General features: G+C 63.7%; 57 protein-coding genes and 1 tRNA gene (2 of these 58 only partly in view). 25 read left to right on the plus strand and 33 right to left on the minus strand.

The window, feature by feature from the left end:
- Window positions 1–248, minus strand: the 5' portion of a protein-coding gene (locus RH858_RS07310; protein ID WP_259535473.1) for a hypothetical protein. The gene continues 88 nt to the left of window position 1, outside the view; 248 of the gene's 336 nt are visible here — the first part of the coding sequence; it begins with the start codon at window positions 246–248; the stop codon falls past the left edge of the window.
- A gap of 191 nt (window positions 249–439) precedes the next feature.
- Between RH858_RS07310 and RH858_RS07315 the strand changes: the two genes are divergently transcribed.
- Window positions 440–745, plus strand: a complete 306-nt coding sequence (locus tag RH858_RS07315) for a hypothetical protein (protein WP_259535474.1) — start codon at window positions 440–442, stop codon at window positions 743–745.
- Window positions 746–802: 57 nt separating this feature from the next.
- Here the strand turns inward: RH858_RS07315 and RH858_RS07320 are convergent, their stop codons facing one another.
- The 3 genes from RH858_RS07320 to priS form a co-directional block, all read right to left on the minus strand.
- Window positions 803–1,408, minus strand: a complete 606-nt coding sequence (locus RH858_RS07320) for a hypothetical protein (protein ID WP_259535476.1) — start codon at window positions 1,406–1,408, stop codon at window positions 803–805.
- 48 nt (window positions 1,409–1,456) lie between these two features.
- The gene (locus RH858_RS07325) at window positions 1,457–2,464 is read right to left on the minus strand and encodes a hypothetical protein (RefSeq protein ID WP_310561452.1); all 1,008 of its coding nucleotides are present in this window, start codon (window positions 2,462–2,464) and stop codon (window positions 1,457–1,459) included.
- A 66-nt stretch (window positions 2,465–2,530) separates the two neighbouring features.
- A complete protein-coding gene (gene priS, locus RH858_RS07330; RefSeq protein ID WP_259535480.1) occupies window positions 2,531–3,703 on the minus strand; it encodes a DNA primase small subunit PriS in 1,173 nt (390 codons plus the stop codon).
- Window positions 3,704–3,808: 105 nt separating this feature from the next.
- Here priS and rbcL point away from each other — a divergent pair, with 105 nt between their 5' ends.
- The 3 genes from rbcL (at window position 3,809) to RH858_RS07345 (ending at window position 7,548) form a co-directional block, all read left to right on the plus strand.
- Window positions 3,809–5,080 (plus strand): type III ribulose-bisphosphate carboxylase, encoded by a 1,272-nt coding sequence (gene rbcL / locus RH858_RS07335; protein WP_259535482.1) that lies wholly within the window; start codon window positions 3,809–3,811, stop codon window positions 5,078–5,080.
- An 81-nt stretch (window positions 5,081–5,161) separates the two neighbouring features.
- Window positions 5,162–6,403 (plus strand): HD domain-containing protein, encoded by a 1,242-nt coding sequence (locus RH858_RS07340; RefSeq protein WP_310561453.1) that lies wholly within the window; start codon window positions 5,162–5,164, stop codon window positions 6,401–6,403.
- Window positions 6,404–6,471: 68 nt separating this feature from the next.
- Window positions 6,472–7,548, plus strand: a complete 1,077-nt coding sequence (locus RH858_RS07345) for an amidohydrolase family protein (protein WP_259535486.1) — start codon at window positions 6,472–6,474, stop codon at window positions 7,546–7,548.
- A gap of 53 nt (window positions 7,549–7,601) precedes the next feature.
- On the opposite strand, the gene RH858_RS07350 is transcribed toward RH858_RS07345, so the two are convergent.
- Window positions 7,602–8,534, minus strand: coding sequence for a hypothetical protein (locus tag RH858_RS07350; protein WP_310561454.1), 933 nt, complete (start codon window positions 8,532–8,534; stop codon window positions 7,602–7,604).
- A gap of 156 nt (window positions 8,535–8,690) precedes the next feature.
- Here RH858_RS07350 and RH858_RS07355 point away from each other — a divergent pair, with 156 nt between their 5' ends.
- Window positions 8,691–9,986 carry a glycoside hydrolase family 68 protein gene (locus RH858_RS07355; RefSeq protein WP_310561455.1) on the plus strand — a complete coding sequence of 432 codons (1,296 nt, stop codon included), beginning with the start codon at window positions 8,691–8,693 and terminating at the stop codon, window positions 9,984–9,986.
- A gap of 31 nt (window positions 9,987–10,017) precedes the next feature.
- Here the strand turns inward: RH858_RS07355 and RH858_RS07360 are convergent, their stop codons facing one another.
- Both RH858_RS07360 and RH858_RS07365 read right to left on the minus strand, forming a co-directional pair.
- Window positions 10,018–12,210 carry a GH32 C-terminal domain-containing protein gene (locus tag RH858_RS07360; RefSeq protein WP_259535492.1) on the minus strand — a complete coding sequence of 731 codons (2,193 nt, stop codon included), beginning with the start codon at window positions 12,208–12,210 and terminating at the stop codon, window positions 10,018–10,020.
- A 209-nt stretch (window positions 12,211–12,419) separates the two neighbouring features.
- Window positions 12,420–13,676, minus strand: a complete 1,257-nt coding sequence (locus RH858_RS07365) for a transposase (RefSeq protein ID WP_310561456.1) — start codon at window positions 13,674–13,676, stop codon at window positions 12,420–12,422.
- Between the two features lie 391 nt (window positions 13,677–14,067).
- Between RH858_RS07365 and RH858_RS07370 the strand changes: the two genes are divergently transcribed.
- Complete coding sequence (locus RH858_RS07370; protein ID WP_259535494.1) at window positions 14,068–15,036, plus strand: hypothetical protein; 969 nt, start codon at window positions 14,068–14,070, stop codon at window positions 15,034–15,036.
- A 78-nt stretch (window positions 15,037–15,114) separates the two neighbouring features.
- On the opposite strand, the gene RH858_RS07375 is transcribed toward RH858_RS07370, so the two are convergent.
- The 3 genes from RH858_RS07375 to RH858_RS07385 are packed head-to-tail and all read right to left on the minus strand — an operon-like array spanning window position 15,115 to window position 17,436.
- On the minus strand, window positions 15,115–15,693 hold the full coding sequence (locus tag RH858_RS07375; RefSeq protein WP_259535496.1) for an SRPBCC domain-containing protein: 579 nt from the start codon (window positions 15,691–15,693) through the stop codon (window positions 15,115–15,117).
- Entirely contained in the window at window positions 15,690–15,974 is a 285-nt protein-coding gene (locus RH858_RS07380; RefSeq protein WP_259535498.1) for a hypothetical protein, read from the minus strand. Before RH858_RS07380 ends, RH858_RS07375 begins: the two co-directional genes overlap by 4 nt.
- Before the next feature lie 25 nt (window positions 15,975–15,999).
- Window positions 16,000–17,436 carry a hypothetical protein gene (locus RH858_RS07385; protein ID WP_259535500.1) on the minus strand — a complete coding sequence of 479 codons (1,437 nt, stop codon included), beginning with the start codon at window positions 17,434–17,436 and terminating at the stop codon, window positions 16,000–16,002.
- A 223-nt stretch (window positions 17,437–17,659) separates the two neighbouring features.
- On the opposite strand from RH858_RS07385, the gene RH858_RS07390 reads away from it, so the two are divergent.
- A complete protein-coding gene (locus tag RH858_RS07390) occupies window positions 17,660–18,133 on the plus strand; it encodes a type IV pilin (protein ID WP_259535502.1) in 474 nt (157 codons plus the stop codon).
- Window position 18,134: 1 nt separating this feature from the next.
- Here RH858_RS07390 and RH858_RS07395 read toward each other — a convergent pair whose 3' ends face one another.
- The 3 genes from RH858_RS07395 to RH858_RS07405 form a co-directional block, all read right to left on the minus strand.
- Window positions 18,135–18,512: a 6-carboxytetrahydropterin synthase gene (locus tag RH858_RS07395; RefSeq protein WP_259535504.1), complete on the minus strand. Its 378-nt coding sequence runs from the start codon at window positions 18,510–18,512 to the stop codon at window positions 18,135–18,137.
- Window positions 18,513–18,609: 97 nt separating this feature from the next.
- Complete coding sequence (locus RH858_RS07400; protein ID WP_259535506.1) at window positions 18,610–19,614, minus strand: zinc-binding alcohol dehydrogenase; 1,005 nt, start codon at window positions 19,612–19,614, stop codon at window positions 18,610–18,612.
- Window positions 19,614–20,390, minus strand: coding sequence for a GTP cyclohydrolase IIa (locus tag RH858_RS07405; RefSeq protein ID WP_310561457.1), 777 nt, complete (start codon window positions 20,388–20,390; stop codon window positions 19,614–19,616). The genes RH858_RS07400 and RH858_RS07405 overlap by 1 nt, the downstream gene beginning before the upstream one ends.
- A 159-nt stretch (window positions 20,391–20,549) precedes the next feature.
- Between RH858_RS07405 and RH858_RS07410 the strand changes: the two genes are divergently transcribed.
- A complete protein-coding gene (locus tag RH858_RS07410) occupies window positions 20,550–21,341 on the plus strand; it encodes an HAD-IIA family hydrolase (RefSeq protein ID WP_310561458.1) in 792 nt (263 codons plus the stop codon).
- 15 nt (window positions 21,342–21,356) lie between these two features.
- On the opposite strand, the gene RH858_RS07415 is transcribed toward RH858_RS07410, so the two are convergent.
- From RH858_RS07415 to RH858_RS07430, 4 genes are all read right to left on the minus strand, one after another.
- The gene (locus RH858_RS07415; protein WP_310561459.1) at window positions 21,357–21,755 is read right to left on the minus strand and encodes an OsmC family protein; all 399 of its coding nucleotides are present in this window, start codon (window positions 21,753–21,755) and stop codon (window positions 21,357–21,359) included.
- A gap of 120 nt (window positions 21,756–21,875) precedes the next feature.
- Window positions 21,876–22,601, minus strand: a complete 726-nt coding sequence (locus RH858_RS07420; protein WP_310561460.1) for a metal-dependent hydrolase — start codon at window positions 22,599–22,601, stop codon at window positions 21,876–21,878.
- Between the two features lie 95 nt (window positions 22,602–22,696).
- The gene (locus RH858_RS07425) at window positions 22,697–25,186 is read right to left on the minus strand and encodes a PKD domain-containing protein (protein ID WP_310561461.1); all 2,490 of its coding nucleotides are present in this window, start codon (window positions 25,184–25,186) and stop codon (window positions 22,697–22,699) included.
- A 213-nt stretch (window positions 25,187–25,399) separates the two neighbouring features.
- Entirely contained in the window at window positions 25,400–25,684 is a 285-nt protein-coding gene (locus tag RH858_RS07430; RefSeq protein WP_310561462.1) for a hypothetical protein, read from the minus strand.
- 165 nt (window positions 25,685–25,849) lie between these two features.
- Here RH858_RS07430 and RH858_RS07435 point away from each other — a divergent pair, with 165 nt between their 5' ends.
- The 5 genes from RH858_RS07435 (at window position 25,850) to RH858_RS07455 (ending at window position 33,537) form a co-directional block, all read left to right on the plus strand.
- On the plus strand, window positions 25,850–27,007 hold the full coding sequence (locus tag RH858_RS07435) for a cobalamin-independent methionine synthase II family protein (RefSeq protein ID WP_259535521.1): 1,158 nt from the start codon (window positions 25,850–25,852) through the stop codon (window positions 27,005–27,007).
- A 68-nt stretch (window positions 27,008–27,075) separates the two neighbouring features.
- Entirely contained in the window at window positions 27,076–28,116 is a 1,041-nt protein-coding gene (locus tag RH858_RS07440) for a carbohydrate kinase (protein ID WP_259535523.1), read from the plus strand.
- Window positions 28,117–28,204: 88 nt separating this feature from the next.
- Window positions 28,205–29,710 carry a solute carrier family 23 protein gene (locus RH858_RS07445; protein ID WP_259535524.1) on the plus strand — a complete coding sequence of 502 codons (1,506 nt, stop codon included), beginning with the start codon at window positions 28,205–28,207 and terminating at the stop codon, window positions 29,708–29,710.
- A gap of 162 nt (window positions 29,711–29,872) precedes the next feature.
- Window positions 29,873–30,679, plus strand: coding sequence for an aldo/keto reductase (locus RH858_RS07450; protein WP_259535526.1), 807 nt, complete (start codon window positions 29,873–29,875; stop codon window positions 30,677–30,679).
- A 68-nt stretch (window positions 30,680–30,747) separates the two neighbouring features.
- The gene (locus RH858_RS07455) at window positions 30,748–33,537 is read left to right on the plus strand and encodes an ATP-dependent helicase (RefSeq protein ID WP_259535528.1); all 2,790 of its coding nucleotides are present in this window, start codon (window positions 30,748–30,750) and stop codon (window positions 33,535–33,537) included.
- A gap of 36 nt (window positions 33,538–33,573) precedes the next feature.
- Here RH858_RS07455 and RH858_RS07460 read toward each other — a convergent pair whose 3' ends face one another.
- Complete coding sequence (locus RH858_RS07460; RefSeq protein WP_310561463.1) at window positions 33,574–35,256, minus strand: methylmalonyl-CoA mutase family protein; 1,683 nt, start codon at window positions 35,254–35,256, stop codon at window positions 33,574–33,576.
- Between the two features lie 61 nt (window positions 35,257–35,317).
- Here RH858_RS07460 and RH858_RS07465 point away from each other — a divergent pair, with 61 nt between their 5' ends.
- On the plus strand, window positions 35,318–35,983 hold the full coding sequence (locus RH858_RS07465) for a class I SAM-dependent methyltransferase (protein WP_310561464.1): 666 nt from the start codon (window positions 35,318–35,320) through the stop codon (window positions 35,981–35,983).
- Here RH858_RS07465 and RH858_RS07470 read toward each other — a convergent pair whose 3' ends face one another.
- Window positions 35,984–36,769 carry a creatininase family protein gene (locus tag RH858_RS07470; RefSeq protein ID WP_310561465.1) on the minus strand — a complete coding sequence of 262 codons (786 nt, stop codon included), beginning with the start codon at window positions 36,767–36,769 and terminating at the stop codon, window positions 35,984–35,986.
- 119 nt (window positions 36,770–36,888) lie between these two features.
- Here RH858_RS07470 and RH858_RS07475 point away from each other — a divergent pair, with 119 nt between their 5' ends.
- Window positions 36,889–37,302: a nascent polypeptide-associated complex protein gene (locus RH858_RS07475; protein WP_310561466.1), complete on the plus strand. Its 414-nt coding sequence runs from the start codon at window positions 36,889–36,891 to the stop codon at window positions 37,300–37,302.
- A 6-nt stretch (window positions 37,303–37,308) separates the two neighbouring features.
- On the plus strand, window positions 37,309–38,058 hold the full coding sequence (locus tag RH858_RS07480; RefSeq protein ID WP_310561467.1) for a methyltransferase domain-containing protein: 750 nt from the start codon (window positions 37,309–37,311) through the stop codon (window positions 38,056–38,058).
- A 53-nt stretch (window positions 38,059–38,111) separates the two neighbouring features.
- Here RH858_RS07480 and RH858_RS07485 read toward each other — a convergent pair whose 3' ends face one another.
- The 5 genes from RH858_RS07485 to RH858_RS07505 form a co-directional block, all read right to left on the minus strand.
- Window positions 38,112–39,371, minus strand: a complete 1,260-nt coding sequence (locus RH858_RS07485) for a nucleotidyltransferase family protein (protein WP_310561468.1) — start codon at window positions 39,369–39,371, stop codon at window positions 38,112–38,114.
- Entirely contained in the window at window positions 39,368–40,294 is a 927-nt protein-coding gene (locus tag RH858_RS07490) for a serine/threonine protein kinase (protein WP_310561469.1), read from the minus strand. Before RH858_RS07490 ends, RH858_RS07485 begins: the two co-directional genes overlap by 4 nt.
- Before the next feature lie 676 nt (window positions 40,295–40,970).
- Entirely contained in the window at window positions 40,971–41,411 is a 441-nt protein-coding gene (locus RH858_RS07495; RefSeq protein ID WP_310561470.1) for a lasso peptide biosynthesis B2 protein, read from the minus strand.
- A complete protein-coding gene (locus tag RH858_RS07500; protein ID WP_310561471.1) occupies window positions 41,395–41,691 on the minus strand; it encodes an HPr-rel-A system PqqD family peptide chaperone in 297 nt (98 codons plus the stop codon). The genes RH858_RS07495 and RH858_RS07500 overlap by 17 nt, the downstream gene beginning before the upstream one ends.
- Window positions 41,692–41,766: 75 nt before the next feature.
- Entirely contained in the window at window positions 41,767–42,243 is a 477-nt protein-coding gene (locus tag RH858_RS07505; protein WP_310561472.1) for a YbaK/EbsC family protein, read from the minus strand.
- A 111-nt stretch (window positions 42,244–42,354) separates the two neighbouring features.
- Between RH858_RS07505 and RH858_RS07510 the strand changes: the two genes are divergently transcribed.
- Window positions 42,355–42,786, plus strand: coding sequence for a hypothetical protein (locus tag RH858_RS07510; protein ID WP_310561473.1), 432 nt, complete (start codon window positions 42,355–42,357; stop codon window positions 42,784–42,786).
- Window positions 42,787–42,851: 65 nt separating this feature from the next.
- Here RH858_RS07510 and RH858_RS07515 read toward each other — a convergent pair whose 3' ends face one another.
- The 3 genes from RH858_RS07515 to RH858_RS07525 all read right to left on the minus strand — a co-directional run bounded on the left by RH858_RS07515 (window position 42,852) and on the right by RH858_RS07525 (window position 44,796).
- Complete coding sequence (locus RH858_RS07515) at window positions 42,852–43,439, minus strand: hypothetical protein (RefSeq protein ID WP_310561474.1); 588 nt, start codon at window positions 43,437–43,439, stop codon at window positions 42,852–42,854.
- A 26-nt stretch (window positions 43,440–43,465) separates the two neighbouring features.
- The gene (locus RH858_RS07520; RefSeq protein WP_310561475.1) at window positions 43,466–44,218 is read right to left on the minus strand and encodes a diphthine--ammonia ligase; all 753 of its coding nucleotides are present in this window, start codon (window positions 44,216–44,218) and stop codon (window positions 43,466–43,468) included.
- A gap of 77 nt (window positions 44,219–44,295) precedes the next feature.
- On the minus strand, window positions 44,296–44,796 hold the full coding sequence (locus tag RH858_RS07525) for a DUF367 family protein (RefSeq protein ID WP_259535555.1): 501 nt from the start codon (window positions 44,794–44,796) through the stop codon (window positions 44,296–44,298).
- A gap of 76 nt (window positions 44,797–44,872) precedes the next feature.
- Here RH858_RS07525 and RH858_RS07530 point away from each other — a divergent pair, with 76 nt between their 5' ends.
- The gene (locus RH858_RS07530; RefSeq protein WP_259535557.1) at window positions 44,873–45,247 is read left to right on the plus strand and encodes a nuclear transport factor 2 family protein; all 375 of its coding nucleotides are present in this window, start codon (window positions 44,873–44,875) and stop codon (window positions 45,245–45,247) included.
- Between the two features lie 44 nt (window positions 45,248–45,291).
- Here the strand turns inward: RH858_RS07530 and RH858_RS07535 are convergent, their stop codons facing one another.
- Entirely contained in the window at window positions 45,292–46,434 is a 1,143-nt protein-coding gene (locus RH858_RS07535; protein ID WP_310561476.1) for an acyl-CoA dehydrogenase, read from the minus strand.
- A gap of 144 nt (window positions 46,435–46,578) precedes the next feature.
- Between RH858_RS07535 and RH858_RS07540 the strand changes: the two genes are divergently transcribed.
- The gene (locus tag RH858_RS07540; protein ID WP_310561477.1) at window positions 46,579–47,646 is read left to right on the plus strand and encodes a phytoene/squalene synthase family protein; all 1,068 of its coding nucleotides are present in this window, start codon (window positions 46,579–46,581) and stop codon (window positions 47,644–47,646) included.
- A 53-nt stretch (window positions 47,647–47,699) separates the two neighbouring features.
- Here RH858_RS07540 and RH858_RS07545 read toward each other — a convergent pair whose 3' ends face one another.
- The gene (locus tag RH858_RS07545; protein ID WP_310561478.1) at window positions 47,700–48,260 is read right to left on the minus strand and encodes an NUDIX domain-containing protein; all 561 of its coding nucleotides are present in this window, start codon (window positions 48,258–48,260) and stop codon (window positions 47,700–47,702) included.
- A gap of 195 nt (window positions 48,261–48,455) precedes the next feature.
- Between RH858_RS07545 and RH858_RS07550 the strand changes: the two genes are divergently transcribed.
- Window positions 48,456–48,680 carry a DUF1918 domain-containing protein gene (locus RH858_RS07550; protein WP_259535564.1) on the plus strand — a complete coding sequence of 75 codons (225 nt, stop codon included), beginning with the start codon at window positions 48,456–48,458 and terminating at the stop codon, window positions 48,678–48,680.
- Window positions 48,681–48,687: 7 nt separating this feature from the next.
- Here RH858_RS07550 and RH858_RS07555 read toward each other — a convergent pair whose 3' ends face one another.
- On the minus strand, window positions 48,688–49,188 hold the full coding sequence (locus tag RH858_RS07555; RefSeq protein ID WP_310561479.1) for a DoxX family protein: 501 nt from the start codon (window positions 49,186–49,188) through the stop codon (window positions 48,688–48,690).
- Between the two features lie 112 nt (window positions 49,189–49,300).
- On the opposite strand from RH858_RS07555, the gene RH858_RS07560 reads away from it, so the two are divergent.
- Both RH858_RS07560 and RH858_RS07565 read left to right on the plus strand, forming a co-directional pair.
- Window positions 49,301–49,744, plus strand: coding sequence for an RNA-binding protein (locus RH858_RS07560; protein ID WP_310561480.1), 444 nt, complete (start codon window positions 49,301–49,303; stop codon window positions 49,742–49,744).
- A gap of 80 nt (window positions 49,745–49,824) precedes the next feature.
- The gene (locus tag RH858_RS07565) at window positions 49,825–50,826 is read left to right on the plus strand and encodes a mechanosensitive ion channel family protein (RefSeq protein ID WP_310561486.1); all 1,002 of its coding nucleotides are present in this window, start codon (window positions 49,825–49,827) and stop codon (window positions 50,824–50,826) included.
- Window positions 50,827–50,863: 37 nt separating this feature from the next.
- Here the strand turns inward: RH858_RS07565 and RH858_RS07570 are convergent, their stop codons facing one another.
- The gene (locus tag RH858_RS07570; RefSeq protein ID WP_310561481.1) at window positions 50,864–52,786 is read right to left on the minus strand and encodes a YcaO-like family protein; all 1,923 of its coding nucleotides are present in this window, start codon (window positions 52,784–52,786) and stop codon (window positions 50,864–50,866) included.
- A gap of 134 nt (window positions 52,787–52,920) precedes the next feature.
- Between RH858_RS07570 and RH858_RS07575 the strand changes: the two genes are divergently transcribed.
- Entirely contained in the window at window positions 52,921–53,367 is a 447-nt protein-coding gene (locus tag RH858_RS07575) for a UPF0179 family protein (protein ID WP_310561482.1), read from the plus strand.
- A gap of 44 nt (window positions 53,368–53,411) precedes the next feature.
- On the opposite strand, the gene RH858_RS07580 is transcribed toward RH858_RS07575, so the two are convergent.
- Window positions 53,412–54,221, minus strand: a complete 810-nt coding sequence (locus tag RH858_RS07580) for a succinylglutamate desuccinylase/aspartoacylase family protein (protein WP_310561483.1) — start codon at window positions 54,219–54,221, stop codon at window positions 53,412–53,414.
- A 53-nt stretch (window positions 54,222–54,274) separates the two neighbouring features.
- On the minus strand, window positions 54,275–54,814 hold the full coding sequence (locus RH858_RS07585) for a DUF309 domain-containing protein (RefSeq protein WP_259535576.1): 540 nt from the start codon (window positions 54,812–54,814) through the stop codon (window positions 54,275–54,277).
- Between the two features lie 71 nt (window positions 54,815–54,885).
- Here RH858_RS07585 and RH858_RS07590 point away from each other — a divergent pair.
- Window positions 54,886–54,969: transfer RNA gene (locus RH858_RS07590), tRNA-Leu, on the plus strand.
- Window positions 54,970–55,273: 304 nt separating this feature from the next.
- Window positions 55,274–55,409, plus strand: partial view of an iron-sulfur cluster assembly accessory protein gene (locus RH858_RS07595; RefSeq protein ID WP_259535578.1) — the start only. Its footprint extends 230 nt past the window's final position; 136 of the gene's 366 nt are visible here — the first part of the coding sequence; its start codon is at window positions 55,274–55,276; its stop codon lies beyond the right edge, outside the window.

Raw genomic sequence — 55,409 nt, forward strand, 5'->3', positions numbered from 1 at the left:
CGGGTTCGGTCCGCGATCGAGCCCCTGTCGAGCCGGGAGAGCAGGTAGCCGTCGACGCCCGACCCGTCTCGCGGATGGGCCGACTGAACCCACACGAGTTCCCCGCCGGCCTGGGTGAGCTCTTCGGCCCACCGTTCGGCAGCCTTCCGCGTCGCAAACGACCACCGGGTGCCGTCGCGGTTGACTGCACGTCCCGCGGCGGCGTTCCGCTTGCGTGCCGACGGCTTGATTTCGAGCACGTACGCCACGTCCGGTGTTCGGCCGTGGGTCCCCTTAAATCATCGATTCTCGCGGAGCTGGAACGACCCGAAGCGTTAACTACTAACACGCAAAATCTGAAATCGACCCACTAACAACGGGGGTGGCACCCCCGTCTCCCTTTTTACTGCGCCGCCAGACAGCAACGCTTAAAAGGAATAAAGACGAGTTAACATATGGCATGATAGACAGACTGGAGAAAGAAGTCGATATGCTGGAACGGCACCTGCAAGTGCTCCGAATGGTCATCGAAAACGAGCCGATCGGGATCGTGAAGATGTCGAACGAGACCGGCTATCCCCACCACAAGGTCCGGTACTCCCTGCGTGTCCTCGAGGAAGAAAACCTCATCGAACCGTCGAGCCAGGGTGCGATCACGACCGACCGGACTCAGGAGTTCGTCGACGAACTCGACGGAAAGATCGACGAGATCGTCGACAAGCTCGGCGAGATGCGGATCGAGGACGTTCCGGAAGTAGAGGGTTGACCTCGACGCCGTGAATCCGGCTGCAGGGCGTTCCAGCGCGGCGGTCGCTTGCTGCCTCTAGCAGTCGCTTTGTCCTTCGCTTTTCCCGTTTTCGAACGCCCACTCGTGGCGCCCCGACTCCGGCGGTGTCACGCCGGGTAACTTCCGCAGTCCATCGCGCCCGACGGCCTCCCAGAACCCCTCGGGACTGGCGTAGGACACCTCTTCGGGGTCGACTAACTGGAGGAAGTCACTCCGGCTGGCGGTTTCCCGTTCCCTGAGGAACGCGTACAGCTCGGCGACGGTTTCCCGTCGACTTCGGCGTAGTTCTCCGTCACCGGGGATTTCGAGATCGTCCAGCGCGGTGGCTACCGTTTCCGCCCGGTGAGACGCTTCGAGGGCTGTGCCGTCGGTTTCGTCGGTAGCAGGATCGTTCCGGTCGGTCAATTCACCGTCGTCCGGACTGGCCGATTCACCGTCGTCCGGACTGGCCGATTCACCGTCGTCCGGGCCCGCGTGTTGGGCGTAAAACCGCTGTAACGCCTGTTCCCACGTTTCGGTACGTGCCGGTTCGGACCCGTGTTCCGTTTCGACGCCGACGGAGCCACACTCCCTGCAGACCCACGACGACTCGCCGCCGAGGCGGTAGACGGTGAGCCCACCGCCACACCGAGGACACTCCATGAATGGGTCTACACCCCCGGCGGATATAGGAATTGGTGCCCGACAGTCTCAATCAAGCCGCTCTGCGGCTCCCTGCTCGAGCAACGGTCCGGCGTTCGTCTCCGGGAGCGTGACGACGTCCTCCCGCTCGAGGTCGTACTCCCGGTCGTCGATCCCGAGGATCGATCCGACGTCGTCGGTTATGCGCACGGTCGTCCGGTCGGTTCCTGTCGACTGCCCGGCGTCGGATCCTCCGGAGCTACCGTTCGTGCGTTCTTCGGCTACGGTTGCACCGTCCGTTCGTAGTGTCGACGGGTCTTCCTCGGTTGTATCGGACTCGACGGTCGCGGAGTCGCGTTCACAGCCGGCCATCTCGGCCTCGTCCGGGAGTTGTCGGACGTCCGTCCCGGCCGGCGTTTCGCCGTTCCCACTCGGACCGTCACCGCCCATCGCGTCCGCGAGCAGATCGCTTTCCCCCTCGTCCGGTTCGCTTTTCGCCGCGTCCGGTTCACCCGGTCTCTCCGACACCGTTGCGGGTTCGGACGCTGGGTTCCTTTCCGGTTGTGATCCGGGCGCTTCCGGCTCGGCGACCTCCGGTTCGACAACTGCCGAGTCGGCAGTCTCCGATTCGACTGCACCAGGTTCCGCCCCCGGGCTGGCGTCGTCCCCACCGAGTTGTTCGGGATCGGTAACGCCCGACAGCGCGTCCAGCACTGTCGCCTTGTTCCGTTCGATCCGATCGACGAGGTCATCGAACAGGCGGCGTTCGTCCTCCGTCATCCCCTCCTCCTCGACGGCCATGTCGGCGGCCGCAAACGACGCGAGCTTGACTACCTTTCCGACCCGGCGTTCGTAGATCGCCTCTGCGACCTCCTCTGCGGTTTCGATCTCGTCGGAGAGCCGCCTGACGCCGTCGTCGGAGAACGGGTGGTCCACTCGCTGGGCGCGTCTGTCACGCTGTGCACGCAGGTCCGCGATGTACGTCGCCACGTCGGCGTAAAAGGAGTTACGCAGATGCTGGAGGCTGTCCTTCCGGCGTTCTTTCGCCTGTACCGTCCGGAGTTCGTCCAGGTCCATGTGTCGTTTCCGTTCCCCCCCGCGTCGCGTTCGTGTCCGCCGCGTCGTATGACAGCTGGCTCCCTGCTACTGCTCTGTCGCCTTTTCGGCATCTCCCCCAGCCATCAGGAAGACGCCAACTGCTTCCGGAACGTAACTCTCGCCTGCGGGGATGTTATACGTTTCGCCGCCGAGTTCGACGACCGACTCCGCCTCGAGACGGATCGATATCTCCCGTCCCCTGAACCTGTCGGCGACCGCGTCGACGAGCGGATCGAACGACGCGAGTGCCTCCCGCGGGATCGGTGTCACGCGGAATCCCGTACCCCCGTGGAGGCTTCCCGGCAGCCGGATCAACCGTCGAGTGTCCGTCGTCACCGGCTCGTCTATCGGGGCTCCCTGTGCTGCCCGCTCGCGGGCGACGAGCGCCTCGACCAGTCGCCGGATCCCGGGACCGCCCGCCTCCAGGTTCCCCTCCTGGACTGCGTCAGGATTGCGCTGGAACGCGCCGAGGACGGTTTTCGCGCGCCCTTCGCCGATCCCATCCAGCTGTTGGAGCCGTTCTAGTGCCTCCGCTTGTTCGGCTGCCGTGAGCTCGTCTGCGAACTCGACGAGTGCCCGGTGGACCCGACGCCCCCAGCCGCCGCCGGTCGCGAGCACGCGCTGGTTCGTCCCCTCGACGGAGACGCGACGGATCAGGTCGTCGGCTTCCAGGTCGATCCCGCGGACGAAGTCGACGATCTCCCGTCGGGCGTCGCTTTCGAGCCCCCGAACGCTTTCGTCCCGGACGTGGACGTGATAGCCACGGCCGCCCGAGAAGACGACCGTCACGTCCTCGAAGGCGAATTCGTCTTCGAGAAACGACAGCAGCCGTTCGAGTGCGCCCTTGCACGCCTCGAGCATTTCCGCGTACGACGTCTCCTCGGCATCGACCCCCGGGAGGTGATCGGCGTCGAGATCGAACACGAGATCGGCGTTCCGCCACGCTTTCTTCCCCATCGTCGACGCACCAGGATCGTCGTACCGCGCCGCAGAGAAGTAGGCGTGACGGGGTGCCGTCCGCGCGAGCGCGTCGGTAAACGCGGCCCCCTGGGTCAGATCGAGCCACGACTGGTGGCGGACCATCGTCGTGCCGCCGCCCGCAGTCCACGGGATGTACCCCCACTCCCGTTCGTTCGCGTCCGGCGGCGGGGACACGTCGGCGCTGCGGTAGTAGTCGCGAAACCGGCCCCGCAGATACTCCCGGGTGCGCTCCTCCATCGGTTCCGAACTAGGAAAGGCGCGGGTAAAGTCGTTACCTTCCGGGTGCCCCGAAGGACCGATTCCGCACACGATTTATACGAGTTCGGTCCGAACACCGAGGACATGGTCGGAATTACCTACGAGGATTTCCTCGACACGTCGTACGAACCGGCCGAAGACGAACTCGTCTGTCGGTTCCGGATCCGGCCGGCAGCCGATATGACTGTCGAAGACGCCGCCTCTCGGGTGGCAAGCGAATCCTCGAACGGGACGTGGGCGGAGCTACAGGTCGACGGGGAGGTCCGTGACCTGTCGGCGACTGCCTTCGCGATCGACGACGATACTGCCCCCGGGGCTGACGCCACGGAGATCTCCGTCGCGTACCCGGACGCGCTGTTCGAACCCGGCAACATGGCCCAGGTGCTGTCCTGCATCGCGGGCAACATCATGGGAATGAAGGCGGTCGACCGCATTCGCCTCGTCGACTGCACGTGGCCGGACCCGCTTGCGACGTCGTTTCCCGGTCCGCTGTACGGTTCGTCGGTCCGCGAGGAGTTCTTCGATGCCGGGGACAGACCCATTCTGGCGACCGTTCCCAAACCCAAGGTCGGCCTCACGACCGAACAACACGTCCAGGTCGGCTACGACGCCTGGACCGGCGGGCTCGATCTGCTCAAGGACGACGAGAACCTCACCGACCAGTCGTTCAACCCGTTCCAGGAACGGCTCACGGAGTCGTTTGCGGCCCGCGATCGGGCCCAGGAGGAGACCGGCGAGCCGAAGTCGTACCTCATAAACGTCACCGCGGACGCGAACACGATGCTCGACCGCGTCGACGACGTCGCCGCCGCGGGTGGGGAGTACGTGATGGTCGACGTGATCACCACCGGATGGGCGGCCGTCCAGGCCGTCCGAGAGCGGTGTGAACGACACGGGATGGCGATTCACGCCCACCGCGCGATGCACGCGGCGTTCGATCGACTCCCCGAACACGGCGTCTCGATGCGTGTCCTCGCACAGATCGCCAGGCTGTGTGGCGTCGATCAGATCCACACCGGGACTGCCGATCTCGGTAAACTCGAAAACGAGGACACCTACGGGATCAACGACTGGCTCGCGGGCGATCTCCACGGCCTCGAGGACGTGTTGCCGACAGCGTCTGGCGGCCTCCACCCCGGACTGGTGCCCGAACTCCTCGATCGCCTCGGTACGAACCTCTGTATCCAGGTCGGCGGCGGCGTGCACGGCCACCCCGACGGCACTCACGCGGGGGCGAAGGCGTTCCGCGCGGCCGTCGGTGCTACCGTCGACGGCGTGTCACTCGAGGAGCGCGCACGCGATCATCCCGAACTCGAGACCGCAATCGAGATGTGGGGAACCGAGACGCCGCGATAACGATCAGTCGATCAATCGGGTCCGCGCCCACTCGTCTTCCCCTGCCGCCGTTTAACTGGGTGGGGGATCTACTGTCCAGTCATGGCGACAATCAAGGACAGCGTCCACGATCACATCGAGGTGACTGGCCCTCCCGAGGCGCTGCTGGACACGCCCGCGGTCCAACGTCTCCGGCGGATCCGGCAGCTCGGGACCGCCCAGTTCGTCTACCCCTCCGCGAACCACACGCGGTTCGAACATTCCCTCGGCGTCTATCACCTCGCCTCCCGGGCGGCAGAGCGGCTCGACCTTCCCGAACGCGACGTCGCCCACGTCGAGGCCGCTGCACTGCTTCACGACGTCGGCCACGGCCCGTTCAGTCACAACATCGAGGCGCTCACTCACCGACGCACGGGGAAGTACCACGACGAGGTGGAGGAACTGATCGCCTCGGGGCGGGTCGGTGAAACCCTCCGGGAACACGACCTCGATCCGGAACGGGTCGCCCGGCTGATCCGCGGAGAGGGGACGTACGGGCAGCTCGTCTCCGGGGAACTGGACGTCGATCGCATGGACTATCTCGTCAGGGACGCCCACCACACCGGCGTGCCGTACGGGACGATCGACCACGAGCGGTTGACGCGGGAGCTCACGTTCGTCGACGGCGAACTGGTCCTCGACGAGGGGAACGTTCAGACTGCGGAGTCACTCCTGCTGGCACGGGCGCTGATGAACCCGACCGTGTACAAACACCACGTCGCGCGCATCTCCAAAGCGATGCTCCGTCGGGCGTCCGAACGCCTGCTGGACTCCGAAAGCGGTGCCGCCGTCGACGTCGACGCCGAACGGCTGCGGCGCATGGACGATCACGATCTGATCGTGGCGCTGCGTTCGACGCCGGAGACGGAGCGGTTCAGTCGCCGGTTCGACGCGCGCCGACTCCTCAAGCGGTCCGTGTGGGCCGAATGGTCGGACGTCCCCGAGTGGATTCTCGACGCCGATCACCGCGAGATCCGGCGGATCGAACGACAGATCGCCGAGGAGGCCGACGTCGACTCGACGGACGTGATCGTGGACGTTCCGTCGGAGCCGTCGATTACCGAGTCCTCTTCTCGAGTTCTCGTCAACGGCGAGATGCGGCGACTCGACGGGCAGTCGCCGCTGGTGTCGGCGCTCCGGACCGCACAGAAAGGGCAGTGGCGTCTCGGCGTCTACACCCGGGAGGAACTGACTGATCGCGTGGGTCGAATCGCCGCCGAGAAGCTCGACATCGACGCCGAGGGTGGGCTCGTCACCGACGTTCGGACGAAGGTGTATCACACCCTCGACGAGTTCGAACGATAAACCTCGTGAACCTCTCGGCTCCGTTCTCTCCGTGAGATTCAAGCGGTCGGGTAGCAAACCCGGCGGCAATGACGACAGCACACGCCGACGGGCCGGATGACCTCGAGCGCCGTTCGGAGTTCGAGGGGGCCACCACTATCGAGGGAACGATCCTCGCGGGTCGAGAGTTCCACCCGGTCGAGGGACGGGTCGTGTTCGAGGACGGACGAATAACTGCAGTCGAGGAGGCGTCCGTCGACAGCGACGCGATCGTACTCCCGGCGTTCGTCAACGCCCACACCCACATCGGCGACTCGATCGCGAAGGAGGCCGGCGAGGGGCTCTCGCTCGAGGAACTGGTTGCGCCGCCGGACGGGCTGAAACACCAGTTGCTCGAAGCAGCCGACCGCGAGTCGATGGTCGAAGCGATGCGGCGGTCGCTCCGTTACATGGCGTCGACGGGGACTGGGGCGTTCCTCGAGTTCCGCGAGGGGGGACTCGAGGGCGTCGAACTCATCCGTGACGCGCTCGAGGAATCGCCGATCGAACCGGTGATTCTCGGCCGGGAAACCGTCGCGGCGATGCGGGAAAGCGACGGGTTCGGCGCGTCCGGTGCTCGGGATGGGGAGTTCTCCAGCGTCCGCGAGGCGACTCGGGAGGCGGGAAAACTGTTCGGTATTCACGCCGGTGAGCGCGACTCCGACGACATCAACCCGGCGCTGGATCTCGACCCATCGTTCCTCGTTCACATGACGCACGTCCGGGAGCTCCACCTCGACCGCCTCGAAGACAGGGCGATACCGGTCGTAGTCTGTCCGCGGTCGAACCTGGTGACGAACGTCGGCGTGCCGCCGATCCGCGAACTCGTCGAGCGAACCACGGTGGCGCTTGGAACGGACAACGTGATGCTCAACTCCCCGTCGATGTTCCGGGAGATGGAGTTCGCGTCGAAGCTTTCGGACGTTCCTGCGGCGACGGTACTCCGGATGGCGACGATCAACGGCGCGGAGACGGCTGGGCTGAACTGCGGACTGATCGAAGCGGGTCGCGACGCCCGGCTGCTCGTCCTCGACGGTGGAAGCAACAACCTCGAGGGTGTTACTGACGTCCGGCGCGCCGTCGTCCGGCGCGCGGGACACGGCGACGTCTCGCGTGTGATTCTGTAGCAACGGTCACAGAACTGTCGCCGGGCTGTCCCGGGGCCGCCGTCCGGAACGGGTCACACCGAGGTGGATCGTTCCGTGACCGTCCGGACGGCGAGCTGTTTGCCCCGTTCGACGCGCTGGAGGAGACGCCCGAGCGTCCCCAACACCGGGTATTCGCCGCCGCCGGTGCCGTCCCCGTAGAGATACCTACAGAACACGTGTGGCTCTTCGGACGAGTGTGTCGACGGGTCGAGCCGAGCCTGTTGGCGATCCAGCTCCTCGTCGAGATCCGTTTCGATCGCCCGGAGCCGGTTCCAGGCGCTTTCACCCTCGTGGAAGCCGTCGGACGTCTCCAGGTCCGATTCGACGGATTCGAGGCGACGTTCGATCGGTTCGATCGCGCGGTACGCCTCGTCGATCCGTTCTGTCTCGTCTTCGAGCTGGGCAAGCAGCGTCTCCCGGCGCTTTGCGGCCCGGCGGGCCTCCGAAACCAGCGCGCTTTGCAGCCCGGGCGTGAGCTGATCGCCGGCAGCGACCGCGGTGGCCACGTCGCTTCCGAGCTCCGCGGCCATGTTCTCCGCGAGCGATTCGCCGTACTCCTCCTCGTAATGCTCCATGGACATCACAGTCTGCTCGTAGGCGGTTTCGACGGCGCCGATCCCCCCTCCACCCGCCCCGCTGGAGACGACCCGAACCGCGGCAGCCCCCGAAAGGGTTCCGGCTTCCCCGCCATCGGAGCTCACTCCGGGCTGGATCCCCTCGACTCGATCGGCGAACGCTTCGAACGCGTTCCGCTCGCGGACGACGTGTTTCCGTTCCTCGACGATCGATTCGGCTGCTTTCCGGAGGAGGGTAACAGAGACGAAGACGGCGAGTCCGACGGCGATCGCAGCGAAGGCCACCGCGGGCTCCCCGAGCGCCTCGACGAGGCCGCACTCCCAGCCAGTACATCCCGTCTCCAAGGCAGTTCTGTCGAGCTGCCACTGCTGTCCCCCGGCTGTGCTCATATGCTATATTTTGCCAGGGTGTGCTTAGATGTTACGCCCCGGGGGTAGAAACTGCGACAACTCCCGACCACGCTCCGGTCCTCAAAAACTTACTCGCTACCGAGCGAAACTGCAAAGGCATTTCTCCCCAGATCACCAGTAACCGGGACTGAACGCATGACCAACCAGTTCTCACATGGCGGGGGACGACCATCGGCGTGGTGCCGGTCACAGGCCGCCGGCCTCGAACGTGTAGACCGAACGCTCGCGCCGATCATCTATCCTGCGCCGTCGGATCCGTTCGACGGCTGGCACATCTGGGACACGTGGCCGGTACGGAACCGGGACGGAACGATCGCCGATATCGACGGGTATCGTGTGATCGTCTCGCTGACGACGGCGGACACGCTGTTGCCCGGGAAGCGGCACGACGTTGCCGAACTGCACTACTTTTACTCCTCGGATGGACGACGCTGGACGCACGGCGGTCCGGTGTTCGATGGGGGAGCGTTCGGCTCCCGCCAGTGGGCAGGTTCGACACTGTACGACGACGGCGACCTCTACGTGTTTTATACGGCAACCGGCTCTCGTGGAGAGTCCGAACTCACCTACACCCAGCGTATCGCGGGAGCAGTGGGGGGTCGCGTGACTGTTGTCCCCGACGGGGATGAAGTCACGATCGACGGCGACTGGCGACACGAGGTGTTGCTCGAACCCGACGGGACGTTTTACGAACGGGAAGATCAGTCGCGGGGGATGATCTACACCTTCAGGGATCCCTGGTTCTTCGAGGATCCAGAAACCGGGGAGACGACACTGCTGTTCGAGGCCAACACGCCCGTTCCGCCGGAAAGTGGGCGCTGTGGCGGCGATCCCGTCCAGCAGGAGTTCAACGGGAGCGTGGGGATGGCGATCTCGGAGTCCGGTGACCCGATGGACTGGGAGTTACGTGAACCGCTCGTGGACGCCGTCTGTGTGAACCAGGAACTCGAACGCCCCCACGTTGCGTACCGAAACGGGAGCTACTACCTGTTCGTCTCGAGTCACAAACACACGTTCGCCCCCGGAATCGAGGGATTTGACGGGCTGTACGGCTTCGTCGGCGACGATCTCCGTGGCCCGTACTGCCCCCTCAACGGTCACGGTCTGGTCGCGACGAACCCGGCGAACGCGCCGTTTCAGGCGTACTCCTGGATCGCGTATCTCCACCGCGAGGAACTGCTGGTCGCCAGCTTCTTCAACTACTACGACTACGTCGGCGAATCGCTGGACGGGATCGCTGAGCTTCCCGAGTCCGAACAGCTGCGTCGGTTCGGAGGCACGCTCGCGCCGACGCTTCGGATCCAGCTCGACGGCGACCGAACCCGGATCCTCGGAACGCTCGATCACGGCCATCTCCCGCTACCCTCGGAATCGCTTCCTGAACTGCGATCGTTCGAGGGGAGAACCTCGCGGTTCGTTGACGCCTACTGAGGTTTCCGGTCGATCGGACCGTTTACGGGGGTCATTTGCCGTCAGGTGACGGTACACTGGCTTTTTTCGGTTCCGTCCCCCGAGAGAAGTTCGCGACGTCCGGCCACGCGCTGCCCATTGCCCAGATCGTCGCGTCGACGCTACCGTCACCGTCGACCGCGTAGGCGGCGACGCCGGTGCTGTCGTGGCGCGTCGGATAGATCCGACTCGTGAGCGCCCGGCGTTCGCCGGCGAACAACTCGACGACCGAGCCGTCGACGAACACGCGAACGTCCAGCGGTGACTCGAGGTCGTCGACGGCGACCGACTGCGGCGCTCTGTTCGCCCCTGGATCGAGACTCGAATGTTTCCGGTCGATCGTTACCGACTCGCTGTCGTACCGAATTCTCGTCTGCTCGGCACCGTCGGGGGTCGCACAGACGAGGAATCCGACCTCGGATGCATCGCCGACCTCGAGGGTCGCCTCGATCTCGATCGACCGGCCTGCCGCGTCCAACCGGCGCGTCTCGTCGTCCAGGTCGACGCGACCCCGGCACAGCCGGCGCTCCCGAAGTTCGGAAAACTCACGAATCGGACGCTGGTGGAGGCGATTCCTCTCTACGGACAGTTCCCGTGGAACCGACAGCGTTCCCGCCCAGCCGGCATCCCACTGACGGCTGATGCCTCTGGCTTCCGGGATCCAGCCGAACGTAACCGTCCGATCGCCATCGTGCAGCGATTGGGGCGCGTAGAAGTCGCCTGGATCGAGCGTCCCGCGCCGGCTTTCGCGGAACTGACCGGCGTCGGCGTCGAACTCTCCGAGGAAGTACAGTACCGTCTCGTAGTTGGAGACGTGGAGGAGGTGACTGTCGTCCAACTCGAGCAGTTCTGGACACTCCCACACCGTTCCGGGCGTCTCCCAGTCCCCCACCAGCACGGGCCCCAGGTACTCCCAGTTCCGCAGGTCCGACGATTTATACAGGATGACGGTTCCGCCGACGTCCTCCAGGCCTGCGCCGATCAGCTGATACCAGTACCCGTCGGCCTGCCAGATCGCGTGATCGCGGAACTCGGCGTGCCAGTGTTCTGTCGAGAGCAGATCCAGTTCCGACGGTGGCTGTTCGATAACTGGGTTGTCGTCGTCAGGAACCCACGTGGAGAGCTCGCCGTCGGCTGCAGTCGCCAGACACGGGAGCTGCCACCGGTCGCGCCCGCCCGTGTATACGATCCGGGCGGTTCCGTCGTCGTCGACCGCACATCCCGACCAGCAGCCGTCCCGGTCGGGTCCCGACGGGGTGGGGGACAGCGCCACAGATCTGTCCTCCCAGTGGAGGAGGTCGTCGCTCACCGCGTGTCCCCAGTGAATCGTATCGTGGTGGGGACCACCGGGATTGTACTGATAGAAGACGTGGTATCGATCGTTCCACCGAATACAGCCGTTCGGATCGTTGAGCCAGTTTGCGGGCGGGCAGACGTGGTAGTGTGGCCGGTGTGGATCGTCGTCCAGTTCGCGCCGATGGTCGAGGAGACCGGCCGCGTCGACGGGCCGACCGGCGGTCAGGTCGAACGTCGCGTCCCCGGCCAGGAACTGAAGTCCGTTCTTCACGATCCGTTCGCGGCTCGCCTCCGTGTCCTCCGCGTCCGCGCCCGAAAACGCCATTCCCTGCCCGATTCCGACGACTGTCCCCTCGCCGACGCGCCACTGCAGGCCCCCAAGCTCACTCGGCACGTCCGTCTCGCCGCGGACGGTGCCGGCCAGCACGTCCGCCCGTTCGGGGAGGACGTTCTCGTATCGCGCGTACGGTGCGGGATCGCCGGCCGGCTGGGTGTGATGTCGAAGCCCGGTCAATCCCGCGAGGATCGGATGGTCCGCATACACTGACTTCCAGAGGACTCCCGTCGGTTCCTCTACTGGTTCCGTGCCCGTCGCGTCCGGCGGGACGGGGTCGATTCCGAGCGCTGAAACCTGTGCGACCGCACGGGAGGTCAAAAGGAGGCCGCCGCCGTCTTCCAGAAACGACTGGAACGCCGGGGCACAGTCTGCAATCTCTCGGGGGGTCGCGATCGGTTCGTTGGCGTGCCACCAGATCACGTCGAGTCCCGCGAGTCTGTCACCATCGGAAACGGCGTCGAGTTCTATCCGTTCCGTGTCGAATTCGGTTCGACACCACGTGAGAGCCGCCCGTTCCTCCGTGTCGAGTTCGCCGACAGCAAGGAAACCGACGGCCGCATCGGAGGTGTCCATCAGATCACGACAGGCACACCGGAGAGTTAAGTGATGCGGGAACAGATCGGCCTAGCGGTCTTCGGTCGGTTCATCGGAGCGGAGTCAGTCTGACGGTTCCTCTTCGGTTCGTCTGGAACAGAGCGTCAGTAAACTACCCCGCCCTACTTCGCTCACCGCATACGCGGTTCGCTCGTTGAGGGTGGGGCTTTGATGTGGACTCCCGGCAATCAACTGTCAGCGGTTGGCCGATAGCCGTCGCCGTTCAACATCCCACCATTTACACGCACGTCTACTGGTGCGTCTACGCTCCCCGACGTGGGCGAGGAACGCAGTCTGTGCTGTCGCTTCCGCATGTACCGCAGTCCGACGTTTTTCGCGCCGTTGTACTCCGCGTTGATTTCGTACCCACACTTCAGACACCGGAACTGCTCGCCGTCACGGTTGTCTTCGTGGGTAAAGCCACAGTCGGTGTGCGAACACCGCTGGCTCGTGTGGTCTGGCTCGACCTGTTCAACCGCGACATCCCATTCTGGAGCCTTGTACTCAACATATTCGACGAGACGGCGGAACGCCCAGATATGATGCCAGTCAGCGTATGGCAATCGCTCTCGAATATCCGTCAACTCCTCGAACACGATTACGTCACAGTCGTGGGCAACTGCTTCGTCAACAATCTCGTTGGCGACCGTGTGGATGTACTGTTTCCGCCATGCCCGTTCTCGTTTCCCGAGTCGAAGTACGGCGTTGTGAGCGGCTTGTGTGCCGCGCTGTTGCATCTCCGCCCGGCGCTTCTCGAACTCTTGAATCCAGTGGTCGTACTCGTCACCGCTCCAGAACGTGCCCGTGCTGGCGACGGCGAGGCTGTTCACACCGAGGTCGATACCGAGGACCGTCTGGTGCTCGGTCTCGTCCGAACCCTCGATTTCAACAGCCTCACCGTCTTTGTTTACCTTCCGCGTTTTGACGTGGAAGTAGAACTCGTCGGTGGCTTGGTCGTACTGGAGTGTACTCGTGCGAAACTCGTAGTCTTCCGAGAGGACATATTCCTCGTACGGTGTGGGACTGTCTGCTGGCAACTCAAAGTCACACTCGACTCGTCCGTTCACCGTCGAGAGTGAGATTTTGTTCCGGTAGAACGTCGCACTACGCTTGTCGTAGACCATGCTCCACGAGGTGAACTCTGGTTTGTTCGTCCGTTTCCCCTGTTTCCAGCGGTCAACGCCGCTATCGACGGCGTGGACGGCACGCCGGATGGCTTCTTGGACGAGGTTTGCCGTGAGGTCTGTTTCCTCGCGGAGACGGTCATACAGCGCACCTCTGGCTTTCACGTTCGAGGTGATACAGTCTTCGTAGTTGGTGTTGTCCCAGCAATAGTCACTGGCCTCGTTCGCGCAGTACAGGAATTGCTCGGCGGTTTCGTGGAGGTCGTCGTGGAACTCGTCGGAAACGACGAGTTTGACCGGCGCGGTACGTCTGACCTCCATAGTTCAGATGTCATTCCGGAGGTACTTAATAGTTCGGGAGTCGGGCGGCTACTGTCTCGTGGTTTGTGTCGTGGAGTGTCGGCTTCCTCCCCGGCCTACTCGCTTCGCGCTTCCGACTGGTCGGAAGCCCTCGCTCCTTAAGGCCGGGGGCTCCGCCTCGAAACTGCTGAATATATCCCGAGGCTGTTGCGAACTGGATTGGAATGTCATAACACCACTTGTATTATGAAGGGCCATTATTGAAGGATTTTGAATATTTCTCACGGACGTACAACGTGGAAAAGGATCATATGGGAAAAAGAGGGCTCTACGCTCGTCTGGCGCCAATTCCAGAAAACTTGTAATATTTGATCGAAACATCCATATGTTAAGGCCAGGTCACCTTTACTTGATGCCAGAAGAGCACGAGGTACCCATGGAAGGAGAAAAATCGAGGGAACGTCCCGGTTTATCCGTCCGCCGCCGTGGCGTGCTGGCGGGGACGGCCGGTTTCGCGTCTGTCGCGCTCGCCGGCTGTGCCGGCGACGAGGAGCCGACGCCGGAACCGACCCCCGAGCCGACGCCGACCGAGGAACCGACGCCGGAGCCCGAGAACTACGTCGTCACCGACGACATCATTGCCGGCTCCGCGTACATCCCGGAGGGGACTGGTGGATTCGCTCAGGCGTGTTCCCCCCAGCGGAATTTCATCCCGGAGATGCAAGCGGTGTTCAAGATCGGCGTGTGGGACCCAGCGACGGGTGACATCGTCGGCGCCGACGTGATCGACGAGGCAACCGTCGCGATCGACGGCGGTCCGTCCGTCGAACTCGAGTTCGACGACGAGGACGCCGAGTGGTCGGGTAGTTGGCCGATCCCGGAGGATCAGGAGCCGGGCACGGTTTCCTATGAAGTGCAGGTCACCAACGAGGGCGAGTACCGCAACGTCGGCATCCTCGACAGCGAACTCGAAATCATCGAGTTCGACGACCCGAAGAACTACGTCGTCACCGACGACATGTACGCCGGATCCTCGGGAATCCCGGACGACGCGCAGTTCGTCTCGGCGTGTGGCCCCTCGCGGGCGTTCGTTCCGGGCATGATGGCCGGCTTCGACATCGGCGTTTACGACGGTTCCACCGGCGAACCCGTCGGACCGGACGTGATCGACGAGGCGACGCTCATCATCGACGACCGCGACATCGAACGGGACCTCGAGTGGGAGGAAGACGACGGCGAAGACCTCCACTGGAACGCCACCTGGCACATCCCGGATGACGCCGAGACTGGGACGGTCACCTACGAAGTCGAAATCACCAACGAGGGCGAGTTCTACAACGTCGGCGTGCTGGAAAGCGAATTCGAGATCATCGAAGGGTAGCTTCGAACTTCGCGCAACCGCCCTATAGATAATCTCTTATTTGTCGTTCGGACCGACGATTCGACAGCCGACCGGCCGTCAGGTTTCTTTCGGTTCGACTTCGGACCTGATGTTTTCGAAGTACGTTTCCATGTCGGATTTCACGATCGACCTGACCAGCCCGTCGGTGAGGCCGGCGACGCCGGCCACGCCACCCGTGAGGTCGATGTCGACCGTGTACGCCATGTCGACGACCCCGTCGTCCGTTTCGCTCATCTCCATGGCGGCGATCACGTCGAACTGGCTTCCGGTCGTCGAATCGTAGGCGTTGCCGTCGGCGACGATCCAGTCGGGCTCGTGCATCTCGACCAGCTCTGCCTCGCCAGATACCGAAAGCGTCAACCGACTTACCCCCCGGGTGATCTCGAAGGTGTAACGGCGCTGGGAGAGTTGTTCGACGTCGTCTGCCCCTGGAACACAGTGGACGAGGTTTTCCGGTTCGGAGACGAACGTCCACAGATCGTCTTTCGACGCGTCGAACCGGACTGTTCCGTCGAACGACAGTCCACCGTCGGACTGGCCCTCGTCCCCGCCGTCGTCGTCAGTTGCCGTCCCGTGTTCGGGTTGCTGTTCCTCGGCCGTGTCTGGTGTCCCGGATCCGTTCCTGGTGAAATTCATGGTGGCTCCGCGTGTGGGTTCGGTCGCTCCGCCCGGTCTGGCTGTTCGTTCGACCGTCCGTCGATTCGGTCGCGTCCCGGTTCCGGCCGTCTGTGAGGCGCCTGCCGCTTTCGGTGATCCCGTCGCCACGTCTGAGCGAACCTGTGGAACGTTTCCTCCCCGGAGTACTTCTCTGCGTCGTGATCTACGACGTACTCGTCCATCTCGACCAGCAGGTCGTCGGGTTCGGGCCCGAGCTGTCGGACGAACCCCGCGTTGTGTTCCGGGAGGATTTCGTTCATAGGGTCTCGCGGCGCGTGGCGCAGCTTACTCCGTGATCTTGAACGCGAAGTGCGCCGCCGGGAGGGGACGGATCGGATGGTTGTCCAGATACGAGAGGTGCGGCTTCAGCTCGAAGTCCGGTTCGTCCTCCTGCACCTGGAAGAAGCTCGGGTAGACGTCGATAAAGTGCCACCCCGGCTCGCCGGCCGCCTGCAGAACAGTCCGGTTCACCGCGGCTTCCAGCCCGCAGATGTATCCGAGGGGCTTGTTGTCGTACACGAAGTAGTAGGCGTTCCCGTAGGTGGGCCAGCCCACACCGGAGATCTCGATCTCGATCTCCGTGCCTGCGGGACCCTCCGTCGGAGAGAACGTCTCGATCCGCGGCTGCATCATAAAGCCCGTCTTCGCCACTGATTTCCCGTCGATCTCGGCGGTGATCGGTCGGGTGGCGCCGATGTCGGTCGGGATCTCGACTTCGACCTGGAACGCGCCGTCCTCGTCGGTCGTCACCGACGGCAGCGCGTCCGGCATCGGCACGGGCGTGATGTCGATCCCCTTCACGCGGTGTCCCTCGTGGCTGTGCCAGATCAGGTCCACCTCGGTGTCTGCGGGGAAGTTCCGTCCGGTGATGAACGCGTCCGTCCCGGGCTGACCGGAGGTCGGCGAGATCTCCAGCTCCGCGTCGGTCTCCTCGTCGATATCGGGCAGGTGCACGCTGAGTGGCCCCTCGTCCCACATCGGGTCGAGCCACGCCGACTCCGGCTCGGATTCGGGCTCGGTGACCTCCACGGTCCAGGAGGACTTGCGCCCCCCTGCGACTGGACCGAACGGCGACTGGGTGTTGTTCTGGAGGAACGGCACCCCGCGATAGTTGCGCCACACCTGCAGGACGTGCTTTCCGGGCGGCCCAACGGCCCGCACTTCGGCGGTCGCGGTTCCGCGGTTCTGCACGCCGGTCATGATCCCGACCATTCCGTTGTCCCAGGCGATCTGGTAGTTGTTCGTGATCACGTTCGGGCCGAGTCCGTAGCCGGTCACGGTGAAGAATTCACCCATCTCGGCCTCGGTCCGATCGATTTCGAACCACGGGAGGATCTTGAGCTTCGTCTCCGCCAGAGTGGTCTCGTCGTCGCCGGCCGGTCGTAGTTCGATCCGGTGTTCCCCGCCGTAGTCCTCCGGAATCTGCCACTCCTCGGTGAACCGCCCGTTCTCGTCGCTCGTGATCGACGTCAACTGCTCTTTCCGGGGCTGGTACTGTGCACCCACGACTTCGTTTGCCTTGAGTACGCCCCACATTCCCTCCGCGGTGTGCCAGATCACGTCGACGTCGGCATTCTCCGGGAGGTTTCGTCCTTCCAGCGTAACGGTGTCCCCGACGTACGCCTCCGCGTCGCTCACTACCAGCGTTCCGCGGTGCTCGGACCGCCCTTCCCTGTGTTTGTCGATCCGTTCTCGAACTTCCGGAGATATCCCGTCGTCCATAGTTTTAGTTTACAGATTATCTGTTATATGGTTTTCCATAGGTGGCTGCAGCAGGTGATTCGGGTGACTGTTCTGGCACTGAAATTTAAGTCAATTGAAAACACAGTCCACCGTACGGACGCGGGGTGTGCGATGGTCGAACTGGGGGTCCGGTACCGAACAAACTGGGGGACCGGTTCCGAACAGGTCGGCGTCGTCGACCGTCTCGCCCGTAGATCGTTCCATGGCTTCACGTTCGCAGCTCGGAGGAGCAAACGACGCTGCCGCGCCAGTCGTGGGTATCGTTCTGCTCGTCGCGCTCGTGGTCGCACTCGCGACGCTCGTGGGTTTCTCTGTGCTGGGATTGGGGGGCATCGTCGACAGTAGCCCCAGTACAACCTGGAGCGGGGCGGTCGTCGAACCGTCCCCCGAATCTGGCGACGTGTTCCTGGAGTTTACACATCGGGGTGGCGACACAGTGGCGGCCGACAATCTTGACGCAGTGATCCTTTCGGGAGACGGCAACGCCTCGCTGGGTGCCGTCACATCCGAATCGGACCGGTTGTCTGCGGGGGACACGGTGGGGATCGAGATCGAGGGGGAACCGGAAAGCGAGTTGTCTCGGGACACCGAGATCGCCCTCGTGTGGGAAATCGAGGATCGATCGGCTATTCTGGCGGAGATGACGCTCGAAGAAGCTGTCGTGATCGAAGAGTAGTTCAAAGCGCCGTTTCGTAGCCGGCTGCGGCTTCTTCGTCTTCCCACATCACGACCCGAACCCTGTCGGCTGCGGCCGGGTCGACGTGGTCCAGGAGGGTTTCACAGGCAATTCGTGAAAAGTGCTCGACGCTTGGATTGCGCCCCTCGAAGGCGGGTTTATCGTTGAGCGTCTCGTCCGCGTATCGTTCCCGGACGGCGTCGATCCCGGCTTTTACGTCGTCGATGTCGACCAGATAGCCGTATTCGCCGAGCTGGTCGCCCTCGAACGTCGCCTCCATCTCGAACTGATGGGAGTGCAGTTTCCCTTCGGGACCCGGATCCGGCACCGTCAGATAGTGCTGGGCGATGAACGACTCTGTCACCGTAACTGAATACATACTCGCGGATACGAATTCTTCGGTAAAGAGTCTGCTCCACAGTTCGTGTTCGACGTCTCCGGACCGTCGTGTTCGCTTTCCCGTCGATCAGTGCCGCTCAGTATTCGAACAGCGTAGTGACGACGCCATCCGATTTGTCTGCCAGTCGCTCGTAAGCGATCTCGGCGTTCGATAGCGGCTCCCGATGGGTGATGAGCGGCTCCGTGTCGAAGTCTTCGAGCAGTTCCCATGCAGTCGAAAGCCGCCGATCGGCGTCCCACCTGCCGCGCAGGGCCGGATCGACGGTGCTCACCTGGCTACTCTCGATGGTAATTCGGTTCCGATGGAACTCGGCTCCGAGATCCAGCGTGGCCTCCTTGGTTCCGTACCACGATCCGACGACGATCCGGCCGTCGTAGCCGGCCGTGTGGATCGCATCGTCGAGGGCCTCCGGGTTGCCCGAGACCTCGAACGCTAGGTCGGTTCCGGCGCCCTCTGACTCGGAATCGTACTGCTCCTCCAGCGCAGCGGGGGCGATCGCCCTGTCGACCCCGAGACGACGGGCGAGTTTGCGGCGCGTTTCCACGGGGTCGATTGCGACGAGCTGATCCAGCGGGAACCTGGTGAGAAGTTCAGTTGTGAGCAGCCCGACTGTCCCCTGCCCGAATACGGCGACGCGTTCTCCCAGCCGCGGCCCCCCATCGTGGACGAAGTTAATGGCCGTCTCGACGAGTGGCAACAGCGTGGCTGACTGGCTCTCGATCCCATCGGGTACCGGAACCACCTCCTCGGGAGAGGCGAGGAAGTGGCTCTCGTGGGGATTGAACGCGAACACGCGTTGTCCGGCCCACTCTTCGGGAACGTCCTGGCCGACTTCGTCGACGACGCCGACGGCCGCGTAGCCGTATCGCAGCGGGTAGGTAAATCGCCCGGAAAACGCCGGCAGGCTCTCGTCTATCGGCAGTCGTTCGGGTGCTTCACCCCGATAGATCAGCAGTTCGGTTCCGCTACTGATCGCGGAGACGGTCGTTTCGACCCGGAGCTGGTTCCGACCCGGGGTGGGACGTTCCGCGCGCTCGAGTTCGACCTCCCCCGGAGCCACGAAGGAGAGCCGGCGGCGCATCAGTCGCCGGCAGCCGCGTGTTCTGTCGCGAACTCGACAGTCGTTCCCTCGTATCGACAGTCCTCGAGTGCGTGTTTCGCCGCGAACCCGGCCTTGTGCGGCGATTCACCGGTCCCTACGCCGACTTTCAACTGAACGTCCACGGCGTCGGCCACGTGATCGATCGCGTCCTGGTATTCGTCGACACTCAGCTCTGGGCAGACCGCGATGATGTTGTCGCCGCCGACGAAGAACGACAGCGCGCCGTGCGCCTCCCGCATGTATCGCATCAGCTCTGCGTAGCCGTGTTCGATGTGGATGAACGAATCGAACTCGTTGAGGCGGTCGGTGTACTTTTCGGTCGCGTCGTTCACGTCGAAATGAGCGATCTGGAGATCGTCGCCTGCGGTGGGTTCCCGGAACGACCCCGAAAAGACCTCCTTGCGATCGCTGTCCTGGGCACTACCGGCGCGCTGGAGTCGTTCTGTCGCGTTTTCGAGCGCCTCGGAGGGTTGCGAGTCGACGTCCACGCCGAGACTCACCGTCACTGGATAGCGGTTTCGGATCGACTCCTGTAGCGTGCGGTGGTCCGTTCGATCGATCCCGTTGGTAACCGCAACCATGTTGTCGAACCGGGTGAAGAAAACGTAGCCGTCGCGGCTGCCGATGAACTGCGCGAGGTCGGCGAACAGTCGCGACTGCAGGGTCTGGAGATCCATCTCCCGTCGCGGCTCCGGCGACACCGTCCAGGGGCCGTAGTTGTCGATCTGAACCAGCGTAATCTGTGTGTTCGTCACTGTATCCTTCCTTCGGGTTCCCGGTACTTTGGTTCTTTCCGTTAGTCTCGGCCAGTGAGGACGGTTCTCGGAACTGGCCGCTGTTCCAGGTTCGTTTCCGACCGACGGGAGCCGTCCGGGACCGGGACGTTCAACTCCGTTCCGGTCGTACGACGGTCCATGGAATACCGAGGTGCTGTCCTCGATGTCGACGGGACGGTCGTCCGTGGGGACGAGCCGATCCCCGGGGCCCCGGAGGGCGTTCGGCGAATCCGTTCGGCCGGCGTCGAACCGCTGTTCGTCTCCAATAATCCGAGCAAGGCTCCGCCGGCGTACGTTCGTCGTCTCTCTCGAGCGGGATACGACGTCGACGTCGATCACGTCGTTACTGCCGGTACTGTATCGACGACGTACCTCGAGCGTCACCACCCCGATGATTCGATCTATCTCGTCGGCGAGACGGGACTCGCACGGCAACTCAGGGAAGTCGGCCTTTCGCTTTCCCCGGACCCCAGTGTCGCCGACGTCGTCGTCGTGTCCCTGGATCGGGAGTTCGACTACGAGGAGCTGTCTGCCGTCCAGTGGGCGCTCGAGGACGACGACGTTCGGTTCTACGGCACCGATCCGGACATCGTGATCCCGGCAGCCGAGCGCAACATCCCCGGCTCGGGGGCGTTGATAAACGCCGTCGTCGACGTCACCGGCCGCCAGCCGGACCTGGTGTTCGGAAAGCCGAACGAGCCGACGCGGCGGGCAATATTCGAGCGGTTCGACCACGACCCGGGCGACTGTTTCGTCGTCGGCGACAGACTCGACACCGACATCGCGCTCGGAGTCGAGGCGGGAATGACGACCGTCCTCGTCCGCACTGGAGTCACGGACGACAAAACCCTCGCAAACGCCGAGATCCAGCCCGACTACGTGCTGGATTCTCTCGCCGAGATCGATCGCCTCCTGAATGGTGACCCCTGACGGGCAGACTCGCCGCTAGAATGCGTCGGCGTGGGCGGTGATCTCTGCGCGCAGGCCGGGACGAACCGCCGAGTGGACGTGGCAGATCTCCTTGCCCCGGTCGACGATCTCCTCGAGTTCCTCGTCGCTCACGTCGAGTTCGACGTGGAGGTCCCACCGAATCGCGGCGAGGTCGTCGTCGTCATCGAGATCGGCGGACGCGTCGATCTGGAGCTTTCCGAGGTCGTCGTGACCGCGTTGTCGTCCGGCGACCCGGAGCGCGGGAAGGTAACAGGAGGCGTACGTTGCGACGAGGGCCTGGTTCGCAGTCGGTCCCTCCTCGCCCGTGGCGTCGATCGAGAGGTCGAACTCGCCGACGTGGCTCGAACAGTGGTACCCTTCCTCACAGACCGTGCTGGTTTCGATATCCGTCATTGCAACTACGTATTGGTCGGAACCGTCCTAAAGGTTGCTTCCGAAGCGGTCGTCTGTCGACCGTCCGGGTCACAAAAACGGGCGTCTCCGAGCCGGGGGTTCGGGTCGTGATCGCGGCCTTCACTCGAGCGTGAACGTCTCGTCGCCCTCGAGGACACGAACCTCGGCGTCGCTGCCGGTCGCCTTCACCTCGCGGACGAAGTCGTCGGTGTCGATTTCGATCGGCGGGAACGTGTCGTAATGCATTGGGAACGCGTAGTCGACGTCGAGCCAGTCGACGGCGAGCGCCGCCTGGGTCGGGCCCATGGTGAAGTGGTCGCCGGCCGGAACGGCGGCGGCGTCGGGTTCGAGGAACGGTCCGATCACGTCGCGCATCTCGCTCATCAGGCTCGTGTCGCCGGCGTGATAGAACGTCGTCGTGTCGGGATCGGCTTCCTGTGTCGGCTTCTTGTCGGAGATGACGAAGCCGGCGGGCATCCCGGCGCTCGTCTCGTAGCCGGTTTCGATGCCGTTGGTGTGGTCGGCCCGGACCATCGTGACGAAGGCGTCGCCACACTCGACGGTACCGCCGAGGTTCATCCCCATGCCGCCGACGGCGTCCTCGAAGCCGTAGTTGTCCTCGGCGTACGACACCAGTTCGGGGACGGCAACGAGCGTGGCGTCGGAGAACTCGCCGGCGTGGGCGACGTGATCGGCGTGGCCGTGGGTGAGCAGGACGTACTCCGGCTGATCGACGTCCGACGGTTCCAGATCCGTCTTCGGGTTGTCGAAGAACGGATCGATCAACAGCGACGTTTCGCCGACCGTTACGTACCAGGTGGAGTGGCCGTGCCAGGTGAGTTCCATAGCCAGTCGATACACCTCGCCGACAGGTAATAAAACTCGTTGCTACGTGTTCGGCGGCATGTTCCGCCCGTCCGATATCTCCACGGGGCAGGGGACTACGAACAGCCTTCGTCTTCGAGTTCCCCGTCGCCACTGCCGCAGGCGACAACGCGCTCGGATACGTCGCCGATCACGTTGACCTCGTCGGTGTTCGGCGGGGTGAGACTCACCTGTTCGACCTCGCGCTCGACTTCCTTTTCCCACTCGTAGGTGGTGGTCGTTTCGTACTCGAGTTTCTCATACACGCCGTACTCGACCTCGTCAGTGTAGGTGCGTTCCCATCGGTGGAGATCCTGTTGTCCGTACTCGGGAACGCGATACTCGTAGTACACCTCCGGGGTACTCGTCGTTCGTTCCCACAGGTATTCGGTGCTGTAGGTTGGGTATTCGAACTTGTACTCCCGGCTGGTGTCGCTTTTCCACACCGTTCGTTCGCCCCAGTCGATGCATCTGCCATTCCCGAACCAGCTGTTCGTTCGTTCCTTGCAGTACCGTTCGGTTTCGGTGTAATAATCGGTTACCGTCCTGGAGTCGACGACCCGCCAGCCGGCCGCCGGGGCTCGTCGTGACGACCGCCAGGTCGACCCGGTGCCATCGCGAACCTGTCCGGTGGATCGAACCCGCGACCATCCCGAGCCAGAGGGTCGAGAGGTGCTCCGCTCCCGTTCGGTGGTCGTGTGATAGTTCGTCGTCGTCCCGACGTAGGTACCGTCGTTGGGGGCGAGACTCCGGTGGGGAACCTCGACGTAGTCGTAGCCGACGATCCGCGTTTCGCTGTCGACCGACCGATCGGCCATCGACCAGTCGCTTCCCGGCCAGTTTGCGGCCACTCGGGTTTCGCGACGCTGTTCGGTTTCGGTCTCGGTTCCGATCCGCCGCCAGTCGTCCGATAGCAGGGCGTCGGGATTCTGCTCGTCGCGGATGCGCGTTTCCTCTCGGTCGACTACCTCCTCGTCGATCGACTCGATGCCGGCCTTTTCCCATCCCTCGCCGGGATCGTCTTCTGAAACGTATTCGGCGACTGCGGTGGTTCTCTCGGTGTAGTGGTACTCGGTGTAGGAGTCGAAGGTGACGGTTTCTCGGATGTCTTCGCCAGAATTAGTTAACTTTCCAGTAGAAAGCCATGCTGTGTATTCTCCCGGCGAATCGTATCGATGGGTGACTTGTGTTCTCTTTTCGCCACAATCACCACACTCAGAAGGTAGGACATTTAGTGAATTACCATCTCCAAAATGAGCTTCAAGGACCTCTTTCTGTTCATCTGGTATCACATCGTTAGTTCTCGATGGGGTTGTTATCTCAAAAGTGGCAGTCAAGTATTCATCATCTTTTGATTTGATCTCGAAACTATAGTCTGAATTGGATTCGTCCTTGCCAAGTATTCTCGCTGTATCTGACTCACTTTGTTCTCGCCCATATTGATCGACGACAGTGACCGAGACGTCGAATTCATGAACGCCCTTGTCTTCAAATATGTAGACGTGTTCCACTTGAGGTTGAGAACTCACTGTGGTGGTACCGTCTCCAAAGTTCCACCTATATGTAAGATCTATATCATCTTCTGAATCTACATCTGCCACAAATTCAACTGTTTCTTCTTCACTTCTTAGATAAAACCTAGGGACTGAATCATCAAACACATCATTACTGCTGAATACTAATTCTTCATCTCCAACTAGTAGCCTGCCATTTAGGTTGTTAATCTCGTGTTCCGGCTCATCTGCAACTTCTTGAGTTTCTGCGTCGGATTCTACAATTGTAACCGCCTTCTTATCTAAGACTTCATCACCGAAGTTGGTTGTGCCGAGGACTGTAATCTTCCCAGAATCTGCCTTCTGGTCACTAAATGAGATGTCTTGTGTTGTTCCAGATCCGAGATAAATATCTTGACCCGACGTATATTCCCAATCGTACTCGGTTATCTCACCACTACTTTCCACTTCGTAAGTATGCTCTGTTCCCTGTACGACTACTGAAGGTCCGGAAATTTCCAACTCAATAGTATCTTGATCTGTTTCATCAGACTCGGTTGTTTCTTCAGGTTCATCTGAAGTTGGGGTTGGCGTTGGCGTTGGATCGCTTCCAGAACCACCGTCTGGATTGGACGAGGTATCCTCCGAGGTGCTATCTGTCTCATCTGAATCATCCGGTCCGTCGTCGGACTGTCTCGGTTCATCCTCAGATGAGTCTGCAACCTCTACTAAAATCTCCACGTAATCTTCGCTCACCTCCTCGTTCGTACCAGTCACTTCGACCGTAAAGCGCCACTTGCCAGCGGAATCCGGCACATAGGTATGTCTCGCTGAATCACCGGCCTCGAGACGTTCTCGCTCCCCGTCAGGGGGCGTCACGTACCACTGGAACCCATCAATATCCCCGCTCACCGATCGCGATCCACTCGCGTCGAGATACACCGTCTCCCCGAGATCGACTGACCTGTCCAGGCCCGCATCGGCCATCGGTCCGGTTTCGTCCGCTACGACCACGGCCGTCGAACTTACGGCTGCGACGACCAGCAACACCGCGAATACCTTCCTGCCGTCCATCGGAATATGTGGTCCTACTCCTATCTTATCTTAAAAAGTTTCGTATAAAATAAAGAGTGATGTGAATATATTGAATATTCGAAATCCCGGATTATTTTGTGAAATTCGTCGGCTGACAGAAGCCGGCAGCCGCTCGTCGTGACCGTTGTCTGTTGAAAACTTTTGGCGGTGAACTCGGCTGCCCTTCAGTTGCGCGGCAGCCGATCGAGTCGCTCAGTGCTGGTGACCGAGCGCTTCCGAGAGCGGCATACCGAACCGCTCTTCGAACAGTTCCTCGACGGTGTCGTTCATCTCGACGACGTCGGCCGGCGGTTCCCCTTCCGAGTGGTGCACCATCGCGTGCGCCTGCTGGGCCATTGCCTGTAGAACGATGTCAGTGATCACGTGCGTCGGGTTTTCGCCCTGCTCGGTCATCGTGTCGACGAGCCCTGCCGGTAGCTCTACTGTGTCCTCGTTGCCGTCCGGTCCGGTTACGGTGTAGGTTTCAGTTTCTCCCATGGGGCCGACGACGCATTCCACACGTAAGGCTCTGTGGAACTTCCGGAACGAACCCCGCCGCTCGTCGACTGATCCACCGAGTATATTACCAATAGTACTAATATATAAGAAATAAATAACCATCAGTAACCGATAAGTGGTATTCGCTCCAACGGCTGACGTGCCATGTCACACAGTACCGAACGCATCTCGACGACGCACGTCGGGAGCCTCCCCCGCCCGGAGGATCTGCTCCCGTACTTCGAGCGCATACAGGCCGGCGAGGAGATCGACGAGGAAGCCTTCGAAGCGGCGGTCAGGGAGGCGACGGAGGAGGCGGTCCGCCGACAGGAGGAGGTCGGGATCGACGTCGCAACCCATGGGGAACAGGGGCGACTTTCGTTCGTCACGTACGTCGTAAACCGGCTCACCGGTTTCGAGGGCGAAGTACCGGCGATACAGTGGGCCGATCTCGAGGAGTATCCGGAGTACGCTCGGCAGGTTCCGACGTTCCGGGAGTGGTCGGAGCCGGGGGCGACGATTCCGGCCGCCTCCGGGCCGATCGAGTACGACGGCGAGGCCGAGACCAAGGCGGAGCTCGACCGGTTCGAGGCCGCCATCGAGGAGACCGGCGCCGAGTTCGAAGAGACGTTCGTGACGGCGGCCGCACCGGGAACCGTCGCTGCCTACGTCGGAAACACCCACTACGACAGCCACGAGGAGTACCTCTTTGCGGTCGCGGACGCGATCGCCACCGAGTACGAACTGATCGCCGACTCGGGGGCGACGCTCCAGATCGACGCCCCGGACCTGCTCGGAGGGCGGCATCTCAAGTTCAAGGACCGCTCCGAGTCGGAATTCGTCGAGGTCGTGGCAACCCACGTCGAAGCCCTCAATGAAGCGCTCGCGAACGTGCCGGCAGAGCAGGTTCGGATCCACACCTGCTGGGGGAACTACGAGGGGCCACACCACCACGATATCTCGCTGGAGACGGTCCTGCCCGAAATCTACGAGGCAGACGTCGGGGGGCTTTTGATCGAGCAGGCGAACCCGTGCCACCAGCACGACTACACAGTTTTCGAGGAGCACGGCGTCCCCGACCGCTGGCAACTGATCCCGGGGGTGATCGACGTCACGGTCAATTACATCGAACCCCCGGCGGTGATCGCCGACCGCATCGAGCGGTTCGTCGACGCCGTCGGCGATCCCGATCGGATCCTCGCGGGCGCAGACTGCGGGCTCGGCACGTTTGCCGGCTTCGGGGCGGTCCATCCCGAAATCGCCTGGAAGAAGCTGGACGCCCTCGCCGACGGGGCGAAACTGGCGAGCGAACGGGTGTACTGACGCGATTTCGACTCCGGGATGATCCGGCTCTCGACAGCCCTTTGGTGGCCGCCGCCGACCACCGTGTTATGTGGGACGACACGTTCGGCAGCGACTCGGATCCGTCGTCAGATCCGTCCGTTCTGGTCGTCGGTGAGACGCTCGTCGATTTCATCCCCGAGACCCCTGGGCCGCTTCCCGACGTCGAAACGTTCCATCGCCGTGCGGGAGGTGCTCCCGCTAACGTCGCGGTCGGGCTTTCCCGACTCGGCGTCACCCCGGCGTTCTGGACCCGGGTCGGCGACGATCCGTTCGGTGACTTCCTCCGACGAACGCTCGAGGCGGCGGGGATCCCCGACGAACTCGTCGAGATCGATCCCCGCGCCAAAACCGGGCTCGCGTTCGTGAGCCTCGATCCGGACGCAGACCGAGCGTTCAGCTTCCACCGCGACCGCAGCGCCGACACCCGACTCCAGTCCGGACGAATCGACGACGAACGCCTCGAAGGGACAGACTGGCTTCACGCCGGCGGCGTCACGCTCGCCGACGATCCCGGTCGGGAAGCGACGTTCGATATCCTCGAACGCGCCGGTGGCACCGACACAACGGTTTCGTTCGATCCCAACGCCCGTCCGGAACTGTGGGACGAGTACGACTTCGCCGACAGCGTCGACCGGGCTTTCGGCCTCGCGGACGTCGTAAAGACGTCCCGGGAGGATCTCGAGGCGGCGGGATACGACTGCGAACTCGACGACGAACAACTGGTCCGAAGCGTCGCCGACGACGGCCCCCACACGGTGTTTCTCACCCTCGGCTCCGCGGGTGCGGTCGCGTATGCGACTCCCGATGCCCCGTGGTTCGACGACGCCCACAGGCCCGGTGACGGGGAGAGATCCGCTGACGCAGTCGTCCGACACGACGGTTACCCGGTCGATGCAGTCGACACGACCGGCGCCGGCGACGGGTTCTTCGCGGGCGCGATCGCGGCCCTCTCGAACGACGAACCGCTCCCGATGGCTCTGGAGTTCGCGGGCGCGGTCGCGGCGGTGACGACCACCGAACCCGGGGCGATGACGGCGCTGCCGACCCGCAAAGAGGTTGCGGCGTTTCGGAAACAGTTCGAGAGGTAGCTCGACCGCCCGGGTGGACGACCGCGACGAGGAAACCGCCGGACTTTATACGGCCCATTAATTCTGAACGGCTGATGCGGGGGCAGCAATGAGTCGCGACGAGGCGACGTTCGTAGAGTACGGTATCGACGATAAACCACCCCTTTCCACTTCTCTCGGTCTCGGAGTCCAGCATTACCTCACGATGGTGGGGGCTAACATCGCAGTCCCGCTGTTGCTCGCGGGGGCACTGGGGATGCCCCAGGAACTGTGGGGGCGATTCATCGGTACCTTCTTCGTGGTCTCGGGGATCGCGACGCTCGCCCAGACCACGTTCGGGAACAGGTACCCGATCGTTCAGGGTGCGCCGTTTTCCCTCCTTGCACCGGCGCTTGCGGTGATCGGGGTCGCACAGGCCACCGGTCACGACTGGAACGGAGCGTTGCTCCAACTCCAGGGGGCGATCGTCGCCGCCGCGATGGTCGAGGTAGCGGTCGGCTACTTCGGACTGGTGGGGAAGGTCCGGGAGTATCTCTCCCCGGTCGTGATCGCGCCGACGATCGCGCTGATCGGGCTGGCGCTGTTCGACGCCCCGCAGGTGTCGACTGCGACTCAGGACTGGTGGCTGCTGGGGCTTACCCTCGTGTTGATCGTCGGGTTCTCACAGTACCTCGACGCGGCACACCGGGCGTTCCGGCTTTATCCGGTCGTCCTCGGGATCGTCGGGGCGTATCTCGTCGCGCTGGCGCTTTCGGTGACGGGACACTACGCGCCCGGCATGCCGGGATACGTCGAACACGGCATCGATGTCTGGATGGAAGGCGGCCTCGTGATGGCGATCTACCCGCTGCAGTGGGGGACCGCGATCGGGTTCGAAACCGCCTTCATCATCGGGATGCTCGCCGGGATCGCTGCCTCGATAATCGAAAGCCTGGGCGACTACTACGCGGTCGCCCGCCTGTCGGGCTCGGCCGCGCCCAGCGCAAAGCGGATCAACCACGGCATCGGCATGGAGGGACTCATGAACGTCTTCTCCGGACTGATGGGGACCGGTGGATCGACTTCCTACTCCGAGAACATTGGCGCGATCGGCCTCACGGGTGTCGCCTCGCGCTACGTCGTGCAGGTGGGTGCGGCGGTGATGCTCGTGGTCGGATTCCTCGGCCCGTTCGGCAACCTGATTCGGACGATCCCCGATCCGATCGTCGGAGGGCTGTACGTCGCGATGTTCGGGCAGATCGTCGCTGTCGGGCTGGCGAACCTGAAACACGTCGATCTCGAATCACAGCGCAACCTCTTCGTGGTCGGACTCGCCATGTTCACCGGGCTCGCAGTTCCCGCCTACATGGACAACGTCGGCGACGTCGAGGCGCTCCAGCAGGGAATGGCCGAAGTGACGCTTTTGGGCCCGGTTCTCGGGACGGAGGCTATCTCGACGACGATCTTCGTGATTGGCTCGACCGGTATGGCAGTCGGCGGGCTGGTTGCCCTCCTGCTCGACAATACCATCGAGGGAACCCGCGAGGAGCGCGGCCTCGAGGAGTGGGAGAAGACCGCGGAAACCGACTCACAGTTCGTTTCCGCGTACGATCGGTTCGTCCGCAGCAACGATTGACCGCGGACTGTCGATGCTCCTCCGTCAGTCTCGCCCCCTGTTTCGCTCTCGCCCCCTGTTTCGCTCCCGCCCCCTGTTTCGATCTCGTCCCCTGTTTCGATCTCGTCCCGATTTCGATCTCGTCCCCGGATTCTTTCTTTGCGGGGTGTGTACCCGACTACTATGAGTCGGCTCGACTTGCCGCAGATCGGTCTCGGTACGTCCGGAAACGACGAGTTCGAGGAGTGTGCCGAGACGGTAAGAGCGGCCCTGGATGTGGGGTATCGTCACGTCGACACCGCCCAGATGTACGACAACGAGGCTGCCGTCGGCGAGGGAATCCGCCGGAGCGACGTCGACCGGGAGGCGGTCACGATCGCGACGAAGATCCACCCGGACAACCTCGCGTACGAGGACGTCTTGAAAACTGCCGAGGAGAGCCTCGACCGGCTCGGTGTCGACGCGGTCGATCTCCTGTACGTCCACTGGCCGATCTCCGCGTACGACCCGTCCGAGACACTCCAGGCCTTCGACGAACTCGTCGAGGAAGGGGTCGTCGATCACGTCGGCGTCTCGAACTTCTCTCCCTCGCTCGTCGAGGAGGCCCAACAGCACCTGGAGGCTCCGATCGTCGCCAACCAGGTCGAGTGCCATCCCCTGTTGCCACAGCAGACCCTCCGGGCACACGCCCACGAACACGGCTACGAACTCGTCGGCTACTCCCCACTGGGGCAAGGGGAACTGCTCGAGGAACCGCTGCTGTCGGAAATCGCTGCGGAGTACGACGCGACGCCGGCACAGATCGCGCTGTCGTGGGCGATCGCCAGGGGCGTGACCCCGATCCCGAAAGGTCGAGGCGATCATCTCCGTGAAAATCTCGCGTCGGTTGGGCTCGATTTGCGTGCTGCCGACGTCGCCCGGATCGACGAACTCGACCAGCGGACCCGGTTCGTCGATCCCGACGCCGCTCCGTGGAACGAGGGATCGTAACGTCGATCCCCGACGCGGGTCCGTCGGTCCCCACAACCTATACGTCAGCGCCCCCATCCTGTACCTGAATGTGCGGTAGGGAACTGCTCGCGGAGGCGTCCGCCGCCGCCGAGTTTTCGTTCGACCCCCATGAGGTCGAGATCCGAGATGGCGGCGTTCTCGAGCGTCTGTCCCCAGTGGTCAGAGAGTGGTGGATCGACCAGTTCGGGGAGTACGTTCCACGAAACGGGGGGTTTTTCACCCCGCCCCAGCGCGAGGCGATTCCGCTGATCGAAGACGGGACGAACGTGCTGGTGGCCGCCCCGACCGGGAGCGGAAAAACTCTCGCCTCCTTTACCGCGATCATCGACGAACTGTACCGGCGAGACCGAACGAACGGGCTCGAAAACGCCGTTTACTGTCTGTACGTTTCTCCGCTGAAATCGCTCGCGAACGACGTCCACCGCAATCTTACCGTCCCGCTTTCGGGGATCACCGAGCGACTCGAGGAACGGGGAATCGACGCGGAGATCAGACACGCAATCAGACACGGCGACACCGACGACCGGGAACGCCAGCGGATGCTCGAGGAGACGCCCCACATCCTCAACACCACCCCGGAGACGCTCGCGATCCTGCTCAACGCGCCGAAGTTCAGGGAGAGGCTCCGACACGTCGAGTACGTGATCGTCGACGAAATCCACAGTCTCGCAGACAACAAACGCGGCACTCATCTGTCGGTGTCGCTCGAACGACTCGAGGACCTCGCGGACGTCTCCCTCACCCGGATCGGCTGTTCGGCGACCGTCGAACCGCTCTCGGCGATGGCGGAGTTCCTGGTGGGATGCGAGTTCGACTCGGCGTCCGGGGGTGGTTCGATGGTTCCTCGAGACTACGAGATCGTCGACACGCGATTCGTGCGCGACTTCGACCTCCAGCTGGAGTGCCCCACGCACGACCTCATCGGCGAGTCGAGGGACGTCGTCACGGACCGCTTTTACGACCGACTCGACGAACTGGTCGACTCGCACACGAATACGCTGGTGTTTACCAACACGCGGTCGGGCGCAGAACGGGTCCTCCACAACCTGCGAGAACGGTTCGACGCCTACGACGAGAACAACTCCGGCTGCCATCACGGTTCCATCTCGAAGGATCGCAGACAGTCGATCGAACGCAAACTCAAGGAGGGGGAACTCGACGTCGTCACGACCTCGACGAGCCTCGAACTCGGCATCGACATGCCGCATCTCGATCTCGTTGTTCAGGTGGGCTCCCCCAAATCCGTCGCGGCGCTGCTCCAGCGAGTCGGCCGTGCCGGCCACCGTCTCGGTGAAACCGTCGAGGGACGGGTGATCGCGCTCGAGCGAGACGAACTCGTCGAGTGTGCGGTGATGCTCCGGAAGGCAGAGGAAGGGTTCGTCGACCGGGTGTTCGTCCCGGAGAACCCCCTCGATGTCGCCGCCCAGCACGTCTACGGGATGGCGATCGCCGGGGTCCGTCCCGAAGCGGATCTGAAGGAAACGCTCCGGCGGGCCTACCCGTATCGGGAGCTTGACGACGCCGACTGGGAGCGACTGCTCCGGTATCTCACCGCCGACTACGACGGGCTCGAAGACCGGAACGTCTACGCGAAAGTCTGGCGAGATACCAACGATCCCCCCGACGGGGAGCACCATTACCCCGAATACGACGTCGGAGAGTCGCTGATCGGCAAGCGTGGTCGGCTCGCCCGGGTGATCTACATGACGAACATCGGGACGATTCCGGATTCGTTCACCTGTGGGGTGTTCACCAGGGGGGACCAAGAATGGGTCGGCGACCTCGACGAGTCGTATCTGGACACCCTCGATCCCGGCGACGTGTTCGTGCTCGGCGGGAGGCGGTTCGAATACCGGTATCGACGAGGGTCGAAAGTGTACGTCGATCCGACGTCCAACCGTCCCACTGTCCCCTCCTGGTACTCGGAACGGCTCCCGCTGTCGTACGATCTCGGCCGGGAGATTCTCGCCTTCCAGGCGGAAGCCTGCGACCGGCTCGAATCGGGCGGGCATCCCGGACTCCGAACCTGGCTCCGGGAGTTTCCTCTCGACGAAAACAGCGTCCGGGCCCTCGCCCGGACCTACGACCAACAGCGCCGGTATGCCGGGATCGAAAGCGTCGCCACGCCGGAACGGATGGTCGTCGAGGAGGTCCGCGACCGCGACCGGTATCGCCGGCACTACCACGTCCACTCGATCTACGGCCGACGGTTCAACGACGGGCTCTCCAGGCTCGTGGCCCATCGCTGTTCCCGGCGCGCGACGACGAACGTCCAGGTGGCCGTCGCCGACAACGGCTTCACCGTCTCGATGCCGCTGAACCGCCGGGTCGACGTCGCGGACGTGCTCTGCGATCTCGATCCCGGCGACGCTCCGGGGGACCTCAGGGAGGCGCTTTCGGCAACCGATCTCCTGGAGCGGTACTTCCGGATCAACGCCACCCGGTCGCTGATGGTGCTCAAAAACTACAAGGGCCACGAGAAATCCGCCGCCAGACAGCAAGTCTCCGCGGAGATGCTCCTGTCTTTCGCGCGGGATCTCGAGGACTTCGCCGTCCTGGAGGAGACGTACCGGGAGATCATGGAGGACAAACTCGATCTGGCCGGGATCCGTGAGGTTCTGAAATCGATCCAGTCGGGAGATATCGAAGTCGAAACCTGCCGGCTCGACGCCCCGTCACCTCGAGCGTTCGGGCTGGCGACGCTCTCTGCCAGCGACGTCGTGCTCGCGGAAGACGAGTCGGCGGTTCTCCGGGAGTTTCACGAGCGTGTTCGAGCTGAGATCGGAGAATCGAACGGCGAGAGATCCTTCGATCCAGCCGGCGACGGCGACGCGTGATACTGATTGTGAGTTCCGACGCGAACGACCCCCGAGTCACACCGCCTCCGGCTTGTACTCGCCGAACTCTTCCCGGAGGACGTCGCTTATCTCCTGGACGGTGGCGTACGCTTTCACCGCCTCGAGGATCGGCGGCAGCACGTTCTCCTCGCCCCTCGCCGCGTCCCGAACGTGTGCGAGCGCGGCGTCGACTGCCTCGTCGTCGCGATCGCTTTTCACCTCCTGCAGCCGCCGGCGCTGGCGACGTTCGTCCGCCTCGGACACCTCCTCGAGTTTGATTTCCGGATCCTGGTCGTCGACGATGTACTCGTTTACCCCAACGATCACGCGCTCGCCGGTTTCGATCTCGCGCTGGCGCTCGTAGGCGACGTCCTGGATCTGCCGCTGGACCCACTGGCTCTCGATCGCATCGAGCATCCCGCCCCGCTCGTCGACCTCTTCGATGAGTTCCCGTGCCTCCGATTCGATCTGGTCGGTCAGCGACTCGACGTAGTAGGATCCCGCGAGCGGATCGATCGTGTCGGCGACCCCCGACTCGTGGGCGAGGATCTGCTGGGTCCGGAGGGCGGTCCGCACGGACTGTTCGGTCGGCAGCGCGAGCGCCTCGTCTTTCCCGTTGGTGTGCAGCGACTGTGTACCTCCCAGGACCGCGGCCATCGCCTGGTAGGCGACCCTGACGACGTTGTTCTCGATCTGCTGGGCGGTCAGCGTCGAGCCGCCGGTCTGGGTGTGGAACCGCAATTGCTTCGAGGCAGGCTTCTCGGCGTCGAACCGCTCGTCCACCAGTCGCGCCCACAGCCGGCGGGCGGCGCGGAACTTCGCGGCCTCCTCGAAGACGTTGTTGTGCGCGTTGAAGAAAAACGACAGTTGCGGGGCGAACTCGTCGACCTCGAGTCCGGCGTCGATCGCCGCCTCGACGTACTCGATCCCGTTTCCGAGAGTGAACGCTACCTCCTGGGCGGCCGTCGAGCCGGCCTCACGGATATGGTATCCAGAAATCGAGATGGTGTTGAATTTCGGGGTCTCCTCGGCACAGAACGCAAAGAGGTCGGTGATCAGCCGCATCGACGGCTTCGGCGGATAAATAAAGAGGTTTCGGGCGACGTACTCTTTCAGGATATCGTTTTGAACGGTCCCCCGGAGCTGTTCCCGTGGAACACCCTGACGGTCACCGATCGCGACGTACATTGCAAGCAGGATCGGCGCCGGCGCGTTGATCGTCATGGACGTCGACACCTCGTCGAGGGGGATCCCGTCGAACACCGTCTCGAAGTCCTCGAGAGTATCGATGGCGACTCCGGATCGGCCGACCTCCCCCTGTGCCATCTCGGCGTCGGAGTCGTAACCCATCTGCGTGGGCAGGTCGAACGCCATCGACAGCCCCGAGGAGCCCTGCTCGATGAGATACTGGAACCGTTCGTTCGTCTCGCGGGCGGTCCCCATTCCCGCGTACTGGCGCATCGTCCATAGCCGCCCGCGATGCATCGTGGAGTAGACGCCGCGTGTAAACGGCTCCTCGCCGGGGAAGCCGAGATCCTTCTCGTGATCGATGTCCTCGACGTCCGCGGGGGTGTACAGTCGTTGTACCTCCCCGCCCCCTGTATCGGTCGTGAACGTCTCCTTGCGTTCCCCGAACCGCTCCAGCGTCGGCGAGAGGGTCTCCTCCTCCCAGGCCTCCTTCGCCGAGCGGATCCGTTCGAGCTCCTCGGGGTCGAACATACCCGAAGGGTCGCCGGCGACGAACTTAAGGGTTGAAGGCGACGGACCGAAAGACACCTGTATGACCCACCGATCCGACACACTCGAGTCGTTCCTCCGAGCGACTGCTCCCGAACCGACGCCCCTCCAGCGGGAGATGGCCGGAACGGCAACCGAGCTTTCGTTTCCGATCGTCGGCCCCGTCGCCGGCGGCGTGCTCGCCCAGGTCACGCGCCTGACTGGGGCCGATCGAGTCTTCGAGTTCGGCTCGGGCTTCGGCTACTCCGCGACGTGGTTCGTCCGGGGTGGTGCAACCGACATCGTGTGTACGGAGTTCGACGAGGACGAGGTCAAGCTCGGCCGGGAGCTCGTCGCCGAGGCGGACCTCGACGATCGGATCACCTTCGAGTACGGCGACGCGATGGAAACGATCGAACGGTACGACGGGCCGTTCGACGTGGTATTGATCGACCACCAGAAACACCGGTACGCCGACGCCTACGACGCAGTCAGGCCAAAACTCTCGGACACCGCAGTTGTCGTCGCCGACAACGTGGTACGGGGACCGTTGGACTTCGAGACGCTTGCGGCACACTTCAACGACGGCACCCCGTTACCGACCCGAGAGGAGGACGAGGGAACCTGGGGAATCGGAACCTATCTGACTCGGGTGAGAGGTGACGCCGACGCCGAGACAGTCGTCCTTCCGGTCGGATCCGGGCTCGTAGTATCGGTCGTCAGTCGATGATCAGGGACGACCGGCGCCGACGTGCGGCTCCGGCATGAGGCCCTCGAACGGCTGGTCGTCGAGCCACTCCAAAAGCGCGACCAGCTGGTCGGTTGCCGCCTCGAACAGCTCTTTCCCCTTTTCAGGGGTCGCGTCCGTCTGGTCGCCGAATACGCCGTTTTCGGAGTTGTCGATCGCGTCGTAAAACGTTCGGGCGCCGAACAGGCGCGAGTCCGTGTCCTCGAGGTCGACGACGCCGCCGTCGCGCGCGTCTTCGAGCCTGTCTTCGTCGACGAGCTCGCGCGCGACGTGCATGATCATCGCCGTCTCCTTCGGCCCGCCGTGCGGCCCCGGATGCTCGAACAGCTCCTCGACGAGGTCGGGGATCGAATCGTTCCACATCCACTCGATCGCGTACGCCGCGCGGTCATCACGGAGTCGTCGACCGGCTTCCCGGAGTGGTTCGACGTTGCCGCCGTGGGCGTTGACGTAAACGACGCGGTCGATCCCGTGGTACGTCAGGTTACGGGTGAGACTCTCGACGTACGACCGGAATGCGTGGGGGTCGACCCACAGCGTGCCGTGGAACTGACGGTGGTGGGAACTCACGCCGATGTCGACTGTCGGGGTACAGACGTGGCCGGTTCGCTCCGTCGCTGCCCGCGCGAGCGACTCGGCGATGAGGTGGTCTGTTGCAAGCGGCAGGTGGGGTCCGTGCTGTTCGGTCGATCCGAGCGGAACTACCGCCAGGGACTCTCCCGCCATCTCTTCGCTCAGCTCCGGCCAGGTCCGGTCCGCGAGGTACATACTCGTCATTCCGGCCGCGGCACCATCAATTGCGGCGGTTCCGCGCCGCCGGCGGCGGATCCGGGCCGGTCGCGGCCGGCTTCGCCAATCTTTTGCTCCGTGGGCCCGACCGTGCGGGTATGTTCGGAGGCGGCGGGATGAACCCGCGAAAGATGAAGCAGATGATGAAGCAAATGGGCATCGACGTCACCGAACTCGATGCCACCGAGGTCGTCATCCGTACCGAAGGCGAGGAGGACCTCGTCTTCGACGCGCCGCAGGTCACGCGGATGGACGCCCAGGGACAGCAGACCTACCAGATCGTCGGCGAACCCACCCGACAGGAGGCGACAGCGGTGGCGGGGGACGTCGACGCCGAGGCGACTGAGACAGATGAGGCCGAAACCGGCGGAGGGGGCGCCGACGACGGCGGCATTCCCGACTCGGACGTCGAGATCGTGGCCGCACGCGCTGGCGTATCGAAGTCGGACGCACGGGCGGCCCTCGAGGCCGAGGACGGCGATCTGGCGGCCGCGATCAACCGGCTGGAGTAGGCGGCGGTGTACCTGCTCGTCCACGACGACAGGGAGTACCTCCGCGCCCCCGGCGAGGAGCTCCAGACCGATCTCGGCGTGTTGACGGTCCCCGAAGACGTCGAGTCGGGCGACGCTCTCGAGACCCATCTCGGAACGACCTTCCACGTCCGGGAGCTTCGTGGTCCCGACCTGTTCGACCACCTGGACCGGACGGGGGCGCCGATGATGCCTCGGGACATCGGTCTCCTGATCGGCCACACCGGTGCTGCGGCGGGCGATCGGGTGCTCGACGCCGGCACTGGAACGGGGATTCTGGCGGCGTATCTCGGGCGGATCGGTGCCGAGGTGACGACCTACGAGCGTGACCCGGAGTTCGCACAGCAGGCGCGGGAGAACATGGACGTCGCCGGCGTCACCGACTGCGTCGACGTTCGGACCGACGACCTGACCGACGAACTCGACGAACTGATCGGGGCGATCGACGCCGGCGACCGGGAGCGGTTCGACCTGCTCACGCTGGACACCGAGGACGCGGCGGCGATCGTCGGACGGGCGCCCGAGCTACTCGTTCCCGGCGGCTTCCTCGCGGTTTACTCGCCGTTCGTCGAACACACTCGCGAGGTGGTCGAAGCGGCCCGCGAGGCGGAGCTTTCGGAAATAGAGACGTTCGAGACGATCCAGCGCCGGATGCAGTTCGACGACCGGGGATCGCGCCCGAACACGGCCGGCGTCGGTCACACCGGATATCTGACGTTCGCTCGCCGCCTTTTTTGAGATCGTCCGGTTCGGGCGGCCGCTCGACGGCGGTCGGATCTCGCCGCCGGAAGCTACCGTCCGAGAATCCGCAACGCCGCTCCCCCCAGTAGCCGGAGGGGTCGAACGAGGTAGTAGATCGGATGGAAGGGACCGGAGAGCGGGAGCAACCGATACTCCGGGAGACTGGGATGGAGCGGCCCGGATCGGATCAACGACCCGAACGTCTCGACGGGAGAGTCACTTGCTTTCGCGTTGTATCGGATCCGCTCGAACCCTCCGGGTCGGGTCGTTCGCCCTCGAGCCAGATCCGACACGATTTCTTCGATCAGCCTCCGGGATCGGCCATCCGCCCGGAGCCGTCGGTCGACGGACACGGGGAGGTCGATGTCCCACAGTGCATTCGCGAGCCCGGCTCCGAGGAGAAATTTTCGCTCGAGTCGGTGCGTTTGCGCCCGCTGTAACAGCTCATCCCACGGGGCGGGCGTCCGCACGACTGTCCACGCGAAGTCGGCGATCCACTTCAGCAGGTGCCAGCGGTGTTTCGTGCCGTGAAACGCCAGAACCAGCAGCCGATCGATCGGATCCAGTGTGGGCAGTTCAGTTCCCGAGAGGTGGATCGTGTCCCGACGGCTCCAGAGCGCTTCGAAATCCAGCGGAAACGGACGATCCATGTCGCCGACGTGCCATCGGATCTCCACGGTAGTTTCCTCTCGCTGGAGCTGGTACTCGTTGACGATCGGCATCGTGAACCTCCCGCCGAGGAGAGCGACATCGCCTTTTCGCGGGAGCGATCCCTCCCAGGAGTACCCTCTCTCTTCGAGGAGGTCGATGGCTCGAGTGACGTCTTCCCTGTGAACGACGACATCGAGATCACCGTACTCCCGAAGTGACACATCGCCATACGTAAACGCCGCCAACACCGGCCCCTTGAACGGAAGCGCCCGGAGTCCTTCCTCCTCGAACCCGATGAGGATCTGTCGGAGTTCGTCCGTGTCTCGGAGGGTTCGAATGGCGTTCGAACGAACCCGATTTCGAAGTTTTTCTTCGACGCTCTCGGGGACCTCGATGCCTCCCAGGCTGCTGTCGGCGGACTGTCTGAGTCGCCGGTACACGAGCGGTGCGACCCCGTGATCCGTTGTGAGGGCCAGGAACCGGCCCCAGTCCAGTTCCGACGGGGGCTGTAACCGCGGCCGTCCGGGACCGTCTTCTGTCGGCTCTTTCGGCGGCCGTGTACATTGGACGAGCAGTTCGACAGCAGGCAACACGTCCGGCCCGTGACCTGGCGGGCTTTCTTCGCGCGTGTCGAGTTTCGGAAGTGTCGGCCCCGTCACGGACGCTCACCGATATCTCGTTCCGTCCGGACGCCAAGGTCATCTTCGACGAGGTCTATCACGTCCGAAAGCACGTCCAGGCGTCGTCGCCGCCGGAGCCGTTTGACCGGTACCGATTCCGCGAGCGAAACCGCTCGCGTGAAGTTCTCGCGGGCGTAGTCACTCTCTTGGTGAAGGCTGACCGTGTACGTGTTCTCGATCAGTTCCAGTACCTGTTCGCTTGCAGGGGCCGGGGCGATCTCTTCGCGTTGGGCGTCCTCGAGGAGGTAAATACGCCGGAGCGGTACCGCCTCGACCGGCTGTTCGTGGTGAAGCCCGTAGAAGTGTCGATCCCGGGACGCACAGATGTTCTCTGGCGAATCAACCGAAAGACCGAATCGGTCGACCGTGGCCGGTTCCAGCTTTATGGAGGGGAACCCGCTATGGACCGTCGGCTCGTCCACCCGTTCGATCGCTGCCACGTCGTCGCTGAGGACCCGATGTCCGGCCGCCAGAAACGCGGTCGCGGTGGTCGTCTTTCCCTGTCCGGACGTTCCGGCGAAGACGACCGCGCCGTCGCCGATCTCGACTGCACTGGCGTGCAGGACGAAGAACCCCCGTTGGTGCAGCAGGTGGTTGAACGCCGGCCCCACCACGACGTGACGAACGATCTCTCCGTGGGCACGGTCCAGCGAATCCACGATGATCTCGCGACCATCCCGTATCAGTACACTCGCGACCTCGTAGGTGAGACGGTAATCTCCCTCTGGAGTCACGGACACCGCACCGTTTTCTCCACCGTTGTTCTGCACACTTCCGCGTCGTACGATCACGTCGGGGTCGTCCTGGCTCGATCCGTCACCAGTGGCTAGCTCCGGAAGCGGGATCTCCGATACGACGGAGAGTCCGAACGCCTCGTAGCTGTTCGTCCGGCGGAGAGTCATGCTCTCGTCCCCGGATCGAGGAGCGTTCGAGTCGAGACGTCCGCTACGGTGATGGACAGCCCGGTAACTGCCGCCGTGATCTGGCGCCCTGTACGGCCGTCGACGGTCATATCTTCAGCCTGGAGACTGGCACCCATTAGTATGGAGTCGCTATCAGGGAGGCACGGTCGCGCCAGCAGCGAGATTTCGTCCGGGAGTCGCGCATCCAGCCGAGTTCGACCCTGCTGAAGCAGGGGTCGGCCGGTACTGTGCGTGCTCGTTCGACACGCGCTCCAGAAATGGCTTCGATCGCGTCGGTCCGCCCGCCCGTTATCGGGGCTGTCGTAGCCCGTTACCGGATGGACAAGCCCCCGACGAGCCCGCCGACCGGCAACTCGCTACGACAGCCTGTTCGAGTCGCTAATGTCAGTCGTCGTAGCCGTAATGTCCGTCTTGCGTCAGTTCTTCGACTTTACCGTGGGTTTCGACTTTCGGCGGTTGGTAGTCTTCCATGGGTGTGGCACCCGGCTATTTTTTGTTCAGTACCGGTATTGTTATAACTCGCTTAGCGAACGTTTCACGCGATATTCGTCGATTATGGTCGAGATAATTCGGCGTGTACGTCGTTAATCGCCGGTGATCGGGGCCCCAATTCGATCCTTCCGGGACTGCCGTCTCGTCTGTCGGGGTACCCGGATCAAAACAGGGACTGGAACCGTCGGTCTGCATCCCTCTCCGTCAGAGGTCGGTACTCCGCGAGGTCGTCGAGTTCCCCGATCAGGACGGAACCGTCCCGTTCGATCCACGCGTGAGCGTGGAATTCGCCGTGCTTTTTGGCGACGCCGAGTTTGAGTTCTACCCGGTGGTCGTTCGCCTCGAGCAGCGCTTTCCCGACGATCGCTTTCATCAGGCACGTCGGCGAGAACGGCGCCCGGCGGTGTACGACCTCCACAGCAGCCGCGATCGCGTGGGGATCGACCTGCCGGAAGGGAGGGGATATGGCTGCGACGGGCTCGACGACCCGACGTGTCGCGTCCCATCGGAGAACGGGAAGCAGTAGCCTCGTCGAGGACAAAAGCACCGCTGCTGTCGCTATCAGCGTTCTCGATGGCCGATCTGTCTCACTTGGAATATTCATCCACTGTTTCGAGAAGACCCGTGTCGGCCAGTTCGCGGAGGAACTGGAGGACGTCCTCTTCGCAGCGCTCGGGCTCGACGTCGTAGGTTTCCGCGACCGATCGTTGTATCTCTTGTACTCTCGTCGGCTCTTGAATCGACTCCCAGATCTCCGGTCCGGTCCCTGTGAGGCTCTGGTAGCTCCCCTCCACTTCGTTGTACACCACCACCTCGTCGTCGAGAGTCGTGGCGAGCGAGCTGTCGTTTGCGACCACGAGGGAGTCGGGAGTGAGATTCGTCATGCCGATGTAGACGAATAGAGGTCCGATAGTTATCCGGTGGTTACCGAGCGTCCGTTCCCCTGCAGACTTGGTCGATCATTCGGTCACGTCCACGACCGTCGCCGCAGCACGCGAGCGCAGCGTCTCCGGATCGATCGGAAAGACGGCTTCCGGCGTCCCCGCGGCGGCGTACACCGTTTCGAATTCGGCGAGAGCTGGATCGAACAGGACGGGAACCTCCGTGTCGTGACAGATCGGGGGGACCCCGCCGATCGGCCAGCCGATCACCGCGTGGACGTCCTCTGGGTCGGCCATCGTCGACCGGTCGGCCGGGGCGTCGAAGCGGTCGGCGACGGCGCCGAGATCAACCCGGTTGGCACCGCTCGTTATCGCGACGACGAGGTCGCCGTCGACGTCGACGACGATGCTGCTCGCGATCTGAGCGACGTCACACTCGAGTGCTTCGGCGGCGTCGATGGCGGTCTTCGTCCCCTCCGGAAATTCGAGGACGTCTATCTCGAGGCCGTATTCGGTGGCTGCACGGTCGGCGAATTTCGAGGCTCGTGGATGCATTTCTCTGTGGAAAGACCGTCGGTTTATAAATACCTCCGGATACCTCCCGTTTCAGGCCGTTTTCGCGGTGGATAGGTTTTTATGCCTGCATTGTGGTCGATAGCACGGACCATGGTCCGCGCGAGCGAGCCCTTCAGACCGACGTTCGAGTACAGCGGCCGCCCCGTCGTGCTGTCTGCGATCACGGCGATCGTTCTCTCTGGGGTCGCGATTCTCCTCCTTCACCGTCCGGCGTGGATCCTGCCGATCGGCTTCCTCGCGGGCGGCGTCGCGGCGGCCGCGGGTGGGTATTACGACGCCCCGGCGAACAACGGTTTCATCGGGGTGTTGATCGCGCTGTTTCCGATCTACCTGTTCGCGTTCCTCTACCGCGTCTGGTTTTTTACCCCCGGCGCAACCGACGGCGACACGCTGTTTTTCGGCGCCGTCCTCGCCGTTGTCGACCTCGTCGTCTATGGACCGTTGATGCTGCTCATGGCGTATCTCGGGGGGATCGTCGTCGACTACCTCCGGCGGCGGTTCGACGCACCCCTGGGGTATTAACCGCCGCCGCGGACGGGGGCAGGCCGACGTCCTCGCACGGTCACCTCGTCGCCCGGGTCAACTGGTCACGACGTCGCCCGGATCAACTGGAGCAGTTCCGTTCGATCGGTTTCCGGATCGAGGAACCGACCAAGAACTCCCCCGTCTTCTTCGTCGATCACTTCGATCGGATACGCACCCCCTGTAAGGAGGTACTCCCCGTCCTCGGGACACACTGTGAGGGTTGCTCGGGCGGCGACGTCGACGCCGAGGTCGGGGATCGGGACGACCGCGTCGAACTGGGTCGTCCTCGCCGACGTTCCCCTGATTTCGAGGGTCCGTTTCCCCGCTCGAGTCACCGATTCGAACCCTCGCTCGTGGAGTTCCCGCTGGAAGGCGGTCGACGCGTTCGACTCCACGATCCGTGTCAGGAGCCTGGACGTCGAAACCTGTGGCGTAACACGGAGCCGAGATGCGAAGAAAAACCGCCAGACGATGTCGAAGTTTGTTCCGATGGATTCTCGGATCCGTTGTCGACGCGTTGCATCCTCGTAGACGATCGTGTGGGCGCTGACGGCAACGGGTCCGGCCTGGAACGGTCGCTCCGTCCTGTCTTCGATGGGCCGCCATCCCTCGAGCAGCGATTCCGGCACTCTCGGCGCCGGGACGTCCATGTTCCTGGGAAACGTGCCGGCGTACTTCAGTGTTCGCCGAGCCACGCGTCGGTGATTTTGAGCCGTCCCCGCGTGCCGTCCCACTCGGTCTCGTATTTGATCCGGATCGGGCGGTTCATGTGTGGTGCGTCGGTCACCAGCGTCTCGAACTCGCCACCCTCGCCCAGCACGTGAACGCCGTATTCCTCGTTGAGTTCCTGTAGCTCCGCAAGCGCAGCCGCATCGAGCGTCCGTCCGAGCCACGTTTCGTCGAGCCCGTAGGCGGCGACCTGTACGATCGTGATCTCGAACCCGGCGTCGATCATTGCCTCGCCGAGTGCGATCGGATCCCGCTGCCACAGCGGTGCAAAGAGCTCGATCCCCAGTCGGTCACACAGCGCCTCGATCCGGCTGGTCTGATACTCGCTTTCGACGGCGCCTGCCGTTACCCCGAGGAGTTCACAGTCGAGTTCCGCCCGTAGCTCCCGGATTGCGGCCTCGAGCGGTTCGATCTCCCGGTCGCCCTGTGCGCCGGAATCGGTCGCCGCATCCGTCCCGAACGCCCCGGGCTCGACGTCGACGAGCGGGAGCCCGATGCTCTCGGCGGCGAGTTCGGCCAGCCGAGTCGCCGGGACGTGGTACATGTACGAATCGCCCTCCGGATGGACCGTGAGCAGGTGGGTCACGTTCAACCCTTCCTCGAGCGCCCGGTACAGCGCCCACGAGGAGTCTTTTCCGCCCGAAAAGAGGCTCACCCAGCACCCGGTCGCGTCGACCTCGTCGCCGCCGTCGTCGGCCATACCTCCGTTTGCAGGCCGACACCCAAGGCGGTTCCGGGTCGCCCCTGTCTTCGGCACCGAAACGGCTGACCGTCTCGTCACCGATCGAGATACTCCTGCTGAACCGCGACTACGTCCGTCGAGTCATCGCAGGCGGCGTACCTCCGAAGTGGCTCCTCGTTGAGTTCGAGGAACGTCTCCCCCCAGGTGAACTTCGAGAGGATTTCCTCGGCGTGGTGGCGATCGCCGAGAATGACGAGCGCAGCCGCGAGCGCCTCGACGGTGGTGAGCCTGAGCGGACGTCCGAAGTTGACGGGGTTTGCAGCCACGAGATACGGCAGCGCCCGGTGTTCTCCCGGCAACGTGAACCGGGCCTCGCCGGCCGATTCCCAGGAACAGTCGAGCGCGATCAGGGCGCCGCTTTCGACGGTCTCGGCGTCGGACGGCGAGAGCGCCCGCTCGGCGTGAGGGTTCAAAACGACCCCGTACGGCGTCGCCCGGTCCGAGCGGTGAAGTGTCGCGAGATCGAACCGGGCGAGTTTCCGGGCCGTACATTTCTCTGGGTCGTCGTCGCCCTCGTACCGGACGTGGAGTTCCACGTTACAGCTACCCGGTCGACGTTCAAAAGGGGATCGCTCACGGTGGATTAAAGGCGGCGCCCGCCACACTCCGAGCATGGACGCCGCCGACGACGGGACGACGGTCGCTCGACCTACGGACGGTTCCGACCGCGATACGGTCGCAAGCTATTATGCGGCGATCGACGCTCACGACTACGATCGGCTCGCCTCCCTCCTCGCGTCGTCGTTCGTCCACTACCGTCCGGATCGTACCCTCGACGGTCGCGAGACGTTCGTGAGATTCATGCGGGAGGATCGCCCGATGACCGAGACGACTCACGAGATCGATGCGATCTACCCGAACGGGCACGGAGTCGCAGCCCAGGGACGATTGCTGGACGCCGCCGGCGAGGAGCTGTTCGCGTTCGTCGACGTGTTTTCGATCGACGGCGAGGGCCGTATCGAGACGCTGTACACGTACACCAGGTGAGGGACCGGGCGCTACCGAGCGCTCGCTTCACCGCTACCGGGCGGTCACTTCAGCATCTCGCGGGCAATGGTGTTCCGCAGGACTTCGCTCGTTCCCTCGTAGATCTCGTTGAGTTTGGCGTCCCGATAGTATCGCTCCACCGGGAAGTCGGCGGTGTAGCCGTAGCCGCCGTGGATCTGGATCGCCTCGTTTGCGACCTCCCGGGAGACCTCGCTGGCGTGCAGTTTCGCCTGGGCGGCCTCCTTGATGTACGGCTCGCCGCGCTCTTTCAAGTCGGCAGCCTTGTGCATCAGTAGTTTGGCGGTCTGGACTTTGGTGTCCATGTCGGCGAGTTTGTGCTGAATCGCCTGGAACTGTGAGATCGGCTGGTCGAACTGTTCGCGATCCTGAGCGTATGCGGTCGCGTCCTCGAGCGCCGCCCGGGCGATTCCGACGCTGCGGGCGGCGATCGTGATCCGGCCGGCGTTGAGCGTCTTCAGTGCCTGGATGAAGCCGTCCCCCTCCTCGCCCAGCAGTCGCGACTCTGGAACGTACAGCCCGTCGAACCGGAGTTCGGCGGTTGGACAGCCCTTGTCGCCGAGTTTCTTTTCGGTCCCCTCGACGTGGAAGCCGTCGTCCTCCTCGGGCCGCACGACGAACGAGGAGATCCCCCGGTTTCCGGCGTCCGGATCGGTCTTCGCGAAGACGACCACGGTGTCCGCGACCGAGCCGTTGGAGATCCACAGCTTCTCCCCGTCGATCAGATAGCCGTCGCCGTGGGGTTCGGCTGTCGTCGTCATCGCCGGGACGTCCGAGCCGGCGCCGGCCTCCGAGAGCGCGAACGCGCCGATGTCCTCGCCCATGTTCAGCGGCGTCAGGAACGTCTCCTTCTGCTCGTCGTCTCCGAACTCGAACAGCATGTTGCCCGCAAGTGACGTGTGTGCTGCGACGATCGTCCCGACGCCGCCGGAGCCGCGGGCAATCTCCTCCAGGCCGATCGCGTACGAGTGATAGTCCAGCCCAGCGCCGCCGTACTCTTCGGGGAACGGCATCCCCATCAGGCCGAGTTCCGCCATCTCGTCTATCAGGTCGGCCGGGAACTCATCGTCCTCGTCGATCTCGTCGGCGATCGGGACGATCTCCTCGTCGACGAACTCCGAAACCATATCGCGGATCTGACGCTGTTCCGCGGAGAGTGAAAGCTCCATACTCGAACGTCACCCGCGTCGGATTTAGTCGTTATCACATAAACGTTGATGAACGTCCCCATCCAGGGATCGTTCTCGCGGTTCACCTGGCGTGCACGTGCCACGACACTTTTTAGCCCTGACGCAGTACGTACCCGTATCCTAATGATCGGAGACCCCCGTTCGCCCGGCACGCCCGACCTCGAGTGGTGTTTCGAGGCGGTTCAGGGAGTGTCACGAACGTTTGCGTTGACCGTGGACGTACTGGACGAACCGATGGAGACGCACATCTGTCTCGGCTATCTCCTCTGTCGCGTCGCCGACACCGTCGAGGACGCGGGCCACATCCCACCCGACGAGCAGGCGGAACTACTCCGGCTGTACGGTCGAGCGGTCGACCCGGAAGATCCCACCGAGATGGTGACGTTCAGGGAGGCAGTCGACGAGTATCTCCCGGCGCCGGCGGAGCGAAACGACGACTGGGTCGTGGTGGCTCACTCGCCGACGGTCGCCGCAACGTTCGAGGAGTTGCCGTCGGACGTCCGGGGCGCGATCGTTCCGCCCGTGCTCGAACTGGTCGACGGAATGGCGATGTTCGTCGAACGCCACGCCGACAACGGCGGGCTCCGGATCACCGATCGGGCCGAACTGGAGGAGTACTGTTACTACGCCGCCGGAACGGTGGGCAACCTCATCACGAACCTCCTTACCCGGGGCGATCTGGCCGACGAACGGGCCGCCAGGCTCTACGACACCGCCGAGGAGTTCGGACTGCTGTTGCAGCTCGTCAACGTCTCGAAGGACGTCTACGACGATTTCACCGAAGAGAACAACGTGTATCTCCCCGCGGAGTGGCTGGAGGACGAAGGGGTTCCACAGGAGGAGGTAATCGAGCCGGAACACCGCGAGAGTACCGCCGCGGTCGTCGAGCGGACTGCCGAGTACGCTCGATCGTTCCTCGACGACGCACAGACGTACATAGAGACGATGCCGCTTTCCCACGGCAACACCGTCGCCGCCTGGGGGATTCCCTACCTCCTCGCGGTCGGGACGCTCCGTGAGGTCGGTAGCCGTCCCGAGGACGCGGTGTGCGACGCCGACGTCAAGGTGTCCAGACAGGAAGTGTTCGCGGTGATCTCCGAGATGACCGGCGACAGCCGCGAGTCGCTCGCCCACATCCGAGAGATCATCTCCCGGCAGCCGTATCATCGGGCGATCTCTACCGCCGACTGAGCGTTTCTGTCCGTTCTGGCCCACCTGCCCCGAAACAGCGTGACCGACGAGGGTCACTCGCTCCGCTTTTGGCGCCATGCGTTCAGATACGGCCGATCACGGCTCTCCGGCGGCGCCGTCGTGAACCACCGTGCGTCCGAAATTTCCCCGTCCGGGTCGTCGATCTCCGGCTGTTCGTCTCTCCCTTGCGCCTCGAAGATCGGCATGACGCCCCACGTCTCGTGGCCGTCGCTTTCGATCTCGACGGTCACGAGCAGTGCGAGCCCCTCATACTCCGCCTCGATGCCCGCCTCCTCGGCGAGTTCGCGTTTCGCCGCTTCCCGAAACGTCTCGTCGCGGTCGACCTCACCGCCGGGAAGCACCCACTGGTCGATCCCGTCGTGTCGGACGAGAAGGACGTCGCCACCCTCCCGATGGACAATCGTGTGTGCCCCGTACGGGGCGCCGCTGAGCCGGATCCGCTCGGCGAGCGTTCGGAATCGATAGCGTGTGACTCGACGTGACTGCCGCTTCCTGAGGTAGTTGTCGTACCGTGTCCGGAGCTGGTGGGCGGCCTGCTCGGCTCGCTGGCTCGCGTTGTCGGACAGAAACCACAGGTCGTCGATACTCGTCATCCGTGTTCACCTCGTCGATGTCGAGCGAACGGGTGGGTCCACGGGGAATCGCCGACCGCAGTGGAGGGTCCCGTTCACGTGGTACTGTTGGCAAGACGGGGGAAAGAGTCTTCGGCGTCGAATCGCTGCCGTGACGGGGCTGTGTCGCCGTCCCGATTCCGGCGGGCTTTTTAGTTCGCCCCGGATACGACGCGTATGAGCTTCGAGAAGGAAGATCAGGTCGTCTTGAACGACAAACACAGCGAACACGACGGCGAGACGGGGACGATCACGCAGGTGATGGAGACGATGTTCGGCGATGCGACGTACACCGTGAGCTTCGAGGACGGCCAGGAGACCGGCGTCCCCGAGGAGTCGCTGGAGCCAGCCGGCGACGGAGCCGAGGGTGACGACGCCGACGCCGAAGAAACTGAAGAGTAGTTCGAACTTACTCGCGCCGGCTGTTTTCCCTCACCGTCCCGCCCACTACCAGCGCCGCCCCGATGATGACCAGGTTCTTGACGATGTACTGTCCCTCGACGGTCAACGCGTGGGGGAACGTGACGAACGCTACGTCGGGAAGCAACACCAGCGGGAGGAACGTTCCCGGCATCTGGAGGAAAAGCAGGAAGATCCCGACCCGGATCAGCGGCCGATACAGCAGACACAGCCCGATCATCACCTCCCAGACGCCAAGGACGGGAACGAATATCTCGGGCGGAACGAGATAGACGGTCGCCGCGACGAGATCCGCTGCCGGGCTGACGCCGAACACCTTCAGGCCGCCGAACCAGACGAAGACGATCCCGAGCGCGATCCGCAACACCGGGACGCTCCAGCGGTCCATCCAGGCGGCGATGTTCCTGTCGACTGCTTCCAGGCGGGTCGAGCTTCCGATCAGCCGGTCGATGCCCGACTCCAGCCGCTCGGAGACGGATGCGTCAGTCATAACGATCTGGCTAAGGGCTGATCGGGAAAGAAGCCGTCGATCCCCGGGGAGAACGGTCCACGCCGGCGGACAAGCGGCAGCGTTTTTCCCTCGGTGTGCCTACTCGTCGGTAATGGCTTCCGTTCCGTTTCACTACGTCGACCTCAGGACGTTCTGTTACGCCACGGAGGACGAAAAGCGAGTCGAGGAGGCGCTTCGGACGTTTCTCCCCGACGAGTTCGAGATCGATCGGGTAGAAAACGAGGGACACCACGGGGACCGGATCGTCGTTCTCTCAGCGCGAGTGGAGAACGCCGACGAGATCCGGCATGTCCTGGCTCGACTCGCGTCGCTTTCGGGGATCGATCGCGTGACCGATCAACTCGACGAGCGCGTCGACGACAACTGCTCGCTTTTCCTCCGGCTGGACAAACAGGCAGCCTTCGGCGGGGACGTCCGGCTCGGCGAGGGGATCACGCTCCGCGCGAAGGTGGAGGCGTACCCCGCGAAGAAACCGAACGCCGTCGCGAACGCTCGAGAGGTACTGGAGACGATCGAAGCCGACGAGTCCGGGTGACCGCCGCCGACGAATCGCCGAGCGATCTTCGGACGGGAAACGCTTTTTCCCGGTGAGGGAGACGACGGGGTATGGACGCAGTGACTGCGACCACCGCGATCTCTCGACTACTGTTGCAAGCTGACGGGGGTCCGCCCGGTCGGGAGATCCTCCCGGAGTCGATCTCTGTTACGGGTATGGAGTATCTCGTCGCTCTGGTCGCGCTCGTCGCCGGGATCTACCTCTCGAAGTTTCTGCTTCGGCTGCTCGGCCGTCCGATCGCTCGCCAGTTCGCTCGCCCGAGCATCGCCCAGACCGTGCTCCGAGGGGTCCGGCTGTCCGCGATCGTGCTCACCCTGTTTTTCGCCGGCTGGCTCGCCGGCCTCACGTTTCCGGACATCGTGCTCTCGGTCGCGGTGTTCTCTGCAGTAGTGGGTATCATCCTCGCGCCGCTGGTGGGATCGATCATCAACGGGCTGTTCGTTCTCGCAGACCAGCCGTTCGAGATCGGCGACATGATCGAACTCGACGACGGCACGCAGGGGTTCGTCGAGGACATGACGATCCGGTACACCAAGATATTCACGCTGGACAATACGTTCCTCGTCATTCCGAACGCCAACATCCGGGATCGGGACGTCACCAACTACTCGGCGGAGGACGAACGAACCCGACTGTCGCTTCCGCTTTTGATTACCTACGAGTCGGATCTCTCGCAGGCACGTCGGTTGATGGAACGGGCGGCACGGCGCTGCGACGCTGTCATCGACGGCGGCCCCGACATCCGGATCGGCTCCGCACGGTATCCCGCGTCGCCGACCTGCTACGTCAACGAGTACGCCGACGACGGTGTGTTGCTCACGCTGCGGTACTGGGCGAAAAAGCCGTACCGGCTGGTGTCGGTCCGATCCGAGGTGCAGACGAACATCTGGGAGGCGCTCGAAGACGACGACGTCGACGTCGACGTCGCGTACCCCCACCAGCATCTCATCTTCGACGAGACCAGCGGGCGCGCGGAGGTCGCAGTCTCGGAGGCGTCCGACCTCGATCTGTCGGACGTCGAGACGGGCCGGCCGGTTGACCCGTCGAGCGACGGCGGTTGATTCTCCCGACCCCGACGGCGGAACCCTCGGACGACGGTCAGGGGAAGGGGTGGTATTCCCTGTCGAGTCGCGGCTCGAACCCCATCGTCTCGGGGACGGTGTGGGCCCGTTCGCCGAAGAAGGGATCACCGGTGAAAAGCGGCTGTGCCTCCGGAATCACGACGCGCACACCCTCGAACCCCAGCGCTTCTACGTCGCGAGTGGTCGTGCGTGCGGCGTACGCTTCCAGCCCCGCGTTCTCGAGCCGTTCGAGAACTGCCCGTAGTTCCGGCCACCCCGAACGCTCCGGATCGCCGAGCGTTCCCGCCGGGACGCTCGCGTCTGCCTCGAGAAACGCCCTCGCCTCCTTCGGGAATCCTGCGTATCGTCCGATTGCGCCCCCCTGTTCGTCGGCGCGTTCGGGCCCCATCGCGCGCAACTCCGTCCAGTTTTGTAGCGCTTCCGAGAGCGCAGACCGGGCAGCAGCGACCGGATCCAGTCCGGCACCCGATCCGGCAGCAAACGCCGGCCAGTCGTCGGAATCCGGGTCGACGGGGGTCGGACAGGACGTCGGATCCCGGTGGACTGCCGCGGCGACGATCGGGACGTCGACGTCCTGGGTGACCAGAAGCATTGAGACCGAAAGGGACTCGGCTCGGGCTCGTTTCCGCAGGTCCGTGAGCTCGCCGTCGAATTCGAGTTCGAGCGGTTCGAACGTCGAGTACCACGCGAGCATCGTCGCGTCGCGTTCGAGCACCTCGTACAGTCCGGACAGGACGGCTTCGATCGTCGAATTCCCCAGCCCGAGTCCGGTGGTGATCGGCGGCTTGAGCTTTCGTTCCACAGGTGGATAGAAGACGGATTCTGCGGGTAGCCACGCCGAGTCCCCGTCGACTGTGTCCTCCGCCGGTTCGGTTTCCGATACCGTGTCCGGGGCTTCGTTCGTCTCTGTCTCCGTATCGGCGTTCAGCTCCGTATCGGCGTTCAGAATGGTTCCGCGCACCCACGTGCGCGAATCGCTTTCCGTCCCCTGGTCTTTCGTCCCCTGGTCCTCCGCGGCGGTGGTCTCTCCGTCGTCCCCCTCGCGGGTCCGTTCGGGAGTGACGAACGCGTCGGGGCCGACGATCCGTCCGTCCACTTCCTCCCGAAGCGTCACGGCAGACGCCGTCCGGAACCCGTCACCTCGGTAGACGCCGGCGCAGTACCGTTCGAGTCCCTCGCCGAGCGCCTTCATGAACGCCCGGTTCCAGTCGGTGTCTGCGCCGCCGGCGAACTCGGCGGCCCTCGCGTCGCTGAACTCTCTGGTGTCGGCGGTGGCAGCGACGTAGTAGGGAATCGGGAACGACTCGCGCTCGCCGACCTGCGAGACGAGGCCGATCCGGTCGTCGACTGCCCGCTCGGCGCGGCCGAGTGCGTCTTCGAGTGACGGATCGCCTCCGTCTGTTGCCGATCTCGAGGTCGGGAGCGATACCCGACGATCGGCGTCGTCGACGTGTGGTTCGTCAGGTTCGGTGCAGTTACAGCCCGGAACCGGCAACAGGCGTCGTTCCCGCCCGGGTTCCTCGAGGACGGTGTCACCGAGGTCTTCGCCCGAAAGCGACCGGATGAGTCGGCGTGCGGCGGCGGCGCCGGCGTACCGGACCGCCGATCTGACGCCCCGGGCGGTCTCGACTGGCTCGGCGCTTCCGGCCGCAACGCGGGTCCGGAGACAGTCGTAACAGGCGCGATCGAACAGGGTGACCGCGGCGTCGATCTCCGCCAGCGGATAGCCGCCGAGACCGCCGATCTCGACGGCGATCCACCGATCCAGTGCCGCGTCGGCCGTTTCGAAGACGTCGTCCCCGGCGGTTCCGACCACGATCGCCCGATCGAACCCGGAAAGCAGCGACGCTTCTACGGCGAACACGTTCGCGTCCACGTCCGCGAGACCCGTCTCCGCTGCGTCCGCGGCCGGGCCGTCGCCGACTACTGCGATGTCCATGTCCCATCCACGGCCATGGAGGGCAAAAATCATCGGCATCGCCCCGAAGCGCTGTCGCCCCGAAGCGCGGGCATCCGTGGGACAACTGTCGTTCGAGCGAGAGGCTTAACGCCACGGACACGCAACGGACGCTTATGCCGACTGTTACGCTCATCGGAACCCGCCTCGCGGAGCCCGGCCGCGAGTTCGTCTATCGGGGGGAGTCTCCGGCGTGTGAGGGGTGTCCCTACCGGGCGCAGTGTCTGAACCTCACGGAGGGGCGACGCTACCGCGTCGCCGGCGTGCGAGAGAACACGCAGGTGCTCGACTGTGCCGTCCACGACGAGGGGGTGCAGGCGGTCGAAGTCGAACCCGCGCCCGTCCGCGCGAACGTCCCGTCGCGCGGGGTGTACGCCGGTTCACGCGCCTCGCTTGCGGGGCCGTGTCCGCACACCGACTGTCCGAGCCACGAGTACTGCGTCCCGGAAGGTGCTGAATTCGACGGGGAGTACCGCATCGGGGAAGTGATCGGCGACCCCCCGCACGAGTACTGCGCACTCGATCGAGATCTCACGCTCGTCGAGTTCGCACCAGAAGAGTAGCTGGTTTTCCGGCTGGTCGTCCGATCCCCCCGCGATTTCGACACCTATCCGAGCGTTCCGACCTTCGTTGCGGCGTATCCGAACACGTCCTCGTAGCCGTAGGCCGACAGCAACACCGGATAGAAGTCCCGCTCGGCGATCGCTTCGGAGCCGTCGGCGACGGCGAACTGTTCGCCGGCGTGCACCCGGTCGAAGTTCCGGGCGAACACCTCGTACCGCTCGGCCGGCGGCTTCGGCAGCTTCTCCTGGAGTCTGAACACCCGGATCCCCTCGCCGTTTCCGGCGTCGGTCCGGACGGGTTCCTCGGCACTCGGCGGTGACATCGCACCGGTCGCAGTGAGGAACGCACGGATCAGCCAGTAGCCGTTGTCTGCGGCCTCTTTACTTCCCTGGAGGCCACACTCGACTTCGACGGTGTGGGCGTGTTCGATGAGACGACCGTCGGTGAACCGGTCGGTCTCGATGAGGACGTCGACCGGAAGGTGTGGAACGACCCCCCGGATCACCTCGTCGACGGTGTCACACAGCGCGAACGGCTCCGCGTACGACTGCGTCGAGTGTAAAGAGAGGACGGTACAGCCCCGGAGTTCGGCGGCGAGGTGGTGAGCGAGCCGTCCCTCGTGGGTGTCGGCGTCCAGCGATCCCGGGAACGCCCGGTTGAGATCCTCGTCGAGATACCGCACTCCGGCCGCGAGCGCCTCCTCGTTGGCGACGACGAACTTCACTGGGCGGTCGAGATCGGGTTCGTCCGACAGGAACCGGTCGATCGCGTCAGGCCCGCACGGCTCGTCGCCGTGGATGCCGCCCACGACCGCGACCTCCGGCGTTCCCTCACCCAGCTCCGTGATTCTCATTTGCGGATGATCGGGTACCGACGGATTTCAACCGCACGGTTTCTTCGAGTCCGTCACTCGTCGAGCCGTTCGGCAAACTCGTAATCGGCCGGGTACGCCTCGGGAGTGTGTCCGTCGAGCGTAATCTGCCAGTCGTCGATCGTGGAGGGATCGTCCAGCGCCTCCCGGACCGTGGTTTTGACGTCGGCGACGTCGACGCCGTAGAAGTCCTCCGGTACCGAATGGAGGTACTGCAGGGCTGTCTCGAAGAGCGACCGCATCCCCTCGTCGTTATCGAAGTCGGCGTGCTTGTACGCGCCTGCGGCCACCTGCACCATCCCATGGAGGAACGCGGACTCGGTCGTTCCGCTGCCGTAGTTGAACCACTCGTCCTCGAAGCAGTCGTGAGATTCGTGATACGCGCCCGCGTTGAACAGTCTGATCCCGTGTTCGACTGCCCGCCTGAGCGTCGCATGTTCCCAGTAGCCTCCCTGTGGTTCCGGCTCACCGTCCATCGAGCCGGGCCCCTCTTGCCGGTCGGAACGTCCCGGGTTCCACCCCGTCGGGTTTCCCAGCGGCGGGGCGACGCTCGGGTCCCGGGTGTGGTCGTCCATACCCCCCGTTAGGGACGGACGGCCTAAAACCGATGGCTTAAACCGGATCCGTCGAGAACTCACGGCTGCGTGCGAGGGTAGCCAAGCCTGGAAACGGCGGCGGACTCAAGATCCGCTCCTGTAGAGGTCCAAGGGTTCAAATCCCTTCCCTCGCATGCGTGTCAAAGCACAAATGCACCGGGGAAGGATTTGAATCAGGGAGCGCCTCCGGCGCGACCGTGGTTCAAATCCCTTCCCTCGCATGCGTGTCAAAGCACAAATGCACCGGGGAAGGATTTGAATCAGGGAGCGCCTCCGGCGCGACCGTGGTTCAAATCCCTCCCCTCGCATCGTCGGGGCCACACCCCGTGATGCGGAAGACCCGGAGCGGTCTTCCCTCGCAAAACCCTTCGTTTTCCGTGTTCGAACAGCGGCGACGCCGGCGTCACAGTTAACATCGTACGGTCGATAGGGTACTCCATGAGTTCCGAAGCGGCCGAAAACGCCCCAGCGACTCCAGTCGAGGTGACCGAGGTGGCCGCGGAGAAGGCGCTGACGTTGATGGAGGGGGAAGGTATGGACATCGACGTCGGCGGACTGCGGCTGTTCGTCCAAC

The organism is Halalkaliarchaeum sp. AArc-GB (assembly GCF_031432225.1).
Taxonomy (GTDB): Archaea; Halobacteriota; Halobacteria; order Halobacteriales; family Haloferacaceae; genus Halalkaliarchaeum.

Bases quoted from the DNA above. Each gene is read 5' to 3' on its own strand.
- RH858_RS07315 (WP_259535474.1), top strand. From the start codon at position 440: ATGATAGACAGACTGGAGAAAGAAGTCGATATGCTGGAACGGCACCTG.
- RH858_RS07320 (WP_259535476.1), bottom strand. From the start codon at position 1,408: ATGGAGTGTCCTCGGTGTGGCGGTGGGCTCACCGTCTACCGCCTCGGC.
- RH858_RS07325 (WP_310561452.1), bottom strand. From the start codon at position 2,464: ATGGACCTGGACGAACTCCGGACGGTACAGGCGAAAGAACGCCGGAAG.
- priS (WP_259535480.1), bottom strand. From the start codon at position 3,703: ATGGAGGAGCGCACCCGGGAGTATCTGCGGGGCCGGTTTCGCGACTAC.
- rbcL (WP_259535482.1), top strand. From the start codon at position 3,809: ATGGTCGGAATTACCTACGAGGATTTCCTCGACACGTCGTACGAACCG.
- RH858_RS07340 (WP_310561453.1), top strand. From the start codon at position 5,162: ATGGCGACAATCAAGGACAGCGTCCACGATCACATCGAGGTGACTGGC.
- RH858_RS07345 (WP_259535486.1), top strand. From the start codon at position 6,472: ATGACGACAGCACACGCCGACGGGCCGGATGACCTCGAGCGCCGTTCG.
- RH858_RS07350 (WP_310561454.1), bottom strand. From the start codon at position 8,534: ATGAGCACAGCCGGGGGACAGCAGTGGCAGCTCGACAGAACTGCCTTG.
- RH858_RS07355 (WP_310561455.1), top strand. From the start codon at position 8,691: ATGACCAACCAGTTCTCACATGGCGGGGGACGACCATCGGCGTGGTGC.
- RH858_RS07360 (WP_259535492.1), bottom strand. From the start codon at position 12,210: ATGGACACCTCCGATGCGGCCGTCGGTTTCCTTGCTGTCGGCGAACTC.
- RH858_RS07365 (WP_310561456.1), bottom strand. From the start codon at position 13,676: ATGGAGGTCAGACGTACCGCGCCGGTCAAACTCGTCGTTTCCGACGAG.
- RH858_RS07370 (WP_259535494.1), top strand. From the start codon at position 14,068: ATGCCAGAAGAGCACGAGGTACCCATGGAAGGAGAAAAATCGAGGGAA.
- RH858_RS07375 (WP_259535496.1), bottom strand. From the start codon at position 15,693: ATGAATTTCACCAGGAACGGATCCGGGACACCAGACACGGCCGAGGAA.
- RH858_RS07380 (WP_259535498.1), bottom strand. From the start codon at position 15,974: ATGAACGAAATCCTCCCGGAACACAACGCGGGGTTCGTCCGACAGCTC.
- RH858_RS07385 (WP_259535500.1), bottom strand. From the start codon at position 17,436: ATGGACGACGGGATATCTCCGGAAGTTCGAGAACGGATCGACAAACAC.
- RH858_RS07390 (WP_259535502.1), top strand. From the start codon at position 17,660: ATGGCTTCACGTTCGCAGCTCGGAGGAGCAAACGACGCTGCCGCGCCA.
- RH858_RS07395 (WP_259535504.1), bottom strand. From the start codon at position 18,512: ATGTATTCAGTTACGGTGACAGAGTCGTTCATCGCCCAGCACTATCTG.
- RH858_RS07400 (WP_259535506.1), bottom strand. From the start codon at position 19,614: ATGCGCCGCCGGCTCTCCTTCGTGGCTCCGGGGGAGGTCGAACTCGAG.
- RH858_RS07410 (WP_310561458.1), top strand. From the start codon at position 20,550: ATGGAATACCGAGGTGCTGTCCTCGATGTCGACGGGACGGTCGTCCGT.
- RH858_RS07415 (WP_310561459.1), bottom strand. From the start codon at position 21,755: ATGACGGATATCGAAACCAGCACGGTCTGTGAGGAAGGGTACCACTGT.
- RH858_RS07420 (WP_310561460.1), bottom strand. From the start codon at position 22,601: ATGGAACTCACCTGGCACGGCCACTCCACCTGGTACGTAACGGTCGGC.
- RH858_RS07425 (WP_310561461.1), bottom strand. From the start codon at position 25,186: ATGGACGGCAGGAAGGTATTCGCGGTGTTGCTGGTCGTCGCAGCCGTA.
- RH858_RS07430 (WP_310561462.1), bottom strand. From the start codon at position 25,684: ATGGGAGAAACTGAAACCTACACCGTAACCGGACCGGACGGCAACGAG.
- RH858_RS07435 (WP_259535521.1), top strand. From the start codon at position 25,850: ATGTCACACAGTACCGAACGCATCTCGACGACGCACGTCGGGAGCCTC.
- RH858_RS07440 (WP_259535523.1), top strand. From the start codon at position 27,076: ATGTGGGACGACACGTTCGGCAGCGACTCGGATCCGTCGTCAGATCCG.
- RH858_RS07445 (WP_259535524.1), top strand. From the start codon at position 28,205: ATGAGTCGCGACGAGGCGACGTTCGTAGAGTACGGTATCGACGATAAA.
- RH858_RS07450 (WP_259535526.1), top strand. From the start codon at position 29,873: ATGAGTCGGCTCGACTTGCCGCAGATCGGTCTCGGTACGTCCGGAAAC.
- RH858_RS07455 (WP_259535528.1), top strand. From the start codon at position 30,748: ATGTGCGGTAGGGAACTGCTCGCGGAGGCGTCCGCCGCCGCCGAGTTT.
- RH858_RS07460 (WP_310561463.1), bottom strand. From the start codon at position 35,256: ATGTTCGACCCCGAGGAGCTCGAACGGATCCGCTCGGCGAAGGAGGCC.
- RH858_RS07465 (WP_310561464.1), top strand. From the start codon at position 35,318: ATGACCCACCGATCCGACACACTCGAGTCGTTCCTCCGAGCGACTGCT.
- RH858_RS07470 (WP_310561465.1), bottom strand. From the start codon at position 36,769: ATGTACCTCGCGGACCGGACCTGGCCGGAGCTGAGCGAAGAGATGGCG.
- RH858_RS07475 (WP_310561466.1), top strand. From the start codon at position 36,889: ATGTTCGGAGGCGGCGGGATGAACCCGCGAAAGATGAAGCAGATGATG.
- RH858_RS07490 (WP_310561469.1), bottom strand. From the start codon at position 40,294: ATGACTCTCCGCCGGACGAACAGCTACGAGGCGTTCGGACTCTCCGTC.
- RH858_RS07495 (WP_310561470.1), bottom strand. From the start codon at position 41,411: ATGAATATTCCAAGTGAGACAGATCGGCCATCGAGAACGCTGATAGCG.
- RH858_RS07500 (WP_310561471.1), bottom strand. From the start codon at position 41,691: ATGACGAATCTCACTCCCGACTCCCTCGTGGTCGCAAACGACAGCTCG.
- RH858_RS07505 (WP_310561472.1), bottom strand. From the start codon at position 42,243: ATGCATCCACGAGCCTCGAAATTCGCCGACCGTGCAGCCACCGAATAC.
- RH858_RS07510 (WP_310561473.1), top strand. From the start codon at position 42,355: ATGGTCCGCGCGAGCGAGCCCTTCAGACCGACGTTCGAGTACAGCGGC.
- RH858_RS07515 (WP_310561474.1), bottom strand. From the start codon at position 43,439: ATGGACGTCCCGGCGCCGAGAGTGCCGGAATCGCTGCTCGAGGGATGG.
- RH858_RS07520 (WP_310561475.1), bottom strand. From the start codon at position 44,218: ATGGCCGACGACGGCGGCGACGAGGTCGACGCGACCGGGTGCTGGGTG.
- RH858_RS07530 (WP_259535557.1), top strand. From the start codon at position 44,873: ATGGACGCCGCCGACGACGGGACGACGGTCGCTCGACCTACGGACGGT.
- RH858_RS07535 (WP_310561476.1), bottom strand. From the start codon at position 46,434: ATGGAGCTTTCACTCTCCGCGGAACAGCGTCAGATCCGCGATATGGTT.
- RH858_RS07540 (WP_310561477.1), top strand. From the start codon at position 46,579: ATGATCGGAGACCCCCGTTCGCCCGGCACGCCCGACCTCGAGTGGTGT.
- RH858_RS07545 (WP_310561478.1), bottom strand. From the start codon at position 48,260: ATGACGAGTATCGACGACCTGTGGTTTCTGTCCGACAACGCGAGCCAG.
- RH858_RS07550 (WP_259535564.1), top strand. From the start codon at position 48,456: ATGAGCTTCGAGAAGGAAGATCAGGTCGTCTTGAACGACAAACACAGC.
- RH858_RS07555 (WP_310561479.1), bottom strand. From the start codon at position 49,188: ATGACTGACGCATCCGTCTCCGAGCGGCTGGAGTCGGGCATCGACCGG.
- RH858_RS07560 (WP_310561480.1), top strand. From the start codon at position 49,301: ATGGCTTCCGTTCCGTTTCACTACGTCGACCTCAGGACGTTCTGTTAC.
- RH858_RS07570 (WP_310561481.1), bottom strand. From the start codon at position 52,786: ATGGACATCGCAGTAGTCGGCGACGGCCCGGCCGCGGACGCAGCGGAG.
- RH858_RS07575 (WP_310561482.1), top strand. From the start codon at position 52,921: ATGCCGACTGTTACGCTCATCGGAACCCGCCTCGCGGAGCCCGGCCGC.
- RH858_RS07580 (WP_310561483.1), bottom strand. From the start codon at position 54,221: ATGAGAATCACGGAGCTGGGTGAGGGAACGCCGGAGGTCGCGGTCGTG.
- RH858_RS07585 (WP_259535576.1), bottom strand. From the start codon at position 54,814: ATGGACGACCACACCCGGGACCCGAGCGTCGCCCCGCCGCTGGGAAAC.